This is a genomic window from Nostoc mirabile CHAB5784 (assembly GCF_020829645.1).
GTDB lineage: Bacteria > Cyanobacteriota > Cyanobacteriia > Cyanobacteriales > Nostocaceae > Nostoc > Nostoc mirabile.
In genome coordinates, this window is the sequence record NZ_JAIVFS010000036.1 from 1 (window position 1) to 57671 (window position 57671).

At 42.8% G+C, this 57671-nt stretch carries 34 protein-coding genes and 4 pseudogenes (1 of these 38 running past the window's edge); 24 read left to right on the forward strand and 14 right to left on the reverse strand.

All coding sequences use genetic code 11. The annotated features are described in order from the left end of the window. Positions 1-93 (forward strand): annotated as a pseudogene (locus LC653_RS47945) (IS5/IS1182 family transposase); the annotation flags it as partial. A 182-nt stretch (positions 94-275) separates the two neighbouring features. Beyond that, complete coding sequence (locus LC653_RS21870; RefSeq protein WP_229496878.1) at positions 276-575, forward strand: hypothetical protein; 300 nt, start codon at positions 276-278, stop codon at positions 573-575. A gap of 586 nt (positions 576-1161) precedes the next feature. On the opposite strand, the gene LC653_RS21875 is transcribed toward LC653_RS21870, so the two are convergent. Further along, on the reverse strand, positions 1162-4659 hold the full coding sequence (locus LC653_RS21875) for an nSTAND1 domain-containing NTPase (RefSeq protein WP_229496879.1): 3498 nt from the start codon (positions 4657-4659) through the stop codon (positions 1162-1164). Positions 4660-4949: 290 nt separating this feature from the next. On the opposite strand from LC653_RS21875, the gene LC653_RS21880 reads away from it, so the two are divergent. From LC653_RS21880 to LC653_RS21905, 6 genes and pseudogenes are all read left to right on the forward strand, one after another. Further along, positions 4950-5351 carry a CU044_2847 family protein gene (locus LC653_RS21880; RefSeq protein WP_229496880.1) on the forward strand — a complete coding sequence of 134 codons (402 nt, stop codon included), beginning with the start codon at positions 4950-4952 and terminating at the stop codon, positions 5349-5351. Then, positions 5348-6058, forward strand: coding sequence for a TIGR04283 family arsenosugar biosynthesis glycosyltransferase (locus tag LC653_RS21885; protein ID WP_229496881.1), 711 nt, complete (start codon positions 5348-5350; stop codon positions 6056-6058). The genes LC653_RS21880 and LC653_RS21885 overlap by 4 nt, the downstream gene beginning before the upstream one ends. 75 nt (positions 6059-6133) lie before the next feature. Further along, positions 6134-6658, forward strand: coding sequence for a ribosomal eL19 family protein (locus LC653_RS46900; RefSeq protein ID WP_308189119.1), 525 nt, complete (start codon positions 6134-6136; stop codon positions 6656-6658). A gap of 23 nt (positions 6659-6681) precedes the next feature. Then, entirely contained in the window at positions 6682-6864 is a 183-nt protein-coding gene (locus tag LC653_RS21895; protein WP_229496882.1) for a hypothetical protein, read from the forward strand. Positions 6865-7174: 310 nt separating this feature from the next. Continuing rightward, positions 7175-7705 (forward strand): annotated as a pseudogene (locus LC653_RS21900) (TVP38/TMEM64 family protein); the annotation flags it as partial. A 137-nt stretch (positions 7706-7842) separates the two neighbouring features. Continuing rightward, on the forward strand, positions 7843-8190 hold the full coding sequence (locus LC653_RS21905) for a hypothetical protein (protein WP_372478207.1): 348 nt from the start codon (positions 7843-7845) through the stop codon (positions 8188-8190). On the opposite strand, the gene LC653_RS21910 is transcribed toward LC653_RS21905, so the two are convergent. Further along, a complete protein-coding gene (locus tag LC653_RS21910; protein ID WP_229496883.1) occupies positions 8143-9441 on the reverse strand; it encodes an RNA-guided endonuclease InsQ/TnpB family protein in 1299 nt (432 codons plus the stop codon). The two genes, LC653_RS21905 and LC653_RS21910, sit on opposite strands and share 48 nt — an antisense overlap. Before the next feature lie 24 nt (positions 9442-9465). On the opposite strand from LC653_RS21910, the pseudogene LC653_RS21915 reads away from it, so the two are divergent. Continuing rightward, positions 9466-9648: pseudogene (locus LC653_RS21915) on the forward strand (TVP38/TMEM64 family protein); the annotation flags it as partial. 407 nt (positions 9649-10055) lie between these two features. On the opposite strand, the gene LC653_RS21920 reads toward LC653_RS21915, so the two are convergent. Further along, complete coding sequence (locus tag LC653_RS21920) at positions 10056-11735, reverse strand: hybrid sensor histidine kinase/response regulator (protein ID WP_229496884.1); 1680 nt, start codon at positions 11733-11735, stop codon at positions 10056-10058. A 260-nt stretch (positions 11736-11995) separates the two neighbouring features. Continuing rightward, entirely contained in the window at positions 11996-13912 is a 1917-nt protein-coding gene (locus LC653_RS21925; RefSeq protein WP_229496885.1) for a GTPase family protein, read from the reverse strand. A gap of 378 nt (positions 13913-14290) precedes the next feature. Between LC653_RS21925 and LC653_RS21930 the strand changes: the two genes are divergently transcribed. Then, entirely contained in the window at positions 14291-14488 is a 198-nt protein-coding gene (locus tag LC653_RS21930; protein WP_229496886.1) for a ribbon-helix-helix protein, CopG family, read from the forward strand. 378 nt (positions 14489-14866) lie between these two features. Here LC653_RS21930 and ebsA read toward each other — a convergent pair whose 3' ends face one another. Beyond that, positions 14867-15241 (reverse strand): type IV pilus biogenesis protein EbsA, encoded by a 375-nt coding sequence (gene ebsA, locus LC653_RS21935; protein WP_229455918.1) that lies wholly within the window; start codon positions 15239-15241, stop codon positions 14867-14869. 596 nt (positions 15242-15837) lie between these two features. Between ebsA and LC653_RS21940 the strand changes: the two genes are divergently transcribed. Beyond that, positions 15838-17244 carry a glycosyltransferase family 2 protein gene (locus tag LC653_RS21940; RefSeq protein ID WP_229496887.1) on the forward strand — a complete coding sequence of 469 codons (1407 nt, stop codon included), beginning with the start codon at positions 15838-15840 and terminating at the stop codon, positions 17242-17244. An 80-nt stretch (positions 17245-17324) separates the two neighbouring features. Here LC653_RS21940 and dnaX read toward each other — a convergent pair whose 3' ends face one another. Continuing rightward, positions 17325-20003: a DNA polymerase III subunit gamma/tau gene (gene dnaX, locus LC653_RS21945; protein ID WP_229496888.1), complete on the reverse strand. Its 2679-nt coding sequence runs from the start codon at positions 20001-20003 to the stop codon at positions 17325-17327. Between the two features lie 476 nt (positions 20004-20479). Here dnaX and LC653_RS21950 point away from each other — a divergent pair, with 476 nt between their 5' ends. The 3 genes from LC653_RS21950 to LC653_RS21960 all read left to right on the forward strand — a co-directional run bounded on the left by LC653_RS21950 (position 20480) and on the right by LC653_RS21960 (position 28306). Next, the gene (locus LC653_RS21950; protein WP_229496927.1) at positions 20480-21163 is read left to right on the forward strand and encodes a hypothetical protein; all 684 of its coding nucleotides are present in this window, start codon (positions 20480-20482) and stop codon (positions 21161-21163) included. A 187-nt stretch (positions 21164-21350) separates the two neighbouring features. Next, positions 21351-25196: a CHAT domain-containing protein gene (locus LC653_RS21955; RefSeq protein WP_229496889.1), complete on the forward strand. Its 3846-nt coding sequence runs from the start codon at positions 21351-21353 to the stop codon at positions 25194-25196. 581 nt (positions 25197-25777) lie between these two features. Further along, the gene (locus LC653_RS21960; protein ID WP_229496890.1) at positions 25778-28306 is read left to right on the forward strand and encodes a mannose-1-phosphate guanyltransferase; all 2529 of its coding nucleotides are present in this window, start codon (positions 25778-25780) and stop codon (positions 28304-28306) included. 94 nt (positions 28307-28400) lie between these two features. On the opposite strand, the gene LC653_RS21965 is transcribed toward LC653_RS21960, so the two are convergent. Then, positions 28401-28703, reverse strand: a complete 303-nt coding sequence (locus LC653_RS21965) for a hypothetical protein (RefSeq protein WP_229496891.1) — start codon at positions 28701-28703, stop codon at positions 28401-28403. A gap of 317 nt (positions 28704-29020) precedes the next feature. Between LC653_RS21965 and fldA the strand changes: the two genes are divergently transcribed. The 3 genes from fldA (at position 29021) to LC653_RS21980 (ending at position 30582) form a co-directional block, all read left to right on the forward strand. Then, positions 29021-29533 carry a flavodoxin FldA gene (gene fldA, locus LC653_RS21970; protein WP_229496892.1) on the forward strand — a complete coding sequence of 171 codons (513 nt, stop codon included), beginning with the start codon at positions 29021-29023 and terminating at the stop codon, positions 29531-29533. A 67-nt stretch (positions 29534-29600) separates the two neighbouring features. Continuing rightward, a complete protein-coding gene (locus LC653_RS21975; RefSeq protein ID WP_229496893.1) occupies positions 29601-30353 on the forward strand; it encodes an alpha/beta fold hydrolase in 753 nt (250 codons plus the stop codon). Between the two features lie 16 nt (positions 30354-30369). After that, a complete protein-coding gene (locus LC653_RS21980) occupies positions 30370-30582 on the forward strand; it encodes a hypothetical protein (RefSeq protein WP_229496894.1) in 213 nt (70 codons plus the stop codon). On the opposite strand, the gene LC653_RS21985 is transcribed toward LC653_RS21980, so the two are convergent. Further along, on the reverse strand, positions 30555-32537 hold the full coding sequence (locus LC653_RS21985; protein WP_229496895.1) for an AAA-like domain-containing protein: 1983 nt from the start codon (positions 32535-32537) through the stop codon (positions 30555-30557). The genes LC653_RS21980 and LC653_RS21985 overlap by 28 nt on opposite strands. Before the next feature lie 231 nt (positions 32538-32768). Here LC653_RS21985 and LC653_RS21990 point away from each other — a divergent pair, with 231 nt between their 5' ends. Continuing rightward, a complete protein-coding gene (locus LC653_RS21990) occupies positions 32769-33191 on the forward strand; it encodes a hypothetical protein (RefSeq protein ID WP_229496896.1) in 423 nt (140 codons plus the stop codon). Between the two features lie 239 nt (positions 33192-33430). Here LC653_RS21990 and LC653_RS21995 read toward each other — a convergent pair whose 3' ends face one another. The 3 genes from LC653_RS21995 to LC653_RS22005 all read right to left on the reverse strand — a co-directional run bounded on the left by LC653_RS21995 (position 33431) and on the right by LC653_RS22005 (position 38010). Continuing rightward, the gene (locus LC653_RS21995) at positions 33431-36064 is read right to left on the reverse strand and encodes an AAA-like domain-containing protein (protein WP_229496897.1); all 2634 of its coding nucleotides are present in this window, start codon (positions 36062-36064) and stop codon (positions 33431-33433) included. 419 nt (positions 36065-36483) lie between these two features. Beyond that, positions 36484-36876: a hypothetical protein gene (locus LC653_RS22000; RefSeq protein WP_229496898.1), complete on the reverse strand. Its 393-nt coding sequence runs from the start codon at positions 36874-36876 to the stop codon at positions 36484-36486. Between the two features lie 192 nt (positions 36877-37068). Then, positions 37069-38010 (reverse strand): N-acetylmuramoyl-L-alanine amidase, encoded by a 942-nt coding sequence (locus LC653_RS22005; RefSeq protein ID WP_229496899.1) that lies wholly within the window; start codon positions 38008-38010, stop codon positions 37069-37071. Positions 38011-38638: 628 nt separating this feature from the next. Between LC653_RS22005 and bchH the strand changes: the two genes are divergently transcribed. The 3 genes from bchH to LC653_RS22020 all read left to right on the forward strand — a co-directional run bounded on the left by bchH (position 38639) and on the right by LC653_RS22020 (position 43553). Continuing rightward, positions 38639-42397, forward strand: a complete 3759-nt coding sequence (bchH, locus tag LC653_RS22010) for a magnesium chelatase subunit H (protein WP_229496900.1) — start codon at positions 38639-38641, stop codon at positions 42395-42397. A gap of 135 nt (positions 42398-42532) precedes the next feature. After that, entirely contained in the window at positions 42533-43297 is a 765-nt protein-coding gene (locus LC653_RS22015; protein WP_229496901.1) for a hypothetical protein, read from the forward strand. 34 nt (positions 43298-43331) lie between these two features. Further along, positions 43332-43553 (forward strand): type II toxin-antitoxin system HicB family antitoxin, encoded by a 222-nt coding sequence (locus tag LC653_RS22020; protein WP_229496902.1) that lies wholly within the window; start codon positions 43332-43334, stop codon positions 43551-43553. A gap of 430 nt (positions 43554-43983) precedes the next feature. Here LC653_RS22020 and LC653_RS22025 read toward each other — a convergent pair whose 3' ends face one another. Beyond that, a complete protein-coding gene (locus LC653_RS22025) occupies positions 43984-44667 on the reverse strand; it encodes a Uma2 family endonuclease (protein ID WP_229496903.1) in 684 nt (227 codons plus the stop codon). A gap of 425 nt (positions 44668-45092) precedes the next feature. On the opposite strand from LC653_RS22025, the gene LC653_RS22030 reads away from it, so the two are divergent. Both LC653_RS22030 and LC653_RS22035 read left to right on the forward strand, forming a co-directional pair. Further along, a complete protein-coding gene (locus tag LC653_RS22030; protein WP_229496904.1) occupies positions 45093-51689 on the forward strand; it encodes a HAMP domain-containing protein in 6597 nt (2198 codons plus the stop codon). A 323-nt stretch (positions 51690-52012) separates the two neighbouring features. Further along, positions 52013-52258: pseudogene (locus LC653_RS22035) on the forward strand (SDR family NAD(P)-dependent oxidoreductase); the annotation flags it as partial. Positions 52259-52460: 202 nt separating this feature from the next. Here LC653_RS22035 and LC653_RS22040 read toward each other — a convergent pair. Continuing rightward, positions 52461-52682, reverse strand: coding sequence for a hypothetical protein (locus LC653_RS22040; protein ID WP_229496905.1), 222 nt, complete (start codon positions 52680-52682; stop codon positions 52461-52463). A 636-nt stretch (positions 52683-53318) separates the two neighbouring features. On the opposite strand from LC653_RS22040, the gene LC653_RS22045 reads away from it, so the two are divergent. Next, complete coding sequence (locus tag LC653_RS22045; RefSeq protein ID WP_229496906.1) at positions 53319-55658, forward strand: monovalent cation:proton antiporter family protein; 2340 nt, start codon at positions 53319-53321, stop codon at positions 55656-55658. Positions 55659-56036: 378 nt separating this feature from the next. Here LC653_RS22045 and LC653_RS22050 read toward each other — a convergent pair whose 3' ends face one another. After that, positions 56037-57671 carry the 3' portion of a diguanylate cyclase domain-containing protein gene (locus tag LC653_RS22050; RefSeq protein ID WP_229496907.1) on the reverse strand. Its footprint extends 150 nt past the window's final position, so the window shows 1635 of its 1785 coding nt (coding positions 151-1785); its start codon lies beyond the right edge, outside the window — the gene reads right to left on this strand; it ends in the stop codon at positions 56037-56039.

Below are 57671 nucleotides of genomic sequence, written 5' to 3' on the forward strand. Positions count from 1 at the left end.
CGATTGGTTAGAGACTATGAATTATTGCCTGAAACATCGGAGACATTTATCTACCTTGCTATCATCCGTATTATGGTAAGGCGACTAGCATAACATTTAACTTCTCAAAACTTTTCAAACAGCCTCTTAGCAGTTATCAAGAAACTTCAAGTAGATGGCAAAATCACCATCAGTAGCACAGACCAATTGTATCAAGACATCCTAGCAATGAATTTCAGAGTTAAGCGATCGCTCTTTGATGCCATTTTCTCAGATTAGATGCAGGGTTGGCGGGAGTGACTTCAGGGTTGGCGGGAGTGGCTTCAGGGTTGACAGAAGTGGCTTCAGGGTTGACGGAAGTGACTTCAGAGTTAACGGTAGTGACTTCAGGGTTGACGGTAGTGACTTCAGAGTTAACGGTAGTGACTTCAGGGTTGACGGTAGTGACTCCAGGGTTGACGTTAGTGACTTCAGAGTTGACGTTAGTGACTTCAGAGTTGACGTTAGTGACTTCAGGGTTGACGGGAGTGACTTCAGGGTTGACGTTAGTGACTCCAGGGTTGACGGGAGTGACTTCAGGGTTCGTTTTTGTTTAGTGCGATCGCTTAATTATCGAAAATTTGGGTCTAAAACCCCGTTCTTATAGGACGGCTTTAAGTGGTAAAATGATGACAACAGGAAGGGTAATTAACCTGTATAAAAACCCGATTGCTGCCTAAAACGCAGACACTGTACCTTGACAACTGAATCTTGCTGGTTCTACTTCGTAGTTCTAGTATTACCTGGAAGTAGGTAAAAGATTTACAGGTACTAGACGCTCAGTATTTCAAACAAACAAATTTTGGCCGAGTCCAACTACCCTCGGGCAGAGGGAAAGTTAACGCTTGGGGAGAGAACCACCTCTAGGGTAGGTAACGCAAGGAACCTACTCTAAGTGGACTCGTTGAACCAAGAATCCTCGCCCTTTTAGGGCGGTGGAGTGTCAAAAAAACTCATTGCCAGCGAAGCAATCTCTAAGTCTTGTGAGCTTTACTCGCTCTGACAAATAAATCTTTTTGTTTTGCCCATAGATGCAAAGAAGACCGCAAAACAACTACTTTTAGTCGAATAATAATGTAGAAAAAGTTTGCAAGAAGTTGCATTGCAGGATTGCGTAGAAGTAAAAACGCAACCCCAAAGTATTCACTTAGCTGGTTCTGGTGGTAAACCAAGCTTGGCACGAAAATCTTTGTCGTATTTAGCCTTATCCCAATTTTTAGCAGATTTAACTTGCTGAAGAGTAAGGTTTTTAGCACCTTTAAAGTTGGTATAGCTGATGTCAGCACCACCAAATTTAGCATCGCTGAGGTCGGCATTGCTGAAGTCGGCATTGCTGAGTTTGGCATCGCTGAGGTTAGCAATGCCGAGGTTGGCATAATTGAGTTTGGCATTGCTAAGGTCAGCATGTTGGAGGTCTTCATAATAAAGCAAAGCACCTTTGAGGTCAGCATCTTTGAGGTTGGCATTAGGGCCAATCAGGTACATTTGTTTGTCATCAAGATTAAAATTTGGGGGAAACTCAGTTTGCTTGGTGTAAATAGCAGCGCTGAGGTTAGCACGGCTGAGGTTGGCATCACTGAGGTTGATACTGCTGAGCTTAGCACGGCTGAGGTTGGCACCACTGAGGTTGACACTGCTGAGGTAGGCACTGCTGAGGTTGGCACCGCTGAGGTCGGCACCCTTGAGGTCAGTACCGTTAAGCTTGGCACTGCTGAGGTTGGCACCGCTAAGCTTGGCACTGGTGAGGTTGGCACCGCTGAGGTAGGCACTGCTGAGGTAGGCACTGCTGAGGTAGGCACCGCTAAGCTTGGCACTGGTGAGGTGGGCACTGCTGAGGTCGGTACCGTTAAGCTTGGCACTGGTGAGGTTGGCACTGGTGAGGTCGGCATGGTTGAGGTTGGCACTGCTGAGGTCGGCACTGCTGAGGTCGGCACTGCTGAGGTCGGCACTGCTGAGGTCGGCACTGCTGAGGTTGGCATAGCTGAGGTTGGCACTGCTGAGGTCGGCACTGCTGAGGTCGGCACTGCTGAGGATGGCATAGCTGAGGTCGGCATCCCTGAGGTAGGCATGGTTGAGTTTGGCATCCCTGAGGTTGGTACCCCAGAGACCGCTGAGGTTGGCACGCATGAGTTTGGCATGCATGAGTTTGGCACTGGTGAGGTCGGCATCCCTGAGGTCGGCATCCCTGAGGTAGGCATGGTTGAGTTTGGCACTGGTGAGGTCGGCATCGTTAAGTTTGGCACCCCTGAGGTTGGCACTGGTGAGGTCGGCATCGTTGAGTTTGGCACCCCTGAGGTCGGCACTGCTGAGGTCGGCACCCCTGAGGTTGGCACCGCTGAAATCTTTATTAATTAGACTCTCACCAGCTTGGACTAGTTTTTCAAGTGCTCGAATTTTTACTAGACTATACTCCTTTCCTTTAACAGCATCGACTCGCTGCCAAAGTTCGTTTATCCTAATTTGTTTCTCAATAATTACGCCCACATATACTGATAAACCCAGCGGGATAATTAAGAAAACAGCAATTGACCGAAAGCGATTATTCCGTCTTTGTCTGACACTTGCTTGAATAAACTCAATAGCTAGGTCAGATAATCTTAAGTTCTCAGTTTGTTGCTTCTGAAAATTTTCTGCCTCTCTTAACCGCTTCCCCTGAAGCAGATAATCTTTCGCTTTTCTCCTATCTCGCCATTCAATAGCTGCCGCTTCAATTTTCCGCTTTTGCCGCAATACATCCCGACTTTCCTCAATCCATTTGCGTAATAGCAACCAGTGGCGAATCAGTGCTTCATGTGCCACATCTACCACAGCAATTTGATTAGATAAGGTACTGGTGACAACTAGCTTCTCATTAGCTAACCGTTGAATTATTCTATTAATTACAGCTTCTGGATGCTGTGAAGTAACTAAATCTCTTTGGACAACCTGTCTGCGGGTATCTTCTGTTCCTTCTCCCAACTGCGTCAATTCTAAAAAAATCCGCTTTGTTGCTTGCTGTTCCTCAAGTGATAATGACTCATAAACTTCTGTAGCGCGTGTTTGCAGGGTTCCCCTGACTCCACCTAGTTTGCTATAGGTAGTCAGGGTTAACCGTTCTTCAGTTCTTTGCTGCCATAGTTCTGTCAGCGTGTACTGCAACAACGGTAAACTCCCCGGTGAATTTTCTACATCTGCAATCATTTGAGAAACTAATTCCGGTTCTACTGCTAGGTTCACCTGTTGGGCAGGTTTGATAATTGCTGTTTCTAATTCCTCCCGAATCATCGGTGTTACTGTTACTAAATACTCTTGAATTTTCTTAGCTAGTCCGCCATACTCTTGTTCCAGACATTTACCAAAAAAATCAGCCCGCATTGTGATTATTAAGCAGAGTTTATTGTCATCTCGTTGCAAAGCACCTAGCACACATTCAAAAAACTGCTGTCGTTTTGTAATGTCTTGACATTGAGTAAAAGCTTCCTCAAACTGGTCTACCACTAACATGACGCGCTGAGTTTGTGCAGCAGTAATCAACTGTCCTAAACCAACTGCGCCTTTGGCAATTAATTCTTCTGCTTTCGCCAATTGAGATCCGCGTTCAATATCTGATAATTCTGATTCTACAAACGCCAGTGCTAAACTTTGTAAAGGGTTAATCCCTGGGCGAAATATTTTCAACTGCCAAGTATCGCTACCTGATAACCTACGTCCTAACTTTAATTGATAAAGTAAACCCGCTCTAACAACACTAGATTTGCCACTTCCTGATGCTCCCAACACTGCGAGGAAATTACCCGATCGCACTTTTTCTAATAATTCGTCGGTTAACGCTGTTCTGCCATAAAATAAGTTGGCATCTGCTTCTGTGCAATCAAAATAAGACAACCCTTTGTAAGGGCAAGTAGCTGATACTTGTACTATGGAGTTAACAGGAGAGGAATTCCATTTGCGGGTGAGATTAATTGCTTCACCAGAGTTAGCAAAAATTGGACGCTGGGGAAACGCGTGATGTTCTTGATTGAGCAAGTCTACTAAAGTGTAGTTACTCACCCAACGGTCTTGTTTTGGTTCCAAACCTTTCAGCAGTGCGGCGGTGAGAACACTGTGTTGGCTGCTAATCTCTTCAAAAGCAACTTCAAAATCACGAGAAGCCGCAATAAAACACCTGTCTCTGCCTTTACCCCGATCGCCTGGATCTGCCTCTGCAAAATTTAGCACTTCCCCGCTATAGCAGCAATCCAAAATCACAATTTGTTGTCTTACTTCACTTTCTTGCAGCAGTCGCCGCAGCCATTGTAGAGATAGTCCCCAATTCCCCGCCTCCGGGTTGACTTCACTCGTCGCTAAAAAGCCTTCCTGAATTCCGACATTTTTCCGCAACCCATGACCAGAAAAATACAGTAGCGCTGTATCTGGCGGCTTCCCATCTGGCTTAAATAATTGGACGATCGCTTTTTCTAACTGAGTTAAACTAACTTTAGTTTGCTTACCAATACGAATCGTCTCATTTTCCTTATCTTTGACTGCTGGTAGCCGCGTTACCCGAAATTCACCATATTGTTGTAAGATTTGAGCGATCGCTTCACCATCGGCAGCTGGTGCGTTGAGACATTTTAAGCGGTCATACGTATTAATTCCCACCACCAAAGCGTCTCGACTCATCTTAGAAAGCCCTATGATAGTTGTGCCGAATGATTTCCAGCTTCTACAAGAAATTTACCGCATTTTCCGTAAAATTTTGTAGGTTAGCACAGCTGTGCATACTTAAGCCCTGGCGAATAGAATTCGCGGCTACACAGGCAAAGTTCGCCTCCGCGGACTAACAAAAAACAAGGGGCTTAATGACTTGTTGAAACCCACGGAGGTGGGTTTTGTTTGTGTAGACGCGGTTTCTAACCGCCCATTTCGCGTTAAATTGACTACACGCAATTCTTTTAGGCGAGATTTATCCCATGACTCAACTCACACCTATTCATTTAGAAGATGGCACGATTATTTACATTGAAGCCACAGATAATGTAGATGCTTTGCCAGTGATTACCGAAGTTTCCCCAGAGGGAGAAGAAGAAGCGCTAATTGATAAGGGATGGGATGCTGATGCTGCACAAAAGCAAATAGTGCAAAATTTCCAAGCAATTGAAGGTACAATTCGGGCTTACACTGTTTATTCACTCAGTGCTTTTAAGAAAATCCCTGTTGCTAATATTGATAAAGTCACTCTAGAATTTGGCATCAAAGTTGGCGGTGAAGCAGGTATACCTTACATAACTAAAGGCACTGCTGAAAGCAATCTTAAGGTAACGGTAGAGTGTTCATTTCCTGACCAACCGGAAAAGAAAACTCAGCAATCATGAGTGAGAGTATTGACGCAGCCAAAATTTCGATTATTATTCCGGCTATTAATGAAGCCGGGAATATCAAAACAGCCATTGCTACTACTCAAGGCAGTATAAATATAGAAGTCATTGTTGTAGATGGTGGCTCTGATGATGATACTGTAGCGATCGCACAGTCTTTAGGTGTCAAAGTTATCTCATCGTCTCCCGGTCGGGCTGTGCAAATGAACACGGGTGCTATAGCGGCTACCGGGGAGATTCTGCTGTTTCTCCATGCAGATACCTGTTTACCGACTGGGTTTGATGACATGGTTCGCACAGCCCTACAACAGCCTGGGACTCTGGCTGGTGCATTTAACTTGCGGATTGATGCATCACTTTTAAGTTTACGATGGGTGGAGTTGGGTGTAAATTTGCGATCGCATTTTTACCAAATGCCCTATGGCGACCAAGCAATTTTTTTAACAAAAGCAGTCTTTCAGCAAATTGGCAATTTTCCGGAATTGCCTATCATGGAAGACTTTGAACTCATGCGTCGTTTAAAACGCACTGGACGGATTGTAATTATTCCCACACCAGTTGTTACTTCAGCCCGTAGATGGTTGCAAAAGGGTGTATTCAAAACTACGCTACTTAATCAAATAGTAATTATTGCTTATTTATTGGGCGTTTCACCTGAGCGAATTCGTCGCTGGTATCGCCAAGAAAAACTTAAGAGAATTTAAGCTGTTTCTTATGTGGGTAGTATATCTTAGGGGCATTAGATTTGAGGTGTAAGTTTCAACATTGAGCTTCAGAAGGTGAACATTGAGCCTCAGAAGGTGAACATTGAGCCTCAGAAGGTGAACATTGAGCCTCAGAAGGTGAACATCGAGCCTCAGAAGGTGAACATTGAGCCTCAGAAAGTGAACATTGAGCCTCAGAAGGTGAACATTGAGCCTCAGAAGGTGAACATTGAGCCTCAGAAGGTGAACATCGAGCCTCAGAAGGTCAACATCGAGCCTCAAAAGGTCAACATCGAGCCTCAAAAGGTCAACATCGAGCCTCAAAAGGTCAACATCGAGCCTCAGAAGGTGAAACTTATAAAAATGAAGAAGCGTTTATTAAATTCCAAACTCAAACTACTACTCTTAAGTTGCCTGATTGCCACTCTCATAATTGTCGCTAAACAATTCAACTTTCAGGGACTTTTACAAACCTCAGTCATTTGGGTTGAGAGTCTTGGCGTTTTAGCAAAGCTATTTCATTCTCATCTAGCCCACCTCAGAATAAATTCTGAGGCTAATAGCAAAAGTTGTCTAAAGACGACTAAGAAAGGCTTTTAGTCCACTAAGCGTGGACTTGGGCTATGAGCCGCGGAACTTTAGTTCTGGGCGGTTTATGTCTAGAACGAAATAGCCCTGGCGTTTTAGGGCCTATCGCCTACATAGTCATTTACAACTTAGCAACATTACTGTTTATCAAAAATTTGGGTCTAAAACCCCGTCGTTCTACGACGGCTTTTGGTAAAATAAGGGTTGTGGAAGGGTAATCAACCACTTAAAAAACCCGATTGCTGCCTAATACGCAGACGCTGTACCTTGACAACTGAATCTAGAGGGTTCTACAAGTTGTTCTAATAGTGCTTTTGCACAGCCTGAAAGTAGGTAAAAGATTCACAGGGACTAGACGGCCAGCATTAAACAACAAACAAATTTTGCGTAGATGCAACTAGGGTAGGGCATACCCAAAGTTAACGCTTGAGGAGAGAACCACCTCTGAGTTAGATAACGCAAGGAATCTAGTTTAAGTGGACTCGTTGAATCAAGAATCCTCATGCCTTTAGGCTGAGGAGTGTCAAACCCGGTTCCCTCCTAACGCTCAAAGGCGGTTGTCTGTTTGGAGTATTTTGGGGGTCAATATATGTGCTAATTGCTGCAATAGTCGGAGCAACCTTAGCTTTTATCATTGGACGCTACCTTTCGCGGGATTGGGTTTCCCGACAAATGGAAAAACATCCTAAATTTAAAGCGATTGATTTGGCAGTTGCTAAAGAGGGATGGAAAATTGTCTTGCTAACTCGTCTCTGTCCCGTTTTTCCTTTCAATTTATTGAATTATGCTTTTGGAGTGACACAGGTTTCTCTTAAAGACTATATATTGGGTTCCTTCGGTATCATTCCCGGTACTTTGATGTACGTTTATATTGGTTCGCTAGCTGGTAATCTTTCGATGATTAACACATCTTATCAACCAGCTACTCTAGAAACTCAAGTCTGGCAATGGGTAATGCGAGTAGTTGGGTTGATTGCTACCGTTGCCGTGACTGTATATATCACAAAAGTTGCTCAAAAAGCATTAGCTCAAAGTGTGGCATTAGAAGAAATAATATGATGTCCGGGCAATTAAGCATAATACCCGCAACCCCACCCCGCAAAAGCTACGCTTTCGCTCCCCTCCCCGCAAGCAGGAGGGGTTGGGGGTGGGGTTCTTTTATTATGGGTAACTTGGCGGACATGATATAACAACCCATGACAAAACTAACAATCATTCAGATATTTAAAAGTATTGATGCCAGAAACTTACAGAAGCTTTTTAGCTTAAGTGTATTAATATTACTGATATTGTCGAGCGCTTTGGCATTAAACACAGACCCGGTTTTAGCACAAGAATCTGCAAATCCAAATTCTTTCAATCCTCAAGCCATTTTACGGGAATCGTTGCAGTGGATTGATAGCCTGGGTGCGTTGGGAGCCATAGCTTTTATTGCTCTTTACATTATCGCTAGTGTCGCTTTTTTCCCAGGTTCTATTCTCACCTTGGGGGCTGGTTTAAGCTTCCCCGCGCTGAAGCGACGGGGATTTCTGAAGAGTCCATAAAAGAACTTTCTTAGGCATACTTAAAATGCCTCTACCTACTCCACTTAAGTCAAACTTAAATATCGCAGCTACTTTTCTGATTATGTTGACTGCCCCGTTGCAGTCTGCATTTATTTTGATTCCAGTTGAGGTTTTAAATTGACCTCTAGTAATCCGAGTCCCGCTACTTTTCCACCCATCGGGTTTTGCACCGATTGTAGGTAGGACATCATTATCTAGAAATGATGTCTTAGAGGTATAACTTTCTTCTGTTTCAATAAAATCAATGCCGTGTTGCTGGCATAATTGGGCAATGCGTCCTTTGAGTTTAGCTGTTGGTATTTGAACAAACTTTTGATTGTTCTTTTTGCCCATATCAGCACCGTCTTTTTGCCTCTCGTTCCATCCAAAAACGATAGTGCCGATTTTATTGTCTATGCAATGGTTGATTACAATTCTTGCAGCTTTATTAATAGCATCTCGCATTGTGCGATTACGTTTTTCTGTAATTGTCGCCAGTCGAGAAGACCAAAAACCCTGTGGTTTTGCAACTTTTATATTGGCAACTGACTTGTTGTACCACTGATTAATACTTTTGAGATGTAAGCCGTCAACAATAAAAGATGTTCCAGCATTCGATACACAAGTCAACCAGTTATCTATTCCGTGGTCAATTCCTAAGACTTTACGAGTATCAACATCAACCTTCACTAATGATAGTTGATAAATAAATTCTGCATAGAATATGCCTGATCTTGGTAGTATCCTAATCTCTCTGATGTCTTTGAAATCAACGTTTGAAGGCATTGGGAGATAAAAGGCATCTATTCCAAACCAAGCTTTTACTTTGGTTCCTAGAGGAAAACGAAGCATCCCGTCTTTCAATTTGATAGAGCGTCCTGTAAAAGTTGCAAGCGCTAAACCACCAGGTTTACGATAGTTTGGTAGCTTTGGTTTTTGAGCAACTGTACCGGAATTCATGCCTTTTAACAGTCCAACATAAGACTTAAAAGACTCAGCTACAGTAGTTAATATTTGCTGTGCTGTATCTGAATACAAAGCTTGATAATGCTTGTTTTGTTGGATAGTACCTAACTGTTTGTGCAAGTCTGCCGACGATGGAAACTTCCCAGTCTTAAAGTATAATTGGCGGCTGTAATAAATCCCACAGTTAGTAAGACTGTTTGCAATGGAGCAAAGATATTCTAATACTCCCAATAAGTTCTTATCTGGAGTAATTAAAATTTGTTGGCAACCATAAGAGATTGGCATAAATTGTAATATTTTATTGACTCAATTTACGTTTATATTGGTTCACTTGCAGGTAATCTTGCCATGATTGGTACTGAGGCTCAACCCACCAACCCAACTTTGCAATGGGCAATTCGCATCTTAGGTTTGATTGCTACAGTAGCTGTGACAGTTTATGTCACCCGGATTGCACGCAAAGCTTTAGAAGAGGAAGTAAGTAGCAATTAAAAATTAAACTGAGTTTGGAAGAGTATCTGTAAGGGAACTCCAAGAAATAAAAACAACCGCTTGAAGTTGTTGACTGTTGACTGTTGACTGTTGACTGTTGACTGTTGACTGTGAACAGTGGGATATTTTTTTATTTGGAAGTCCCTAAAATCTAAAAAATCTTGAAATTATTTTGTAGTTAGCGTCTCCAGCCATCATTTGAGGACTAAAGTCCTCACTATGAGACAATACGCTTGGGTTAAGGATTTTTTTCTCTTCTCTCTGTTTCCTCTGCGCCTCTGCGGTTCGTTAAAAATTTGACTTTGATAAAGAGTTTTAGCTTTAACTGAACCGTATTGCACTATGAGACGCACTCGCGTTCACTACAGACCTTTAATTATTTACACCGCTCTACCTAGCAAAATTCGTTAACTTGATAATACTCCTTCAAAGTATCGATCAATTTCTGCCGTAAGTATTTCAAAGTCCACAGGCTTAGTCAAGTGGCATTTAAAACCAGACTTAAGCGCAAGCTCCTTATCCTCCTGGCCACCGTAGCCGGTGAGCGCAATCAGAATTGAGCGAGTAAATTTGGAGTCTTTACTCAGTTCCTGTGCAACGGCGAATCCATCCATTTCGGGAAGTCCGATATCACAAATAATCACATGAGGCTCAAACTCTCTTGCAGTTTCTACCCCTGAAATTCCATTGTTAGCAACAGAAACTTCATGCCCAAAATGCTCAAGCACTGCTTTTAATGTTACGGCTGAATCTTCGTTATCTTCGATGACTAAAATCTTCAACGATTTTTTAGCCGCTTCTATAATCTCTGGGTCGCTATGCCAAGCTGTAATCTCTTCGCATACAGGGAGAGTAACTTTGAATTCTGCTCCCAAATTGATCCCTCTACTTGAGGCTTCAACATTACCACCATGAAGTTCGACAAGACTTTTTACTACTGAGAGTCCCAAACCTAGCCCGCCCCTCGAACGGTCTAAACTGCGATCGGCTTGGGTAAACGGCTCGAATAGTTCTGCTAAGATTGTCGGATCTATCCCTATGCCTGAGTCTCTTACAGATAATACCGCTACACTACCTGAGCCATTTTCACCTGGAATAAATGAGAGATCCACCCAGATCGTCCCATCTGGCTTGGAAAACTTTAAGGCGTTATCAAGAAGGTTCCCAAAGACTTGGAAGAACCGCGTTGGGTCAACATAAGCCCACAGAGGCTTGTTTGGTAGGTCTTGTACTACGTTAAGGTTCGATCTCTTTATTGCTTGTGCATGGTCATTGAGACTCTGGCGAACCAATTCCACCAGATTAACCTTCTCAAGGTTTAATGAAATCTTCCCATAAGTGATGGATGATACATCAAGTAACTCATCGATCAATTTCGAGAGGTGCTTAATCTGGTGCTGCATCATTAAAACTGTTTCTCCAACTGCGCCAGTTTCGCCTAGCTTCAACTTGAGAAGCTGAACCCCATTCGAGATGGGGGCAACGGGATTCCTCAACTCGTGAGCTAGCATCGCAATAAATTTGTCTTTCAGGGCGTTTTGGTTCGTCAATTTCTGGAAAAGTTGAACGTTTGCGATCGCAACTGCTGTAGTATCGGTCAAAATCTCAAGCAGTTCTATCTCTTCGAACGTGGCTCGGTGTTGTGTACTCCAGTAAGCTCCGATCGCACCCAGTGGATCAGAAATCCGTATGGGAACCATCACTAAACTTTTGACAAAAGTAACTTTATAAGCCTCAATCGGAATTCGAGCATCCTGGTAAATGTCTTCAATCACGGCTGCTTGTTTATTGAGCATTGCCCAACCGGAGATGCAAGACTTGAGCGGAAAACGCATACCTTTCCAAAGTGGCCCGATGGCGTTTTCATCGACATAGTGGCAACATTCACCATCCCGCAGTACAAAAGTTACTCCATCAGCATTAGTCAGATCGCGGGCAGCCAAACGCACAATCTCAATAATTTCCTCAATAGTCCGCACACAAGCCAAATCCTTCACGACCAAAAGCAGCCGATTATAAGACGAAATACTATAATTCTGATGTGAATTTTGTTTTTGTGAGATGGAGGTTTGTAATATATTTTTCATAAATAACTCCGAACAGGGATGTCTGGGTAAAAACTCAGGTAAAGCGGGTAGATTTTAGCAGATACCTACTCTTAATCGTAATCTTAACTTTGATGTTAAGAGTACGACTCGTTACCGCATTTTTAGCTTTTTCTATCTTTGGTATAAATATACTTATTTTTAATAAAAAATACCTCGGAAATATACTTAAATGACAGCTAATTGTGAGAATGAAAGATGCGTAGGTGTAGCCTGTTGTAGACATTGCTAATGCAGACAAATTATTTGGCAATCGACAGATAATAGTCAAATCGCTGCCGGAGTTGTTCAACCGTCAAATTTTGAGTCCAGTATTCCACTAGGGCGTGACCAAATGCCCAGGCGTTGCGATCGGGTGAAGCGGAATTTTCCAGCAGTAGCGGCCAGAGGGATAGCAATTCAAAGTTGAGCGGGTTAGGGTTAGCAGTATTCAAGAGCGAGAAAAGCTCATATCCCATTTGGAGTTTGCCAATCACAATCGGCAACTGTTCCACAGGAATTTGCTCTGCTAGCATATATGCTAGAGCTGGAGATCCAGTTGATAGAGTAGAAACAAACTGGAGGACGGGACTTTTGAGCAATGACGTTAGTCCCTGTGTTGTTGCCATTTGGAAGGTGTAATGGTCGATGATTTTAGCAGCAGCGACGGTGCGGACTTCAAGGTTACGCAAAAAGCGGGCGAGACGGAGTTGCTTGCTTGGTGCGATCGCATCTACTAATCCTAACGATAGCGCCTCTACTCCCCAAGCGATTCGATTTGTTTTGCTGTCACCTGTAACCAGGGGTAGAACTAGATTACAAAAGTTTCCCAGCAGTTTGGCACGATACTCAGTAGCTTCTCGAATAGCAATTTCTTTTGGGCGATTACCCCATTCCCAATCATAAGGGGGTTGCCACTCGCGGATGGGACGCAGACGATCTACTTGAGTGACGATCGCAATCGCAGGTAAATCTGCAACTTCTGCTTTGATGTCTTGCAAAAAGTCTACATCCATTTGCAGGGCAGGATCGAGGGCAGGGGTGACTAGTAGCAGCAAATCTGCGTTGATGGCATAATCAAGCACCAGATTTCGGAGATCGGCACGGTTGACTTGTTCATAGCCAGGTGTATCCCAAAGCGTTAGGGTTTCCCCACTTTCAGTCTGCCATTGATAATTTTGAATGCGATCGGTACTGGGTAAAACATCAACGGCTGCGAGATCCGCCTGAAATAGGGTGTTAATCAGGCTACTTTTACCTGACCCCGTGCGCCCTACCAGCAGAATATTCACGGGTTTTTGCTCAACTACCTCGGCTGGTTCGGCTTGAGTCAGGATTTCTCGGAGGGTTTGGGTTTTTGCCTTGGGTAAAGTCGTAGATACTACGGTTGCTGAAACTGGTAATGTGCTACGTCCGTAAAGAGCGATCGCCTGCTGACATAAGTTTCTCAGGGCAGCTTCTCGGAATAACTGGCTCAAATTCCCCAACAATTGCTGAGTTGCTTGGTTACTAGAACCCTTACTGACTTGTTTGGCCACCGCCGCCACCGGATTTAAAAGCCACTGTGCCCAGTTCCAAGCTTTCCAGAATTTCCGAGCTGATGGCTCCAACTTTCGATAGACTTCGTATCCTTGGTATGCTTGTCCAACCGTCACCTGATTCAGGACAGGGGATAACTTTTGCATCCACCGATCCATATCATCCACTGTTCCCCGAATCAACCCGTAAGCTTGGGGGACGTAAATGTTCAGTAGCGGATATTGTATTTGAGGATTGTAGATATGAGCGATCGCTACAACCAAATCTTGGCATCGCGTCCAAAAAGTTTGCCAATCTTCCCAAATCGGGCGATCGCTTTGTGCTGCTTGCAGAATCTCTTGAAGAGCGGCTTCTGCAAGCTTTGTAACATCACTTCCGACTGGTAGCCCTACTGTATCCTCTGCTCTTGATTCCAGTTCTTCTTGGACTTGGGCTAATACAGCTTCTACTTGGTTAACAGCTGGTTGAGTCCATTTCACCAATAGCCAACGCCAACCCACAAATAAAAGGGTGAATACACCCCAAATCCAATTAATGCCCCACGCATGAATTTGCGAACCGGCGGATACCAGTAAGAAAATAATGATAAACGCGATCGGGAATGCTAAGACGACCCACTGCCACGGTTTTAATCGCACCATTGCCCCATACCTGCTTTGGTTAGACTTCTTATATTGCTATTGTCGATCTAATAGTTCTTTGATGAATGGTAGATTGCTGGACTGTCTACTGCGGGTAATACAACTAGTAAGCATATTAAACACCTTTGGGAAGTTCAAGAGTAATTAAAAGTACATCAGGCTAGGGAACTATAAGGTTGTAGTTTTGAAGCTAATGGCAAAATACTGCTGGACAACTTTGGTACAAAGTTGAGGTGAATGGTCAAGTTGGTTGGCTCTACTCAGACCTGCTTAAGTAATAAGGCGATCGCAAGCAAGAATAAAAATAGCGATCGCCTGTCAGAGAAACTTAAAATACTAATAATGCTACACTTTCCTAGCATTTAAGGAGTAATGGCTGTGGCTTCCATCACGATCAACATTTCCGATGAACAATTGCAGAAGCTGCAAGCATTAGCACGAGAGAGTGGTATCTCGCTTGAAGATTTGTTACGTCCCAGGATAGAAGACTGGCTCAGTCACTCGACAAGCGAGTTTGCTGAAGCAGCCAACTATGTGTTGAAGAAAAATGCCGAATTGTACCGACGTTTAGCATGATACGTTACCTGACGGTGGTGGAAGTCCTAAATCTGCATCATCTTATAGAGCAGTCTGGAGGCGCATTAGGTATACTCAGAACTTGCACCAGTCCCAACAACCGCCTCAGAATGAATTCTGGGGCTACAAGCTTGCATTCTTCTAAAGAAGATAAGGATTAGAGTCCACGCTTAGTGGACTTGCGCTATTAGCCAGAGAATTTATTCTCTGGCGGGAAAGTGGGCAGGTGCAAGATATATAACTATAAGAAGCTTGGGAATAATAAACCATGCTGGAGAAAAAATTTAAATGAATCTCAGCGCATTGGAATGGGGGCTAGGCTTCTGAGATTTTGAGTTTAAAGACAAGCCAAACTTGCAAAAGTCCGGCTGAGTTTAATCAATCGTCTATACGCAGTAGTTTGCGATAAAACGGTTGTGAAAAATCGGTCGCACGATGACGTTTATAGTTATCCATAACTTCAATTAAAAAATTAATAAACTCGAAACTAGCCATCATCAGTTCGTAACTCAGTTCAGCATTGCCATCAAACTGGATTCGGCAACGGGTTAAGTCTGAGGGTAAAGTCGCAACATTCCAAGAGGCAACAAAGGGAACATGTTCACTGGCTTCTATCTTCCGGTGTCCCTCCAAGACCCCTTTTTGATAAAGACTGATGGCATAGGGTAAGAAATTGCGCCTAGCGCCCTGAACGTAAGGTAAGTAAACACTGGCTTGTTGTTGAGTGGCAGGCTGGAGTTGGTCAATAGACATTGTTAAATATGCCAACTGGGGATATTAGTGGATGTTAGTAGTATTCCCAAAAGATGTGTCTAAAGCACATAGTGGGGAGTGGGGAGTGGGGAATGGGGGATGAGGGAGTAGGGGGAGAAATCAGCAATGCCCCATGCCCAAAAATGAAGTTACTGCTAAGAAATATTAAAATTTCGGTTAGAATAGGGCTGCATTAACTTTTATCGACGCTGGGGAAGATAACACCAAAAATCCCCACTGTAAAGTGGTGGATGTTATTATTGCTGTTTCTCCCAACAACGAGCTGCTACTACCTTGTTATTACTTTGCCCAAAACGGAGTTCTCATTGAAGAAAGTCCCACTCTACAAGCTTCCTGCCTAAATGGCTATCAAAGGAATCAAGCCTCTGTCTAAGAGTAGCAAACGTGGTTAATACGAGGTAATTACGCAGAGTGGCGGTGACAACAAAGGTAGTCCCAGCAGCTTTTGGCTTAGGATAGCGGGTATTGCAGTTTGCCCATTCCGATTAATATCGGGAAAAGTAGCTTAGGGATATTTGTCCGTAAAATTACTAACTGTAGACAAATACTGGTTTTTGAATCAAGCAACCTAACCTATGCCAGCGAATTCCTGGCCCGAAGAAGATTCTTATCAAGAGCTTGATCCGCTCAACTCCTTGTTGTCTGACCTATCAGCAAATGAGGAGTCAGGGTTAGAGACAGATCCTGTGTCTCTAACACCCCGGTTTCAAGGTCGTAGACGCAAAGCGGCTCTAGTCTTGACTATCGTCTGGAGTAGCACGATTGCTCTACATTTAGTTTCTTGGGCTTCCATATTTATTCTAGGACTGACCACCATTCTAGGATTTCATGCCTTGGTGGTAGTGTTTACTAAATCCCGTCGTTATCCAAAAGAAATACAGGGAGATTTGCCTTTTGTCTCTGTGTTAGTGGCTGCGAAAAATGAGGAAGCGGTAATTGCTAAATTAGTCAAAAATCTTTGTAATCTGGAATATCCAGGTGGGCAGTACGAAGTATGGATAATTGACGATCACAGCAGTGATAGCACGCCACGTTTATTAGCAGAACTCGAACAGAAACACGAGCAACTGAAAGTACTAAGGCGTTCAGCAGAAGCTAGTGGTGGCAAATCGGGGGCGTTGAATCAGGTATTGCCGCTAACAAAAGGCGATATTATAGCAGTATTTGATGCTGATGCCCAAGTGACACCAGACTTGCTGCAACAGGTAATACCTTTATTTCAAAGAGAAAAGGTGGGGGCGGTGCAGGTGCGAAAAGCGATCGCCAACGCTAAAACAAATTTTTGGACTAAGGGTCAAATGGCCGAAATGGCACTTGATACCTGGTTTCAGCAACAGCGGACTACCCTTGGTGGCATTGGCGAACTGCGCGGCAATGGTCAATTTGTCCGGCGTTCAGCCTTGGAAAGCTGCGGTGGCTGGAATGAGGAAACCATTACCGATGATTTGGATTTGACAATCCGCTTACATTTGGATAAATGGGATATTGAGTGTGTTTTCCATCCAGCAGTGCAAGAAGAAGGAGTGACAAGTGCGATCGCACTTTGGCATCAGCGCAACCGTTGGGCAGAAGGCGGTTATCAACGCTATTTGGATTATTGGGATTTAATTCTCAAAAACCGGATGGGAGGGCGCAAAAGCTGGGATTTACTGATTTTTATGCTGATTATGTATATTTTACCGACAGCAACAGTCCCAGATTTATTAATGGCGATCGCTCGTCATCGTCCACCAATATTAAGTCCCATCACAGGCTTGTCCATTTCTATGTCGATGGTAGGGATGTTTACAGGTCTAAAGCGTATACGTCAAGATCAAAAATTCCCACTTTCTACATATTTTCTGATGTTGGTGCAAACGCTGCGTGGCAGTTTATATATGTTGCACTGGTTAGTCGTCATGAGCAGTACTACTGCCCGCATGTCGGTAAGACCAAAGCGCTTAAAATGGGTGAAAACTTTGCATACGGGGAATGGGGAATAGCCCCTTTGGGGAATTAAAAATTCAAAATTCAAAATTCAAAATTTCAAATGCAAAATTACCAAAAATAATTTTGCATTTTTTTATTCATCATCCACTTCTGATTCTTCTACCCACTCAGGTGTAGTTATAGAATCGGAGAATTCTGGGAAATCATCTGCAAAACGAATAATTTGTCCGTTGAAAAATTCTGCTAGACGTTGAGCTGCGATCGCTACTTCGTCAGGTTCCCAATCAGGTGCGGGTGTTCGTTTTGAAGTTGGAGGCAAAGCTTGCACCCCATTTCCATTTACGCCATTTCCATGTGCCCCATTTCCATTTACGCTATTTCCATTTACGCCATTTCCATTTTTTGCTGCTGTCGGTGCTGATGGTGGAGTGGTTGGCTGTGGTACTGGCGCTGAAGGCCGAATTTGCTGGTTATAACTGGGTGTCGGTGGTTGCTGAGAGCGAGTAGAGTCTTTTGGGGGAGGATTTTTTTTGGCTGAGGTAGGAGTTGCAGAACTGACTTGTTCCAGATTTACCTGAACTTCACGTTGAAAAGTCTGCTGGAAAGCTGCTTTCATCATCGGGAGATCAGATTTAAGTGTTTCATACCATTTAGCCCCTTTAACAGCAATACGCGCTACAGTACCGTTAAACTCTATTAGCTGGCACATTTGTCCAAGTAAAGCTTGCCTGGAAGGCATCGGAAAATTAGCACGCACTTGTTGCCAAACCTGAGTTAAGTCATATTCTGCTTCACCAACAACTTCTTCTTCCTCAACAACTTCTGAAGTTACTGGTTCAAGGTTCGCAGGTGGCACGGGTACAGATACAGGTTCTAGGGTTGGTGGTGAAACTGAGTTAGCAGCAGAATTGTGATTTGTTTGCTGTTCAACTGGGGGAGATGAAGTGACGGGCTGATTTTGGGCAGCCGCTAGATGATGGTTTGCAGAATTATGATTTGTTTCCGGTTCAGCTACAGGTAAAGAAGAGACTGCGTGATTTTGGGCAACTGCTGGAGGATAGCTTGGAGATACAGCAGGTGTGTTAACTCGCGGCGTGACACTTGGGGCTTGTGGCTGAATATTCGTCGTCGCACTGGGTAACAATCCTAGTAATGTTACTTCCAACCACAAACGCGGCTGGGTGCTGTTTTTAATTTGCACTTCAGCTTCTCGCAAATGTTTTTGTCCTGCCAAAATCACGCTCATATCGAAGTATTGAGCAAACTCAACTAGCGCTGTCCAGGTTTGCTGAGTACAAGCAACCAAATCGTGGCGATTGGGTGCGGTTTTAGCAATGAGTAAATCGCGGTAGAAGGCGGCGAGATTTTGCAGAAGAGTTAGTGGTTCTCGACCACGATCTAGAATGTAGTGGGTACTATCAAGAATAGCTTCGGGTTTATCTTGAGCGATCGCATTTAAAAGCGCCAGCAAATCCTGTTCGCTTACTGTCCCCACCAAATCCCAAACTCTATCCGGTGTCACTTCACCCGCTAATAAACCCAATTGGTCAAGTAGACTTTCGGCATCTCGTAACCCTCCCTGAGCAAGCTGGCCTACCAGGGTTACAGCATCGGGTGAAATATGAATGTTTTCTTTAGATGCGATCGCACTTAAATGCTTGACCATCGCTTCTAACTGAATGCGTCTAAAATCAAACCTTTGACAGCGCGAAATAATCGTTGGTAAAACCCGTTGCGGGTCTGTTGTCGCCAACACAAAAACTACGTGTCTCGGTGGTTCTTCTAGTGTCTTCAATAGCGCATTGAATGCCTGGGTACTGAGCATGTGGCAATTATGCACCAAGAGCATATTTGCCACAAAGTTATGATTATCTGCTACTTCAATGTCATAAACTCGCTCAACCCCAGCGAGGTGAACAGATTCGACTGTCTCCAAACTTGTAATCCATCGAGGGGATGGAATATTGTTTAAGGTCTGCCAGCCATTTTCTACTGGTGCTTGCGAGTAATTCGGCTTGTTTAAGGATAGATTCCAGGTCGTATGATTTTTGCCCAGATGTATTGCCTTTAAACTGGTGTCCGCTAACAAATCTCCGGGCGCGTCCATCGATACCAAATTTGTAAATGAGGATGTCGCATCCACATTCACAGGGGATAGTATCTTCACTCCTTCTTTTACGTCCTTTGCTGGTAGCCATCCCTGGTTTGTCCTAATTAAATGATTATCCGTACATCTAATTTCTCGGTTAGTTGTTTTGATAACCAGGGTTTGCCGTTCTCCTTGATCTAACCACCTAACAACTTTCTTGAATTCCCACTTAAGAGATGAGTCGTTGTAACTCAGAACCTTCTTGTCTTTAATTTTAGGATCATCAATTCTTTGAAGTCCCTCATCAGTCAAAACCAGAGAATCTCCAGTTAAGCACTCGTCAATAACATAAACCTTATAGCGACACTGCACAGGAGCAAACTGGGCTTTTTCAATTAACTCGCGGATATTATCCACACCAGTGTTACTAGCAGCATCGATTTCAATTATGTCTAAGGCATAGCCCTTGGTGATCCCCTGACAAACTTCACACACGCCGCAGGGTTCAGCTGTAGGCTTGTCACTTTTGAGACAATTAAGAGATTTAGCCAGAATCCGGGCACTAGAAGTTTTCCCCGTACCTCTAGGCCCAGTGAATAAATAGGCGGGGGCGATTTTAGATGTGCCGATCGCATTCGTGAGGGTGGTAGCGATCGCCTCTTGGCCCACTAGTTCAGCAAAACTTTTGGGGCGATATTTGTGGTGCAGGGGTTCGTAAGACATGGAAATATAGACTTCAATGCCTTTCAAAGTTAATTAGTAGCACCGAGTCGAGTTTAGGATTCAACTATTTTAGACTCTTGTACCTGCTTGGTTTGTACATATTGCCATAGTCCTTGCGCTCAACTAATGCCATGAATTTTGGCACTCAGGAAAGCAAGTAACCAAAGCTTATCCTCTACTATGATTTCAATATCAAAGTATGGGAATTATAGCATATCATTTAGTACATTTGTTCTATCTAGGGGAGTGGGGAGTGGGGAGTGGGGGGATGAGGGGGATGAGGGAGCAGGGGGAGCAGGGGAAGAATTTCTAACTCTTGACAAATGACAAATGACTAATGACCAATGACTAATGACAAATGACTAATGACCAATGACCAATGACAAATGACCAAAGAATTTTAATGACTGAACTAGCGCCATAGTCCAGTGCGATCGCTACAATCTTAGGATAAGCAAAACTCGATGGTGCAGCAGATGCTCAAGCGGCTATTTCAATGGCTCAAAAAGCTTTTTCAGAGCTTGTTCGGTGGAAAACAGACTGCCTCAAAATCTAGAGGAAATGTGCCAAAAGAACCAGCGCCACCCTTAAGCGATACGGATCTGGAATTTCTCTTCAACGAACTGTTGCAAGGAGTACATCAAGCGCGAGGGGAAGCGTGGGCACAAAAATGGCTGCATAATATTGAACATCGCATCCCAACTGAAGACTGGGTTGACTGGTTAAGGCGCTTTGGCAACAGATTGCTAGCATCACCTACACCCAATAATGAAATAGCTGCACGGTTAGTGCAACTGGGTGAGTTGGACATCGGAGAAATCGGAGATGTTGCTTATAGTATCGGAATGCAATTGTTAACACGCAATCAAGGCGAACCAATTTGGGAATATGAAGGGCCAGATGCTTTTAGCACAATACCATCTGAGCCAACTGCCCCCATATCAGAGTCAGTAGATACCCCAGAGAACCCCCCGGAGGGAGAATACCAAACTGTCACCCTAGAAGAGTTGTTTGTGATGTTGCAGCAGGATGAAAATTTACGCCAGCAGATTGCTCAACAGCTTGCCGTTGAGACAGATGATCCAGAACTGCTTGTCCAGGCATTGATTAATCAATTATATCCTGCCGGTCAATCGACTACAGAGCAAGCAGAAAATTAACGACTTCGCAAATCAAGAGTCGATGGCAATTGTAACGTTGTAATGCTGTAGTCTTGAAGTTTTGTATATTTTTTGCTAACCTGCGACGGAAGCCCTTTCCCGATCTAATGGATTTTTACGTAATTGATGATTTTTTTAACACTACGATGGCTACAATCTAGAAAAACAAAATCCAATAGTGTGGCAGATGCTCAGGCGGATATCGCAGTCGCTTAGAAGGTTTATAAAGCGCCTTATTGAAAGTAAGCAGGCTAGTTCTCTCAAGGGTGGGAGAGGACAAAATCTGGTGGAGATACTACCAGAACTAACCAATGCGGATCTGGAACAATTGTTTATCCAATTGTTAGAAGGCGTGCATCAAGCACGAGGACGACAGTGGGCATTGAGGTATCTGCAACGGCTAGAAAATCGCATTCCGGCTGAACGCTGGATAGATTGGTTGGTGATGTTTGGCGAAAGCTTGCTAGCTTCATCGGCACCAAATCCGCTTTTAGCAACAAAGATGGTGCAATTGGGGGAACTTGGTGTTGGCAGAATTGGAGATGTTGCTTATGACATTGGCATCCGGCTGATGCAATCACCCACACAGATAGAAAATGAGGAGAATTATCCAGAAGAGGACTTAGAAATCACTCCTGGGGAAGAACTGATCCGCAATTTAGGCGAACAGTTATGGGAGTATGATGAGCCAGATGTAATAGAAACTACTCCAGGGCTTGAACTGCTCCGCAATTTAGGCGAGCAGTTATGGGAGTATGATGAGCCAGATGTGGTACAAATCACAACTGATGAAGAAATTATCCCAACTTCGCCTGGGCAAGAGCTAATCCGCAGTTTAGGTGAGCAGTTATGGGAATATGATTTGCCAGATGTTGAACCAATAACGTCAGCGCCTGAAAATGCCTCTTTTGAGGAAACATTCACCGAAAATTTAGAGGAACTGGTATTGGAGTATGAAAGGGAAGATGCCCACACAATACCCGAAAATTTTCCTCTCCCCGCCGCAGAAGATTCAATCACTTCATTAGCCCAACTCAGGTTCGATGATGATAATGTTGTTCAAATTACAACAAAAGCAAATCTCCTTTCTACTAGACAAAGAACTGAATTAACAACTTCTCCCTCAGTAGAAACCTGGGATAACACTTTGACAAATTTAGAGCCAAATGTGGCTAATACATTAGATGAGTTGTGGGTGAGATTGGAGCAAAGTACCAATTTAGTCCAACAACTTGCTTCTAATTTGGCAGTTCAAAGCAGCAATTCCCCTGGTATAATTGAGCAACATGGCGATGATCCTGTTACCCAGGCTCAAGGGTGGTTTTACCAAGGCCTAAGCCAAGCGAAAACAGGTGATTTGTTAGGCGCGATCGCATCTTATGACCAAGCCATCGCACTTCAACCAGAATTATCAGAATATTGGTTTAACCGAGGCTTGACGCTGTTCCATTTAGAACGTTTTGATGAAGCGATCGCATCTTACGAAACCGCCACACAACTGAAACCCGACTTCTACAAAGCTTGGTATAATCGCGGTGGAACTCTCGGAGAATTAGGATATTTTGAAGAAGCGATCGCTTCTTTTGACAAAGCCATAGAAATCAAGCCAGACTACCAAGAAGCTTGGTCTAGTAAGGGTTTGGCACTGCTGAAGTTAGGTTGGCTACCGGAAGCTATTTCTAGTTATGACCAAGCGCTACATTTGGAACCAGAAGACCAAGAAAACTGGTATCACCGTGGCATAGCCCTAGCTGTAAGCGAACAATTTACAGAAGCGATTATATCTTACGACAAAGCACTAGAAATTAACCCAGAGTATCACGAAGTTTGGATAGATCGGGGTGTAGTGCTGTTTAATTTAGGAAGATGGTCAGAAGCGATCGCCTCCTGGGATAAAGCACTGTCAGTTCAATCCGACTTCTACTTAGCTTGGTACAACCGAGGTATAGCGTTAGACAACTTAGGACGTAGACAAGAAGCGATCGCCTCCTATCAACAAACGATCGCCATTAAACCCGACTTCCACTTAGCTTGGTATAATCAGGCAGTAGCATTGTTTTATTTAGAACAATTTGCCGAAGCGATCGCTTGTTATGACAACGCTTTGCAAATTAAACAAGATTATTGGGAAGCTTGGATTGGTCGGGGAACTGCGATCGGTCATTTAGTCAATGCTGAGGCATTGCAGATGTCGAGTAGTATAACAGCGACAAATCCCGCCTTACAACAGGGCGGCTACGAGGGAAAATTAGCCAGCTACGAGGAAGGGTTAAAGCATCTGCGGACAGATACCCACCCAGAAGGTTGGGGTAGATTGCATTTTGCGATCGCTAATACTTACTACGACCAAGGCAAAAAAAATACTAATCCCCGCGATTATTGGCGCAAAGCTGCATCTGAGTATCATCAGGCGCTGTTAACCCTCACACTAGAATATTTTCCCCAGTTGCATCTAGAGGTTTTGCAATCTCTAAGCAAAGTGCTGATGGGTTTGGGACAAACAACACAAGTTCAAGAATTGCTGCAACGCGGTACAGATTTATTGCAACAATTACTGAGTGAAGAAACTCGCTCAGACGAAAGTAAAAAACAGTTAGCCCTGAAATTTGCAGCCTTTGATCAATTAGCAGTTGATTTAGCCGTAGAGTCTGGTGATTTAGTTGAAGCCTGGGAAATTGCCGAGCAAAGCAAAAATGCTTGTTTAAATTGGCTGCTTTATAGCTGGAATGATAATATTTACTCGCCTTATTATGGCGCAATTCAACAACTATTCAATCCCACAACAGCAATTATTTACTGGCATATTAGTCCAGTCGCCTTACACACATTTATTCTCAAAGACCAAGCGCCATCACCAATCCTCCTCTTTACACCCATGCAAGATACTGGGGCAATAGCTTTAGGAGAAGACGCTATCCGTCTAAATGAATTACCTCTACCCGAAGCAGTACAACGCCTAATTGAATTTGAAAATTGGCTAGAAGATTGGCATCAACAATACCAAGAATATCGCACTACGGCCCAAGACAAAGAAAGTAAAAGCCAGCATTATTGGCGAGTTGATATGGAACAGAAGCTGTTACAACTGTATCAAATCCTGAATATTTCTACAATTGCACAGGAACTCGAAGGCATCACCCAACTAGTTTTAATTCCTCACCGTGACTTGTACAGATTGCCAATTCATACCCTTTTCCATCTTCCTTCCCCATCGCCGGAAGAATTGCCGAATCTGGAGTCAAATTTCAGCGTTACCTATCTACCTAGTGCCCAAATAGGTTTATCAATAAGAACTCAGGATATCTGGCAATGGCAAAATCAATTATTGCTCAGTATTGAACATCCAGAGAATACAGGTTATCCCCCACTCAAATTTGCCAAACTTGAGTCGGAAGTTGTTAGCCAGATGTTCAATAATATCCAACGAATTCAGGGTTCAGAAGCTACAAAAAATATTGTTGAAAACGCCTTATTTGATAATTACAATATCTTACATTTTACTGGTCATGTCACTAATAATTTAATTGAACCCAAAAACTCAGAATTAGCATTAGCCGGTGAAGACAAAATTACTCTAGCTGAAATCTGCCAACAAAATCTAGCGAGTTACAACCTTATTACCCTCTCCGCCTGTGAAAATTTAAGTACTAGCAACCACACTATCAGCAGCGAATATGTAAGTTTAGTGACTGGTTTTGTGAGTCAGGGCGTTCCTCATGTAGTGAGTACTCTCTGGAGTGTAGAATCTTCAGCTAGTGCCTTGGTGATGATAGAGTTTTACCGACGATTACAGCCCAATAAATCAGCAGTTATTGCCTTAGCTGAAGCAACGCGATGGCTGAAAGAACTAACTGCTGGAGAACTGACAAAATGGTATGAAGATGTCTTAAATAATTTGCATCCTGAAGAATTGCGAATTCAAACTTATTTAGCGACACAACTATATAGAAATAGTAAAATGGCATCAGATAAAAATCTTTATAATCATCCTTACTACTGGGCAGCATTCACGATTACAGGTAAGCCGAATTAATCTTTTGAAACTTAGTCAAAGTCACGTCGCTTCTCTACGAGACGCTGCGCGAACGCTCCGAATTCAAAATTAAAAATTAAAAATTCAAACATTTTTAATCCCCATAAATAAATTTAGTTGCTCTGTCAAGGGACGCGGTATTTCTCTCTACGAGACGCCAAAGGCGAACGCGCAGTGCCACTCGTTATACATTTTTTTCTTCTCCATAAATAAATTTACTTGCTCTGTATCCTTTTCTGTTTTGGTCAGAATTTAGGAGTCAGAATAATGGAAGAATCAGCAGCTAACTTACTTTACTTATGAATGTACTTGTGATCAAGCGGTTCTCGGTTGAGTAGGTACTGAACCCCACCCCCAGCAAGAACTGCCTTTTATCAAGCTACCATTTTAAAACTTGCAAAAGCCTTGATCTACAAAACTTTTGAATGCGTGATTTTTGAATGCGTGACTTCCGCCTTGCGGTAATGCATCTTGTGGAAGTTCCTCAAATATCGATATCCATAGGAGACTAGAGAAAGAAGAAGAAAATATATCTGATACGTTTTCAAGCAGCAAAGGCTGTAACTAGTTAAGGAGGATTTATGCGTGCAGTACTAATGGCGGGGGGTTCGGGAACGCGGCTTCGCCCGTTAACTTGCGATCTGCCTAAACCGATGGTGCCGATCCTTAATCGACCAATAGCCGAACATATTATCAATCTCCTCAAAAGACATCAAATTACAGAAGTTATTGCGACATTACATTATTTACCTGATGTCTTGCGAGACTATTTCCAAGATGGCAGTGATTTTGGCGTCCAGATGACTTATGCCGTCGAAGAAGATCAGCCTCTGGGTACAGCAGGCTGTGTGAAAAACATTGCTGAACTTCTTGATGAAACCTTTTTAGTCATTAGTGGCGATAGCATAACAGATTTTGACCTCACGGCAGCGATCGCATTTCACAAACAGAATAAGTCAAAAGCTACTTTGATTTTGACCAGGGTTCCCAACCCGATTGAATTTGGGGTGGTGATTACCGATAAGGAAGCACGGATTCGGCGATTTTTAGAAAAACCCTCTAGTAGTGAAATTTTTTCTGATACCGTCAATACTGGCACTTACATTCTCGAACCAGAAGTTTTAGAATATCTGCCAGCAAACGTTGAATCTGACTTTTCCAAAGACTTATTCCCTTTGCTACTAGCAAAAGATGTAGCCCTGTATGGTTACATTGCTCAAGGTTACTGGTGTGATGTCGGTCACTTAGATGCCTATCGTGAGGCTCAGTATGACGCATTAGATCGGAAAGTGCAACTAGATTGTGCCTACAAAGAAGTTTCCCATGAATTATGGGTAGGTCAAAATACTTACATTGACCAGACGGCTGTGATTCAAACCCCAGTAGTGATTGGTGATAATTGCCGCATCGGGGCAAGAGTACAAATTGATGCGGGAACCGTAATTGGAGATAATGTCACTATTGGCGCTGATGCTAATCTCAAACGTCCGATAGTGTGGAATGGTGCATTTATTGGCGAGGAAGCAGCACTTTCTGCCTGCGTGATTTCCCGTGGCACTCGTGTAGACCGCCGCGCTCAAGTATTAGAAGCTGCGGTTGTGGGTTCGCTTTCCACGGTGGGAGAAGAAGCCCAAATTAGCCCTGGCGTGCGGGTTTGGCCCAGTAAAAAGATTGAGTCAGGGGCAGTTTTAAACATTAACTTAATTTGGGGGAACACCGCCCAACGGAATTTATTTGGTCAACGTGGTGTCCAAGGATTAGCTAATATCGACATCACCCCAGAATTCGCCGTGAAATTGGGATCTGCTTACGGTTCTACTTTAAAACCAGGTTCTAAGGTAACGGTTTCCCGTGACCAGCGTAATATCTCTCGGATGGTGACGCGATCGCTTATTGCTGGTTTAATGTCAGTAGGTATTGATATTCAAAACCTCGATGCTACAGCTATCCCCATTGCCCGCACGGTTATACCCACAATGTCGGTAGCTGGTGGTATCCATGTGCGGGTACACCCCGATCGCCCTGACTACATTTTGATTGAATTCATGGATGCCAAGGGCATTAATATCTCCAAAGCCCTGGAAAAGAAAATTGAAGGGGCTTACTTTAAGGAGGATATGCGGCGGGCGCTAATTCATGAAATTGGCGATGTGTCTTACCCCAGCCAAGTGAATGACCGCTACTGTACTGCTTTTGAAAAACTGTTGCATGTTCATACACTCCGCAACAGCAGAGCAAAAGTGGTGATTGACTATGTTTATGCCGTATCGGGGGCAGTTTTACCCCAAATGTTGGATAAATTTGGTGCTGATGCAGTGGTGCTGAATGCCAGTGTTACTAAAACGGCGATGTCAATCACTGACCGCGAAGGACTGCTGACTCAGTTAGGTCATGTAGTGGAGGCATTAAAAGCTAACTTTGGGGTGCAAGTATCCGCGAATGGAGAACAGCTAATTTTAGTTGATGAATCAGGCTTCCCAATTCGTGGGGAAATTTTAACAGCACTGATGGTAGACATGATATTAACCGCTAACCCTAGAGGAACAGTAGTTGTACCAGTTCATGCTTCCAGTGCTATTGAACAAGTCGCCCGCCGCCATGATGGTAGAGTGATTCGCACTAAAGCCAACCCTACAGCTTTAATGGAAGCTTGCCAGAAAAACCCGAATGTGGTACTGGGAGGTAGTGGAGAGACTGGTTTTATTTTCCCGCAGCTGCATCCGGGATTTGATGCCATGTTCTGCATTGCAAAGATAATTGAGATGTTGACTATCCAGGAGCGGAGTCTTGCTGCTGCGCGGTCAGAATTGCCCCGTGTAATTCACAAAACTTATACAATCCGCTGCCCGTGGACAGCTAAGGGTGCTTTGATGCGTTACTTGGTGGAAACTCATCCAGCTCAAAACCTAGAACTCATCGATGGAGTGAAAATTTGTCAACCCTACGATGACAGTTGGCTGTTAGTTTTACCAGATGCCAGCGAACCACTAGTGCATTTGTATGCAAATAGCAACGATCGCGAATGGGTAGATGAGACTGTGAGAAACTACCGCACCCGTGTTCAGTCGTTTGTGGAAAGACAACAAGAATATCAACCAGCCGAAGTTTAATTCGTAATTCGTAATTCGTAATTCGTAATTGAATTCTTTAATTACGAATTACGAATTAGCAATTACGAATTATGTTGAGCGGGGTTCAAAATTATTATTGAGAACATTCTGGTAAGTTTTTATTAGCGTAATTGCAATCAAAATAAATTAAAGCTTCTCTAGTAGAGTCAAAACTCCCATCTGTGTAGTATCGGTCACTATTTGGACTTGCTTCATATAACCAAACTTTCAAATAGTAACGACTATTATCATCGGTAGACCATAATTCATAACGGTAATCACCTCCTGAACCCTGACTATTTAAATAGTCAGCTAGTACTTTATTTGATGCAGACAACAAGCTCAATACAGTCAAAACAGGAATTACAGCTACTTTTAGTGTTTGGATGAATTTCATAAATGCACAAAAAATTTACTTTCTCTAGCTTCTGTTGCCGATGTATGTTTTGAAACCAGTAATAATTCGGAATATTGTCTGAGCATATCGTAAGCCACTTACAAGAATTTGGGGTTGAATGAACCGCCGCCCGCCTTTTCGGTTTGTTTCCTGAAATACTTTACAAAATTTTACTTAATTTAAATAATAAAAACTTTCAATAATTCTGGTAAAATATCTTCAGGCTTATTGAGATAGATATTCATTAAGCTAAGAATATATTTCAATAAGGCAAATAGGTATCCTGGCGATCGCAAAACTATATATCAGGTGAAAATATGTCGAAAAAAATCGGTCTGTTCTACGGGACTCAAACTGGCAACACTGAATCTGATGCTGAAAAAATTCGGGATGAGTTTGGTGGTGATGTTGTAACATTACATCCCATTTATGAAGCGGATACTACGACTTTTGATGAGTATGACTTACTAATTATTGGCTCTCCCACTTGGGATATTGGTCAACTTCAGAGCGATTGGGAAGGTTTTTTCTCCGATCTGGATGAAATAGATTTTAGTGGTAAGTTGGTTGCCTATTTTGGTGATGGAGACCAATATGGCTATGCCGATAACTTCCAGGATGCAATCGGAATTCTGGAAGAAAAAATTTCCCAGCGAGGCGGTAAAACTGTTGGTTACTGGCCAACTGAGGGTTATGACTTTGAGAATTCTAGAGCTTTGAAAAATGGCAAGTTTGTTGGGCTAGCACTTGATGAAGGTAGTCAATCTGATCTAACAGACGAGCGAATTAAAACTTGGGTCGCTCAGTTGAAGACAGAATTTGGTTTGTAGAGATTAGGGGCGCACAGCTAGCTGTGCGCCTTTATTTAAATTGATAATTTAGAAGTTATAGGTATTTATGTCTGATTCTTTTGATGTTTTGTGGTTAAGTGCTAGTCCTGTTTTGCAGCGTTTTGATAAACCATTACTTGAATATTTATCTGGGTATATGAGAATCGCCCAGTGGGAATACCAGCAAACCAAAGATGAAGCCAGTTGCATAGATCAAGCTGTGGAGTTGCTGTATGAGTTTTTAGAATGGCGCGATCGCCCTGTGCATTTGGCAGGTCATGGGATGGGTGGCGCGATCGCCTTAACCTTTGCTCGTCAATTTCCCAAAAAAGTGCGATCGCTCACTTTGCTAGCTGTAGCAGCTCAACCGGCAAACAATTGGCACGCTCACTATTACTTTCAACGACAACTTTTTAGCATCAGCCGTGAGCTAGTTTTGGCAAGCAGCGTTCGCAGTCTATTTGGAAATCAGCCACCTCATACCACTAAAAAGTTAGTAGCTGCCTTAGATAAAGATTTAGAACAATCTCCCTCGTCACACTCTTTATTTAAGTTGGTTGATTTACTCAAGGGTGGAGTTTCTATGCCAATGATGGTATGTGGTAGCAAGAGTGATCCGGTAGTCAACCCAACTGCATTGCATGACTGGTTGAATTGGTTGAAGCCAGAAGATAAACTTTGGGAATGCCCAGAAGGATATCATTTTTTTCACTACTTTTATCCTCAACAGGTTGGTGAAGAGATTTTAAGTTTTTGGAAACACCACCATCCACATTTAGTAGAAGCATCTGCACTATCTTTTAGCACTTCTACAAATTAATAACTTTGAGAGTGCGATGCCTACGGTGGTCACTGAGCGACTTGCCTTGAGCGAAGCCGAAAGGAGCCGAAGTGCGGTCTACGCCTACGCACTTGTGAAATTTGGGGTGTACTGGGGTGCGATGCCTTTGGCGTTGGCGTTGCGATCGCTAATTATTTTACCACTCATTATTGATGGTTTATCGTCTCAAGCTGGGTGTAATCATTCGGATAGGCGTTCTCGAAAATAAAGGCGATATAAATTACAAAGGCATTGAACTTCATTTCCTTTAAATTCAATTAAGCCTAGACTGCGTAATTTAAAACTTTGTACAGAGTCTAACTTCACAGGAATATCACTCTCAATCACTTTTTTCATCGCTGCTTTTAACAATTTATCTTCTTCCAGTAGTGAAAGATAGGGATGTAAAAAGCCTCTAAATAATCCCTCATCAGTAGGAGCAACTTTCAGAAATTGTTTTAAAGTTAAATTACCTGTGGCAATTTGATAAAGAGCAGTCCTTAATAAATAAGGATGACCATCAATCATTCCCCTTAATTGTCCGATTTGTGTATCCGACCAATTTAATTTATGTCGTTCGACTAATTCTTTTATTTGTGTGACGTTGAATTCTCCGATTTCAACAGATAAACCCACATTAAAGGGGGACTGATTGACATTTAAGGAAACATATACTTCTTGAGAATGAGCAATTACTAAACGCAATCTTTGCCAGATTTCTTCGTTTTTACCGTTTTCATGCCAAGCTCGGAGTAGAGCAAAAAATTCTTGAGCAATTTCGGGATAAGGAAAAATTTTATCAATATCATCTAAGCCTAATACTAGGGGAACATCAATATTTTTTAATAAATAGTCTTTTAAATAATTAGTGCAGTTAACTTGACTGCTTAAGCGTCTTTTCCAAGATTGATCTATTTTATCTTCTAGCCCTAATTCATAACTCAGAGTTGCACAGAATGCCTGTAAGAAATTATTGAGATCGGTAAGATTTTCTTGACTCCATAAATTAAGAGAAACTGTGCGATAACCTTTTTGTTTACTATGCTCAAGAATGCGGCTCATTAAAGAAGTTTTACCCATCTTTTGCGGCGCTTTGATGCGGATTAACGCCCCTGGTTGGAGGATGGATTCATAACATTTAATTTCCACCTCTGGACGCTCGATATAAAAGGGGGAGTTAAGAGGAACTTGACCATCAGTATTTTCAAAAATCACTGAGGAGTTGTTCTGTTTGACTTTTGGTGTTGATTGTTCAACAATGCCTAGATTAATTAGCAATTGTTGCTTAATAAACTGACTCACTCCCTTGTAGACTAAATTCTCTGTTGATTTTGGCTTGGTGATAGAAAGATGATCATCATCTGTAGCGGTAGGTTGGACATCTTTGATGCTTGGGTTAGCGCTATCTGGGTCTACAACTAAAAAACCTTGAGTGGGCTTAGTTTCAAAATAAACTTTTGTAGTAATTTCCAAGGAATCAACATTTTGCCTATACCACTCGTTAAGTTGACGCAGTTGGGGAATATGTGCTTTCAATTCATTAACACTAACAGAAGTTCGTGCCAAAATACCAATTTTATCGACTAAGTTAGCGAGATGAGAACCAGTGTGAGGAGTGGATAGAAATACAATGCCTTTTGTCTGTTGAATAACTGCTTTTTTTTGAAAAGTCTGAGCATTACGCAGCATTTCTTTGACTAATAATCCACCCATACTATGAGCGATAAAAATTATTGGGTATTTTCCAATATCATAAACTTCTAAATATTCTTGTAAATTACTAGCTCTATCAAAGAGTGGCATTGTTGAACCTCTCCACTCAAAGGGTTCAGCTTTGTAGCCAAAAGACCAAATACCTAAATCTGGTCTTTCTTGTGCAAGCCACGTTAAGCAGAAATTATCATCGTTGCGTAGTTCTTGTGGATGCCAAGTTCCTCGTGCGTGACCACCTAACCCGTGAACAAAAATCACATCTCCGCACCGCTTAGGGTTGTCACATCCCGATATTTTGATTAAACCAGTCATCTCTGCGGGTTCAGGTTTTGGGGGTTTATAAAAAATGTTAAAGGGCATAGATATTATGGGGAGAATTAGAGGATAACAAATTCTTCTTATGCCACCGCCACAGCGCGACTTAAAACTAGGATACAGCGATCGCGTCACTACCCGGACTACGGTGTACACAGAAGCCGTATCACCCCCCTTAATCCCCCCTTATAAAGGGGGGAAATGAGATTTCCGGTTCCCTCCCCTTCACAAGGGGAGGGTTAAGGTGGGGTAAAACCTGTCTTCTTCAGCTATTTTCAGACTTATGTGTACACCGTAGCTTAAAAAGGGGGGAACTTCTAAAGCCCCCTTTTTAAGGGGGTTGGTCGATGTGAGTGCGTAAGTCCTAAAAGTGATTATCAACGGGCATTGAATACGCTGCGGTATATTCACGCCAATCCGAAAGCAGCAGGAATGCAAGAAGGCTTTTTCTATGATTTTAGTAATTATGGAGTCTATGACCGACTTGGCGATGATGGTTTAACAACTTGGCATCCGGCTTTTTTGGCTCTGGGTAAAACTTTGAATGAATGTGCTGCTAAATATCGGGGTTTTTGTAAGAAGTACAAACCAAAAGCGATAATAGAAAAACGTTATTTTTGGGGTAATCAATTTTTGCCTAAAGTAATTAAAGGCAAAGGCAAAAAAGCATCACCAGGACAGATGCGATTACCTGGGGATACTTGGGAGGCAAGTAATCTAGAAATTGTTAATGTGGCTGAGAAATTTATTTTTGCTAATTGTTATAATCCGCAAGTTGCAGGGATGATTTTTAGAAATCACAATCAATGATTTGAGATGAAGATAGGAGCAGTGTCTCTATTTATTACTAAAAATGTCTTTTTTAGAGGAATTTGCTACTTACTGGTAATATCAGCGACTCTAAATTAGCTCTTCTCAATTCCCTTTGTGTTGTTTGTTTTTTTTCTTTGGGTTGTGCATTGCCTAGATATCGAATCTCCCAAAGCCTTATTACTGCGTGGAAAATATCCCAGGAATAAATCTTTACAATTCTCTGAAAGCCTTATCTGTTACAATTTACAAGTCTCTGCATGAAGAAAGAAGTACACCCACCCCACCCGTCCCGTCAGCCCGTCGTTCGGCTCCCCATGCCAAAATACATATGGGAGTTCACCTTTCAATGAACCTCCACCCTCCAAAACGTTCAATGAACCTCCACCCACCATCGCAAGGTTCATGGGTAATTCCTCATATCTTCTCCACTCCCCATCCTGTCCTCTCCATCCCACACTTTTTGCAAAATCATTATACCCTTTTTCGTTCCAATTTTTCCATTCTTCCTTCTCCCAATCAAAATCGAGAGAATTTCCACTAGCCAAATATATTTTTTTCTGGACACTATAACCAAAATACCCCTTAGAGTTATTAACCCAAAGTGTATCTAGTTGTTTTAAATCCTTACAATTAAAGTTTTCGACATCGGTTAAATCTAAATAGCGTTGTTCTTCCTTTCCTGCCGAATAGAGAATAAACTGCCAATTTTTTGAATCTGCTTCCCTCCATCTTTGTTGCTTCATCAAATACTCTAATTCATTTAATAAATGTTTCTTTAAAGATTGAGCATAAACTAGATTTGAGCTATCAAGTTTTTTAAGTTGACGATAAAGCAAAGCTACAATATCAGCATTGCCATTGTAGAGAATATTTAGGTCTAAGCTGAATAATTCAACATTAGATTTAAACTTAGATTTCAGACTACTGATAGAATCAAATGCTTTCTTATAATCTGCTAAAGCCTTAGATTGATTTGAGCGTTCCTCTAATTTACCTTTAACGTAGTTAATATAAACTAAAGTAGCTAAATTATCGGAAGTTTTATCAATTTTGTTTTCTATTATTGATAATTCTTCCAGGCTTTTAGTAAAATTTATTTCAGCTTTTTCTAAATCTTGTTTTTGATTTTGATCCTTGTCCGCATCAGCTAGATATTGATACCCTAAAACCAACGAACTATTTAATAAAGCCTCTTTTAGCTGAGAATTATTAATTTTCTTCTGCAAAATCAAACCTGCAATATTCAAAGACTGATTGGCTTCGTTTGTTTTTCCCTTTTGTTGCAGTTTAGAAGCCACTGCTGAAAGTTTTATAATTTTATCAATAGATTGGTTGAGTTCATTTGTATTTTTGTGAGCAGTTTGCAGCTGGATAAATGCACCTATGCCTAACAAACCTGTAATTCCTAAAGTAACAGATAAAACTACCACTCCAAAACGCATTCTTTTCCTAGCAGTTACTAATTGCTTTTCTGCTTTCTGTTTAGCTTTACCTTCAATTTGTCTAGCTCTTTCTGCTGCTTCTTTTTCTTTCCTTTCTCTTTCTAACTCTGCCTGTATTTCTGTTTCTGCTAGTTCCTCTTCTCGCTGTAGTGTGCGACTAGCGGCTAAAAATTCTCCATCTTGAAAACTTAAACTTTTACCTTTTGCCCAACTTTCCGCTTCTACTAAAGCTTGACCCCGCAATAACCGAGACTCATCCTGTGTCCCTGATAATATCCACTGACGATAATTCTCTGCATAAGGACGCAAACTGCCTAAAGTTTTCTCAATCCATAAGTTGTCAAAAATTGTTTGATAAATCAGGTTATAAACCTTTAACGTACTCTCTTGTTTAACAACAATTCCCGCTAACTGTAAATCACTCTGTTCAATACTACTATCAATATCTATTCCGCCTGAGTGCCATACTTGTTGATATAAATCTAACAAGTATGCTGCTTTCTGTTCATCTCTTTTTAAAATTCTATCCCGAATCGTTCTAAAGTGTTCCGGTTCATCTTGAGATTCCCAATTCTGAATCACTCTATCTCTGACTAAATTCTCTACAAAAGGAGCTTCTTCACCTGGAAATATTACAGTTGCAGATTTACGGACAAATTCGCAGACTTTTTGAGTCAAAAATGGCTGTCCTCCAGTCCAGTCTAAAATCGCTTTGAGTACGGCTTCCGGGTTGCTAGTTTGTCCAGATAATCCGTTGATTAAAGGTAAAGCTTCTGCAAATTCAAATCCGGTTAACTCAATTCCTTTGCCAATATTAAAAGGAGTGCGTTTTTTATCTTGAATTAACTCAGAAGGGGTAGCTACTCCCAAAAGCACAAAAGTAATGCGTTGATATTCAGGATTATCAACTCTTTGATTAAAGAATGCTCGAATTAAAGCAAAAAAATCATCAACCGGAAATTTTAAACTCAGAATACTATCAATTTCATCTATAAAAATAACAATCTGCGTGGAAACTAATTTGAGTAATTTGTCAATAAACTTACCAAAAATCTGCACATCAGAAAAGCGGGAATTTTCTTCCCATAACTCATCTATATCAAACTGCTCACCTAAGTTTAAACTTTCAGAACCAGCAATAGTATCAATAATCCCAGAATACCATTGTTCAGACTTTAGCCCTGATGTCCCAATTGCGGTTAAATCAATAGATACACAAGCAATTCCTTCACCCTGTAACCTTTGCATTGTGCGGACACGCAAACTCGATTTACCCATTTGTCGAGAGTTGAGGACAAAACAAAATTCTCCAGCTTTCACAGCCTGATACAAATCTGCATCAGCTTTGCGTGTGACGTAGGTAGGTGCATTAGCAGGAAGACTACCACCAAATTGATATTGATAATCTTGGGGAACAGGCGAGTTCATAGTCATACTCTATATGGGGAGTACCCAGGTGTATATCAATTAAGACACAATATACGGTTTAAAGATTGAAGTTTCTTTCACAAGTGCATGAAATTTTTGATTTACCAATTAGGAGAAGCAAGCTACAATCCAATCTACAATATCAGGCGATCGCGTAGCCCAGAGCAGGCATTGCACTTTTGATCTCAATGTCTGAGCCGTCCCCCCGATGCCTTGGCTACCTTGTATACACAAGTCCTATTACCCCCCTTAATCCCCCCTTATAAAGGGGGGAAACAGAAAAAATGTTGTTCCCTCCCCTTTATAAGGGGAGGGTTAGGGTGGGGTAAAACCGAGATTTATCAACTACTTGAGACTTGTGTGTACACGGTAGCCTTGCTAAGGGGGGACTACAGGGGGGTTAAAACGATCTCAAATTCTCACGAATGATTTAGGACTGCTATATAAGCAACAGATACCTCAAAGTCGTTTTGAAGTACTTCAACATCGTGTTGAGGTACTTCAAAGTCGTGTTGAGGTACTTCAAAGTCGTTTTGAGGTACTCCAAAGTCGTTTTGAGGTACTCCAAAGTCGTTTTGAGGTACTTCAAAGTCGTTTTGAGGTACTCCAAAGTCGTTTTGAGGTACTCCAAAGTCGTTTTGAGGTACTCCAAAGTCGTTTTGAGGTACTCCAAAGTCGTTTTGAGGTACTTCAAAGTCGTGTTGGAGTACTTCAAACTTTGTCGCACCGCGATCAAGTATACAGGTGCGTAGGCGTAGCCCGCCTTCTCTACGAGACGCTCCGCGAACGGCATCGCTTTCATAAATCTCCACAAACAAAGCGATGTCTACGACGGGCTATTCGGCGTCGCTTGACTTTTAAAACAGTCGCTACAATTATCCTTAAGTGAAGATTAGCAATCAGTTAGCTATAGACTCATTTTTTCGGTAATAGCCAATCGTATAAGTGCGTAGTTGGTGCTTTAGCGCTAAAGCGCCGACTACGAACCATGCCTACCCCTCAATTTAACCAATTAATTTCTGCCAGCTAACAGGCCCGACAATCCCATCGGCATCTAAACCATTTTGCTTTTGAAAGTTCTTAATAGCAACCTCTGTTTGCGGCCCGTAGACGCCATCATTGTCAACACCTAAACGGTATTGCAAGTATCTGACAACTGCACCACCGGCATGGTTTGGTCTGATAATTCGTTTTGCCAAAATTAGATTTATGGCATTCCATGTAGTTGAGTCAGCAATTCCAGTCGGTTGAACTCCAACAATAGTCTGAAATTTTTCTACGGCAGATTTTGTATTAGCCCCGGTGAAGCCATCTTCTACTAACACCTTACCATTTCTATCAGTTATTTTGAGTCGATTTAAGGATTTTTGCAGTCTGAGAATAGTGGCATCTGCATTATCTTCTTCATCTTGTACAGGGTTAACAGGAACACTTGGCAATTTACCAGTTAAGCCTTTGACGATCGCATTAGCCATTGCTTCAGGATTAAAAAGATTCATATCTTTTTGCGAATCGAGAAAGCAACATTCTATCAAGATAGCAGGCATATCTGTATTTTTCAGAACATACAAGTGCGAACCACTCTTAACGCCACGATTAAAAAATCCTAACTTGACAATTTCATCTAATACAGGTTTAGCGATTTTTCTCCCATTTTCGCTAGTTGCAAATACTTCTGTGCCATTAGCTTGTCTGTTAAAAGCATTAAAATGAATTGAAACAAAAGTATCTACTCTACTCGCATTAGCTATAGAACATCTTTTTGAGAGTGAGTCACGGACTGTACTAGCACTACTTGGTTTACATACTACGACTTCATTTCCTAAAGCTCTTAACTTGGCTATAACTCTATTGCCTACATCTAGAGTTAAATTATCCTCAACTTTGATGCCTCTAGCCCCTGTGTCTGGTGGACAATTGTGCCCACTATCAATTCCAAATTTCATGATTTAATCCTCAACTTACTTATTTTGATACTGCTTCAAAACTCTTCAAGTTTGAGAGGAAAAGTTTTGTTTGTAAATTTGTTTAGCTACTTATTGGCAACGTCTGCATTATTTTAACCATTAACATACTGATAAATAAAATAAGTTTTTTGCAAACTTTTTCAGCAGATTTTATGTATCAAAGCCTGCTTTTTGCAAGGTTTATTGGAAGAAAAAACACAACTCTCATAATTTATCAAAATCGGGAACAATATAGTGATTGTTGCAATAAACTGAAATGCAGCAATTACCCCCATCCTTAAAATAATAACGCTTCGTAAAAGTAGAAAGCTATGACAAATGTACCTAGTACAGCTTGGCGGAAGTTAAAAGTTAAAAGTCAAAAGGCTTTCTGGCTGTAATGAAATGGGAGGTTTATTTGCGCCGAGCTGTATTACTGCAAGAAGGCAGAGGGGTAAAAGCAAGAAAACCGATAACACAGGCTTTTGTGCCTGAATAAATGGGATGTTTATTTCCGCCATTCTGTACTAGTACGGCTAAATGACCAAAATCTGCTGGTAGATATTTAACAATCAGCCTGAAAGCAGGTTTAAGATCAAAATAAAGAAATATTTCGTAGCTTACAGGCATGAAACGCATCGTCTTGGTTGCTGGGTTTGAATCGTTCAACGCTGATTTGTATAGAAAAGCAGCTTTTTTGGCTAACTCTCGCTGTCCTGAGTTGGATATTCGGGTATTTAGCGATCGCGATCTTACCAACAAACGCACTGAGGTAGAAGCAGGACTTGATGGCGCTGATGTGTTTTTCGGTAGCCTACTATTTGATTATGACCAGGTTGTGTGGCTTTGCGATCGCATTGCCCAAATTCCCATTCGCCTAGTTTTCGAGTCAGCCTTGGAATTGATGAGTTTAACCAAGCTGGGTGACTTTGCCATTGGCGACAAACCCAAAGGAATGCCCAAACCAGTTAAATTCATCCTTGACAAATTTAGCAACGGACGAGAAGAAGACAAACTTGCTGGTTACATCAGCTTCTTAAAAATTGGCCCCAAACTACTGAAATATGTCCCAGTGCAAAAAGTCCAAGACTTACGCAACTGGTTAATTATCTATGGTTATTGGAATGCTGGCGGCCCAGAAAACGTCGTTTCATTATTCTGGACACTAGCAGAAAAATATTTAGGTTTAAAAGTCGGCGACATTCCCCCGCTAGTCGAAACCCCCAACATCGGATTACTCCACCCCGACTATCAAGGGTTTTTTGAATCTCCCCGCGAATATTTGGAATGGTATAAAACCCATTGTAGAGACGCGATTCATCGCGTCTTCCCAAATCGCGTATCCCCAAATCGTGTATCCCCAAATCGTGTATCCCCAGTTGTAGGAATTCTCCTCTACCGTAAACACGTCATCACGAAACAACCCTACATTCCCCAACTGATTCGCAGTTTTGTAAAAGCTGGTTTAACTCCTTTACCCATCTTCATCAACGGCGTGGAAGGACATGTGGCGGTACGAGATTTGATGACAAGCGACTATGAAATTCAACAACGACAACTAGGTAATATAGAGACTGCCTCACTATCAAGTGAAGCAGTAAAAGTGGATGCGATCGTTTCGACAATTGGCTTTCCTCTCGTGGGTGGCCCGGCTGGTTCAATGGAAGCAGGGCGTCAAGTGGAAGTAGCAAAACGCATCCTCACTGCCAAGAATGTACCTTATATTGTTGCTGCACCACTATTAATTCAAGATATTTCCTCGTGGACGCGCCAAGGTGTCGGCGGATTGCAAAGTGTGGTGTTGTATGCGTTACCAGAATTGGATGGCGCTATTGATACCGTTCCTCTCGGTGGTTTGGTGGGTGAAAATATTTATCTGGTTCCCGAACGGGTGCAGCGATTAATTGGTAGGGTAAAAAGTTGGGTGGCTTTGCGGCAAAAACCTGCATCGGAACGCAAGATTGCCATCATTTTATATGGCTTTCCTCCTGGTTATGGTGCTGTGGGTACAGCTGCATTATTAAATGTGCCGCGTAGTTTGCTGAAGTTTCTCCATGCACTTAAAGAACAAGGTTACAGCGTCGGGGATTTGCCTGATGATGGGGAAGAATTGATTCGCTCTTTGAAAGAGGCGGATGAAGCTAATCCTCTTGTGGGGCAGTCGTCTCGCCTGCCCCTAGATAATGGCGGGCAAGATGCCCACCCCACAAATACTGTCAATATTCGCACATTAAAAAAATGGCTGGGATATCTGCAAACCTCCCGCATTGAAAAACAATGGAAATCTCTCACGGGAACTGGTATTAAAACTTATGGCGACGAATTCCAGATTGGCGGTGTGCAATTAGGAAATGTCTGGATAGGCGTACAACCACCTTTGGGGATACAAGGCGACCCGATGCGCTTAATGTTTGAACGGGATTTAACGCCTCATCCGCAATATGCTGCTTATTATAAATGGTTGCAAAATGAGTTTGAAGCTGATGCTATAGTTCACTTTGGGATGCATGGGACAGTGGAATGGTTGCCTGGTTCTCCGTTGGGTAATACGGGTTATTCTTGGTCGGATATTCTGTTAGGAAATTTGCCTAATCTATATATATATGCGGCGAATAATCCGTCTGAATCGATGTTGGCAAAACGTCGCGGTTATGGTGTATTGATTTCTCATAATGTACCTCCTTATGGGCGTGCAGGTTTGTATAAGGAATTGGTGGCGTTGCGGGATTTGATTGCGGAGTATCGTGAAGATCCGCAAAAGAATTATGTTTTGAAGGAAGGGATTTGTAAAAAAATTGTGGACTCTGGGTTGGATGCAGATTGTCCGTTTGAGGATGCGAAGAAGTTGGGGATTGCGTTTACTCCGGAGAATGTTCGGATGTTTAGGGGTTATGCTTTTGATGATTATTTGGTGGAGTTGTATGAATATTTGCAGGTTTTAGAAAATCGGTTGTTTTCTTCTGGGTTGCATACTTTGGGGGAAAGTCCGAATGAGGAGGAGTTGGGGTCGTATTTGGAGGCTTATTTTGGAGACGAACCGCCAAGACGCCAAGAACGCCAAGAGGAAAGAGAAGAGGAGGAAGGACTAATAAGGGATTTGTTGATGCAATCTACGGATGAGTTAACGAATTTGTTAAGGGGGTTGAATGGGGAGTATATTCCGCCTGCGCCTGGGGGGGATTTGTTAAGGGATGGGGCTGGTGTTTTGCCGACTGGGAGGAATATTCATGGTTTAGATCCTTATCGGATGCCTTCACCTGCTGCTTATGAACGGGGACGAGAAATTGCTCAAAAAATTATCGCCCAGCATTTGGATGAATATGGGAAATATCCTGAAACGGTGGCGGTGATGTTATGGGGATTGGATGCGATTAAAACTAAGGGTGAATCTTTGGGGATTCTGTTGGAATTGGTGGGGGCTGAACCTGTTAAGGAAGGAACTGGTAGAATTGTTCGTTATGAATTGAAGCCGTTGGCGGAGGTTGGACATCCCCGCATTGATGTGTTGGGTAATTTGTCTGGGATTTTCCGGGATAGTTTTGTAAATATCATCGAATTGTTGGATGATTTATTTCAACGGGCGGTTGATGCTGATGAACCGGATGATCAAAATTTTATTAGAAGACATGCTTTGGCTTTGAAAGCCCAAGGTGTGGAAAATGCATCGGCGAGATTGTTTTCTAATCCGGCGGGTGATTTTGGTTCTTTGGTGAATGATAGGGTGGTTGATGGTAACTGGGAATCTGGTGAGGAGTTGGGGAATACTTGGCAAAGTCGCAATGTGTTTAGCTATGGGAGAGAAGATAAAGGTCAAGCTAGACCGGAAGTGTTGAATACGTTGTTAAAAACTAGCGATCGCATTGTTCAAGAAATCGATTCGGTAGAATATGGTTTAACTGATATTCAGGAATATTACGCTAATACTGGCGGTTTGAAAAGGGCAGCAGAAAAACAAAGCGGTAAGAAGGTTACAACCAGTTTTGTGGAAAGTTTCTCGAAGGATACTACACCGCGCAATTTGGATGATTTGCTCAGAATGGAGTATCGCACTAAGTTGGTAAATCCCAAATGGGCGCAAGCAATGGCGAATCAAGGTTCTGGTGGTGCTTTTGAAATTTCCCAACGGATGACGGCGTTGATTGGTTGGGGTGGTACTGCCGATTTTACCGATGATTGGGTTTATGACCAAGCCGCAGATACTTATGCGTTAGATGCAGAGATGGCGGATAAATTACGCAAGGCAAATCCTGAAGCTTTTCGCAATATTTTAGGGAGAATGTTGGAGGCGCATGGGCGAGGTTTCTGGGAAGCTGATGGTGAGAAGTTAGATAAGTTGCGCCAGTTGTATGAGTTGACAGATGAAGAGTTGGAGGGAGTGACGGTTTAATTCAGTATTTATACTGGATTAATATTTAAATTATCTAAATAGAATAATTAAACCAATTTATATGCAGAATACATCCCTAAAAATTGGCTGTTTCTGTCTATATTTTTGTATGCCACCAAACAAATATTATTCATAATGATGGTTCTCCAAAATTCTCTGAACATATCTACACGTCTTGAAGATGTCTCGCGCGAACTATGGCAATTTCTTGGTTCCTATGAATCTTGCATAAATGATCCAGCCAAGTGCAAGCATATACACCAGAAGCTCTCACACTTCAACCAGAATCATTCAGACAACTCAGACCATATCTATGATGTTATCCAAGGCTTATCAAAAGGATTTTATCTGATTAAATCTGGCTTAGAATGGCAGGAGCCGGCTGTTGGCCATAGCTTAGTTGACAAACCCAATGATACACATAAAGCACGTGGTATTCAGTGGCGACTTGTGATGACCTGGGGTGGATTTGAAACAATTACAAAAACATTGCTATTGAAAAAAGGTGATGGAGGTCTAAAGACAGAAAATATTAAAGATTTCACGGTTAAATGTGATTTACCAAACAATTATAATCCATTAAATCCACCCGATTCAACAAGAGTCAATCTTGAGAGATGGCTTAATAAAAATCCATCAATTAAAGGAAAGAGCGCACTTGCAGATTTTCTCAGTCTTGGAAATGGAGATCAAGAAATCATCGAAAATTGGATAGTGAAATCTCAACCTGTTTCTAACTGGGTTGAAGCTGTAAGACTCGCAAAAGCACTGCGGAATGCAACGGCTCATGGCGCTCTTTCAGCAAGTAAAGTTAAAGAATGGGGACTCCAAAAGCCGCTTCTAACTTTATCAGATAACCTGGCAGAAATTGTTGTGGCTGGAATGCAAAAGCTAATATAGTTATAAACTTTAATTGAGGTATTTGGGGTTGGGTATGGAAAACTCTTTTACTGCTGTATATGAACAGTTAGATGATTGGTATATCGGCTACGTTCAAGAGTTACCTGGTGCAAATGTCCAAGAGAGAACTCTGGAAGAAGCTAGAGAAAGTCTACGGGAAGCGATAGAGTTAATTCTAATATCAAATCGGGAACTCGCAGAGCAACAACTCTCCGGTAAAGATGTCCTCCGTGAACAGATTAATGTCAAATTATAGTGAAAAGACGTGAATTGATTCGCCATTTGGAAAAGAACGGCTGTTTGTTTCTTCGAGAGGGTGGAAGGCATACCAATACAGTTCGGTTAACGTGTTTATTCGTCGAAAATCCCCCCAACCCCCCTTAAGAAGGGGGGCTTTTCATTCTTATTACCCCCTTTTTAAGGGGGTCGCCACAGGCGGGGGGATCTTATCCGAACCGTATTGGAAGGCATACGATTTATTACAATCCATCAAACAACAGAACCTCGGCAGTTCCAAGACATGCTGAGATTATTGATATTCTAGCTATTAAGATTTGCAAAGATTTGGATATTTCCCCACCCTAGTGTTGTAGTGGTATGGCACAGCTAAAATAGTGCAATAGAAAAATTGAGTTATGTTTTTAAAATACCAATTGCCTTATTGCACTAGATGTGCCCTCCTATTCTTATTTCTTCAACTGCTGCACAAACGCATTATGTTCCGGTGACTTCAACCCTGCTTGCACAACCTCCAACACTCGCACCATCTGATTCTTTAACAGCGCCTCCACCGCTAACCACAAACCCGGAAACACCTGAGAGCGAATAATTCCATCTGCACCGGGAGATAGCAATTGATAGTCGCCATCAATTAGGCAAAACCATTCAATTTGATTCTCGTAAGATTGCCAGATTACGTACTCCAATACCCCATTACGGCGATAAACCTGCTTTTTGCTGCCTCTATCAATAGCGGCACTACTCGCTGCAATTTCAACAATCAATTCGGGAGATCCTTCAATGTAACCGTCGCTGCTTAAACGGGTTTGTCCGCCTGCGTCTGGTTCAATAAACAGCACTACATCTGGCTGGGGTTCATTGTCTAAATCTAGTCTGACGGTTGGTTCAACGCTTAAATCAACGCCAGGAGTTAATGATTGGTAGACTCCTAACCAAGTTATCACCCGACTGTGGGGTTTGCCATGCTGCTCATGTCTTACAGGAGATGCGATGTAAACGATTCCTTCAATCAGTTCTGCTTTCTTGATATGGGGTGCAGCCGCATAACGCCGTTCAAATTCAGGGCGAGTTAGGCGATCGCCACTTTCAAGCGGAGGCAGATGTCTCTGGGCTGAGTACTCTCTAACCATTTGCCAATCCTTGGAGGTGCAGGATACTTTTGACTTTAGCAAACCTTCAGTTCTCAGTTAGGATTTCTTGATTTGCTGCTTCCCTCAAATTCCAAAAATCATAAAACGTAATCTTAATTCTCATCGTGTGTTCTACCGTGCGATCGCTTACTCGCCCAAGTTAGGCATCGCCGACAATTGATGCTGCATAACAGAGTTCAACTAGCTATGATTAGCTAAGTGGTATGCCAGATACATCGACGGCAATACCATTTAGTTAGCAGTCTTTATCAACTGCTTACACTCGCACCCATATAAAATTAGTTTGATCCACTTTCTATTCCCTACTCTCTATTTTGATCCGCATTACCTAAAAGTTATCTCACTAGGTACGGGCTGCAAAAAATACAAAAAATTCCTCAAGAATCAAGATTAAGGATAAGGCTATGGCAACCGAACAGTTAACTAGAGACAGCGATAATCTAGATTTAAATCAGCTACTAAGAACGCTGAATGCTGTTAAACAGGGTGACTTCTCGGCTCGGATGCCTATAGACCATACTGGTGTAGCTGGGAAGATAGCTGATACGCTTAATGATATTATTGATCAAAATGAGCGGATGGCGGCAGAACTACAACGGATTGGTAACGTTGTCGGCAAAGAAGGCAAAATTGCCGATCGCGCCTCTCTCGGAGATGTTCGTGGTTCCTGGTCAGATTGTGTTACTTCTGTCAATAGTCTAATTACAGATTTAGTTCAACCAACAGCTGAAACTACTCGGGTAATTCGGTCAGTCGCTAATGGTGACTTATCGCAAACGATCGCAACAGAAATTGATGGCAGACCCCTCCAAGGTGAGTTTCTCCAAACTGCTAATATCGTCAACACGATGGTGGATCGGCTTGGTTCCTTTGCATCGGAAGTAACAAGAGTTGCCCGTGAGGTGGGAACCGAAGGTAAGTTGGGCGTTCAAGCCGAAGTGCAAGGTGTTGCTGGCACTTGGAAGGATTTGACTGATAACGTTAACTTGATGGCGGGTAATCTCACCGGACAAGTTCGCAACATTGCCGAAGTTGCCACTGCGATCGCTAACGGTGACTTATCCAAAAAAATTACTGTCGATGTCAAAGGCGAAATTCTGGAGTTGAAAAACACCGTCAACACGATGGTGGATCAGCTTAATTCTTTTGCATCGGAAGTAACGCGAGTTGCGCGTGAGGTGGGAACTGAAGGGAAGTTGGGCGTACAAGCAGAAGTTAAAGGAGTGGCAGGTACTTGGAAAGATTTAACCGACAACGTTAATTTGATGGCAGGGAATTTGACAGCCCAAGTCCGTAACATTGCGGAAGTAACAACGGCGGTAGCGAATGGCGACTTATCGAAAAAAATCACTGTGGATGTCAAAGGCGAAATTTTAGAGTTGAAAAACACCGTCAACATCATGGTGGATCAACTTAATTCCTTTGCATCGGAAGTAACAAGAGTTGCGCGTGAGGTGGGTGCTGAAGGAAAATTAGGTGGTCAAGCAGAAGTTCGCGGGGTAGCGGGTACGTGGAAAGACCTTACCGACAGCGTAAACTTTATGGCGGGAAGCTTGACGGCACAAGTGCGGAATATTGCGGAAGTGACAACGGCGGTTGCAAATGGCGATTTATCCAAGAAAATCACTGTTGATGTAAAAGGTGAAATTCTGGAGTTAAAAAACACCATCAACACAATGGTGGATCAGCTTAATTCCTTTGCATCGGAAGTCACAAGAGTTGCGCGGGAGGTGGGAACTGAAGGTAAGTTAGGCGTACAAGCAGAAGTCCGGGGAGTAGCGGGGACTTGGAAAGATTTAACTGATAACGTTAACTTAATGGCGGGTAATCTCACCGGACAGGTGCGAAATATTGCCGAAGTTGCGACTGCGATCGCAAATGGTGATCTATCTAAAAAAATCACCGTCGATGTCAGAGGTGAAATTTTTGAACTCAAGAATACCATCAATATAATGGTGGATCAACTCAGTTCCTTTGCAAGTGAAGTTACAAGGGTTGCTCGTGAAGTGGGCAGTGAAGGTAAACTGGGTGTGCAAGCCGATGTGCGCGGCGTGGCTGGCACTTGGAAAGATTTAACCGATAGCGTAAACTTCATGGCAGGAAGTTTAACGGCACAGGTGCGGAATATTGCCGAAGTGACTACGGCGGTTGCAACAGGCGACTTATCCAAGAAAATCACCGTCGATGTCAAAGGTGAAATTCTGGAACTCAAAAACACCATTAACACAATGGTGGATCAACTCAATTCCTTTGCTAGTGAAGTGACGCGGGTTGCCCGTGAGGTGGGAAGTGAAGGGAAGTTGGGTGTGCAAGCAGAAGTGCGCGGCGTGGCTGGCACTTGGAAAGACTTAACCGACAGCGTGAACTTCATGGCGGGAAGCTTAACGGCGCAGGTGCGGAATATTGCCGAAGTAACTACGGCGGTTGCAACAGGCGACTTATCTAAGAAAATTACCGTTGATGTCAAAGGTGAAATTCTGGAGTTGAAAAATACCATCAATACAATGGTGGATCAACTCAGTTCCTTTGCAAGTGAAGTGACGCGAGTTGCGCGTGAGGTGGGAACTGAAGGTAAATTGGGTGTACAAGCAGAAGTGAAAGACGTTGCTGGGACTTGGAAAGATTTAACTGACAGCGTGAACTTCATGGCGGGAAGCTTGACGGCACAGGTGCGGAACATTGCCGAAGTGACAACTGCGATCGCCAATGGTGACTTATCCAAAAAAATTACTGTTGCTGTCAAAGGCGAAATTCTGGAACTCAAGAATACCATCAATATAATGGTGGATCAACTTAATTCATTTGCAAGTGAAGTAACGCGGGTGGCGCGGGAAGTGGGAAGCGAAGGGAAACTAGGCGTACAAGCAGATGTGCGCGGCGTAGCTGGCACTTGGAAAGACTTAACCGACAGCGTGAACTTCATGGCGGGAAGTTTAACGGCACAGGTGCGGAATATTGCCGCAGTCACCACCGCCGTAGCTAATGGCGACTTATCTAAGAAAATCTCCGTTGATGTCAAAGGTGAAATTTTAGAGTTGAAAAACACCGTTAACACAATGGTGGATCAACTCAATTCCTTTGCATCGGAAGTAACGCGAGTTGCCCGTGAGGTGGGAACTGAAGGGAAGCTGGGTGTACAAGCAGAAGTTAAAGGTGTAGCCGGAACTTGGAAAGATTTAACTGACAGTGTAAACTTCATGGCGGGAAGTTTAACAGCACAGGTGCGAAACATTGCCGAAGTTACCACAGCCGTCGCAAATGGCGACTTATCCAAGAAAATCACCGTCGATGTGAAAGGTGAAATTCAGGAACTTAAAAACACCATTAATACAATGGTGGATCAGCTAAATTCTTTTGCATCAGAAGTTACAAGAGTTGCCCGTGAAGTGGGAACGGAAGGTAAACTTGGTGTACAAGCTTACGTCAGAGGAGTTGCTGGGACTTGGAAAGATTTAACAGATAACGTTAACTCAATGGCGGGGAACCTCACCGGACAAGTTCGCAACATCGCGGAAGTGACAAAAGCGGTAGCGAATGGCGACCTTTCTAAGAAAATTACCGTCGATGCCAGAGGCGAAATTTTAGACTTGAAGAACACCACCAACACAATGGTGGATCAACTCAGTTCCTTTGCATCAGAAGTAACGCGGGTGGCGCGGGAAGTGGGAACTGAAGGGAAGTTAGGCGGACAAGCGCAAGTCCAAGGTGTTGCAGGGACTTGGAAAGATTTAACAGATAACGTTAACTCGATGGCGGGGAACTTAACGGCGCAAGTGCGTGGTATCGCCAGAGTTGTAACGGCGGTTGCTAACGGAGACTTGAAACGGAAACTGATGTTAGATGCTAAGGGAGAAATTGAAACCTTGGCAGAGACAATCAACGAGATGATTGATACTCTAGCGACATTTGCCAATCAGGTAACTACAGTAGCGCGGGAAGTGGGAATCGAAGGGAAGTTGGGCGGACAAGCTAGAGTCCCTGGCGCGGCTGGAACTTGGAAAGATTTGACAGATAATGTAAATGAACTTGCTGCTACACTGACAACTCAGTTAAGAGCGATCGCAGAAGTTGCCACAGCTGTAACTAAAGGTGATTTAACTCGTTCAATTGCTGTCGAAGCACTAGGGGAAGTAGCGATACTCAAAGACAACATCAACCAGATGATTGCTAATCTGCGGGAGACAACGCAGAAAAACACCGAACAAGATTGGTTGAAAACTAACCTAGCCAAGTTTACCCGAATGCTCCAAGGGCAGCGAGACTTAGAAACCGTATCTAAACTAATTCTCTCAGAACTAGCACCCTTGGTAGGAGCGCAACACGGTGTATTCTTCCTGATGGAGTCTGGGGAAAATATACCATATTTGAAATTAATTAGTAGCTACGCTTACCGCGAACGCAGACATTTGGCTAACCGTTTCTACTTGGGTGAAGGTTTGGTGGGACAATGCGCTTTAGAAAAAGAGCGAATACTGTTAACCGACGTACCAAGTGATTATGTCAGAATTGCCTCTGGTTTAGGAGAAGCAACTCCACTTAATGCCGTGGTGTTACCTGTACTTTTTGAAGGCCAGGTGACAGCAGTCATAGAATTAGCTTCATTCCGTCGGTTTAGCGAAATTCATCTGACCTTCTTCGACCAACTTACCGAAAGTATAGCGATCGTCCTCAACACGATCGCAGCATCCATGCGAACTGAAGAATTACTCAAGCAGTCGCAATCTTTGGCTGAAGAACTCCAAACCCAGCAAGATGAACTCCGGGAAACCAACAAGCGTTTAGAACAACAAGCCCAATCACTCAAAACCTCGGAAGATTTACTCAAAGGACAACAAGAGGAGTTGCAACAAACCAACGCTGAGTTAGAAGAAAAAGCAGAGTTGTTGGCGATGCAAAAGCAAGAAGTCGAGCGCAAAAATCGAGAAATTGAACAAGCAAGACTCTCTTTAGAAGATAAGGCTGAACAACTCGCCCTTTCTTCAAAATACAAATCAGAGTTTCTCGCCAACATGTCCCATGAACTGCGGACACCGCTAAACAGCTTGTTGATTTTAGCGAAGTTGTTGTCAGATAACATTGATCACAACCTCAGTGCCAAGCAAGTCGAATACAGCCAAACAATTTACTCAGCAGGTAATGATTTGTTGGCGTTAATCAATGACATTCTGGATCTCGCCAAAATTGAATCTGGAACTATGTCGATTGACATGACCCAAATGCCATTGACAGAATTGGGCGAACAGATTGAGCGCACCTTCCGACAAATCGCTCAAAGCAAAGGACTTGCTTTCACAATTGAATTGACTCCCGAATTGCCCACAACCATCTATACAGATGTCAAACGCTTACAACAAGTGTTAAAAAATCTCCTCTCCAATGCTTTTAAATTTACAGAAAAAGGGGAAGTACGCTTACAGATTGCGGTGGCGAAGCAAGGGTGGAGCAACGACCAAGTAACTTTAAATCGCGCCCAAAATGTCATCGCCTTCTCAGTCAGCGATACAGGTATTGGCATTGCGCCCGACAAGCAGAAAGTGATTTTCGAGGCATTTCAGCAAGCCGATGGCTCTACCAGTCGCAGATACGGCGGTACTGGATTGGGCTTATCAATTAGCCGCGAAATCGCCCGTCTCTTTGGCGGCGAAATTAAACTAATCAGTCAACCCGGTCAAGGTAGCACCTTTACATTCTACTTCCCACAATTGAGTCCAGAGTCACGAGTTCCGAGTCCTGAGTCTACATTAAAACCATTCAGTACAGACGCGATTAATCGTGTCTCTACCCATTACCCACTCCTAAATGACGATCGCACTACTATTGAAAGAGGCGATCGCGTGTTACTAATTGTTGAGGATGACGTTAATTTTGCGCGTATCCTGCTAGATATGGCTCAACAGCACGGATTCAAGGTGATCACTGCTCAAACAGGCAGTACAGGTTTGATGCTAGCGCAGCAATTCCTGCCTTCAGCCATTTTGCTAGATATCAGGTTGCCAGAAATGGATGGTTGGACTGTATTAGATCGTCTGAAGCATGACCCAAATACGCGTCACATTCCTGTACATATCATGAGCGTTGAGGAAGGGAGACAGCGCGGTTTGCAACTAGGAGCGATCGCATATCTGCAAAAGCCCTTAACCAGCGAGACAATATCCGAGGCGTTGGCCAAAATTAAAGGTTTTGTTGAGCGCCAGGTGAAAAATTTGTTAGTAGTCGAAGACGACGACACTCAACGGCTGAGTATTGTTGAGTTGATTGGCAACAGCGATGTTTCTACCACTGCTGTGGACACTGGTGCAGCAGCTTTAGAAGCTATTCGCTCACAGCATTTTGATTGCCTCGTTCTCGATTTAGGGCTACCCGACATGACCGGGTTTGAACTGATCGAGCAGATAAAGCTTCTACCTCACGGCAAAACTTTACCAATCATTGTCTACACAGGTAGAGAAATTAGCAAAGCTCAAGAAACGGAACTCAGACGAATTGCCGAAACAATCATCATTAAAGATGTGCGATCGCCCGAACGTCTCCTCGATGAAACAGCATTATTTTTACACCGAGTCCAAGCAAATTTACCAGCACCCAAGCGACAAATACTTGAACAACTGCATTCCATAGACTACTTACTCGCTGGCAAAAAAGCGCTAATTGTAGACGACGATATGCGTAATATCTTTGCGCTGACAAGTATGCTGGAGCGTTATCAAATACAGGTTTTATATGCTGAAAACGGCAGCGAGGGAATTACCTTGTTGGAAACTACACCAGATGTTGATGTCGTTTTAATGGACGTAATGATGCCAGAAATGGATGGTTACGAAACAACACGCTTAATCCGCCAAAACGAGCAATTTAAATCTTTGCCGATTATTGCCCTGACCGCTAAAGCCATGCAAGGCGATCGTGAGAAGTGTATTGAAGCAGGCGCATCAGACTACATTACCAAACCCGTAGATACTGAACAACTGCTTTCACTATTGCGCGTTTGGCTATACCGTTAAAATAATTCGTAATTCGTAATTCGTAATTCGTAATTCGTAATACTTCGGCTACGCTCAGTACAAGTTCGTAATTCGTAATTCAGTTTTGCAACGGTGATTTAGACCCCGCCACAAAACTTGCTACTTTTTGAAGCAGGGGACTTAAACCCACAGAATTGGTTAACCAAAGAGAAAAGCGATTATGAAACACCTTGAGGGTAAAGTGGCGTTGGTAATACCATTTCACGAAAACAATGAAACAGATACAAACCCTAAAACGCAGACTAAGTAAGACTTTCTTAATTACGAATTACGAACTACGAATTACGAATTGGTGTAGCCACATCGCTGCACTTGCTGGTGAGCCAAATGTCATGCGCCGTACAGGACGTGTACAGATTGTTGCCGAACTAGCCAAGCAATATGGAATTGTAGATGAAAATGGCGATTGCCCCGCGTCGCTACGTTCTCTGCGTTTTGTGCTGCCGGCTGCATTACCTGTACTGAGAAAGTACTCATGGCTCATACCCGATATTAAAGTGCCGTGGTCACTACTGCTACTGGGGGCACTTGGTTCGCCTAAAATTTAATGAGCATAGGACATCGGGCATAGGGCAGGGATACTCATTAATGAGTCTTTGATACTCGTTCATCCACCTTTGATACTCATTAATCAATACGGTTCGATTAACGTTTGAATATTTTGAAGATCCCCCCAACCCCCCTTAAAAAGGGGAGCTTCTAACCCTCTTTTACCCCCTTTTTAAGGGGGTCGCCGTAGGCGGGGGGATCTTAACCGAACCGTATTGACTCATTAATGAGTCTTTGATACTCGTTCATCCACCTTTGATACTCATTAATGAGTCTTTGATACTCGTTCATCCACCTTTGATACTCATTAATGAGTCTTTGATACTCGTTCATCCACCTTTGATACTCATTAATGAGTCTTTGATACTCGTTCATCCACCTTTGATACCTCGTGAATGATATCATGTCCGCCAAATTACCCATAATAAAAGAACCCCACCCCGCCAAAGCTGTGCTTTGTCTCCCCTCCCCGCTTGCGGGGAGGGGTTCTTCGGGTTTAATAAGTAATCAAGCGGACATAATATAGGACTAGTATTTGATTTTTGAAATGCACGTAGTGGACTGTCTACGCAAAATAGTGCATTAGACGTAGGTTGGGTGGAGCGGAGCGCAACCCAACATATATCAGGATGTTGGCAATGGCTTAGCCTCCACCCAACCTACAATTTTTTTGCAATCATTAAAGCCTAGACAGTCCATTACAAGACTACCGAGATTTTTTCAGAAATCAAATATGATTCCTATATGAGTCTTAAATACTCGTTCATCCACCTTTAATACTCGTGAACAACCATAAAAACTTCGGCGTTGCATATTTGCGGGATGATTTTGCTAGTTTTGTGGGATGGGCATCTTGCCCGTCCCTTGTATTTCAGGGCGGGCGAGACGCCCACCCTACAAGAATCATCCCTTGATTCAGCAACGCCAAAACTTCACTTGCCCCCATCCTCAATGCCCAATATGCAAATTCTGTCGCCTCTTCACCAAACAAGCTGCTTGAGATCGTAAAACTTTGTATGCTGAATTAATAGGTCTTAATTAATAGTTCTTTTAAAACTGGTGCAAGAAGATTTTAGGCTAATTGTTGATTTAGTTTTAGTTTTAGGCGTTGCCGCCTGCGGTGGACTGTTGGCGGCACTTTTGCGACAACCCGTGCTGCTAGGGTATCTCATTGGCGGGATGATCGTTGGCCCAGCCGGACTGGGATTAATTAAAGAAGTTATTCAAGTAGAGACTCTGGCACAGTTCGGCGTTGCCTTTTTGTTATTCGCCTTGGGTGTGGAATTTTCCTTTGGGGAACTTAAGAAAGTAAAAGCGATCGCTCTTGGCGGAGGTGGACTCCAGATTGCTCTGACAATTTTAGTAACAGTTGTGGTATGCGGGTTAACCGGAGCCTGGGGAGCCTTACCTGCTAAGGGGATGTTTTTGGGGTGTATTCTATCCTTGTCTTCCACAGCAGTTGTCCTCAAATGCTTGATGGAGCGCAATGAAACAGAAACGCCTCACGGGCAAGTGATGCTAGGGATTTTGGTAGTACAGGACTTGGCACTGGGACTGATGTTAGCAGTCTTACCAGCCCTTAACCAACCCGCAGAAACTATTGGCATCGCTGTGCTGACAGCGCTGTTGTGGATTGCTTTATTCGCTGCTGGTGCAATAGCTGCGGGGATTTGGCTGATACCGCCTTTGTTACGACTGTTAGCCCGTACCGAAAGCCGAGAACTATTTTTATTAGGGGTTGTAGCTCTATGCTTGGGCATTGCTCTGTTGACAGAGCATTTGGGGCTGTCAATTGAGATGGGGGCATTTGTCGCCGGTTTGATGATTTCTGAGGTGGAGTACGCCGATCAAACCTTGACTTATGTCGAACCACTGCGAGATATCTTTGCCAGTTTATTTTTTGCCGCCATTGGCATGTTAATTGACCCAGTGTTTTTGTGGAACAACTTAGAATTGATTTTGGGGTTGGTAGCACTAGTTTTTGTAGGTAAATTTTTGATTATCACGCCCCTAGTAAAGCTGTTTGGCTACCCTTTGAAAACAGCGATAATCGTCGGTTTGGGACTGGCACAAATTGGGGAATTTTCCTTTGTTCTCGCTAGTGAAGGGCAAACTTTGGGGTTAGTCTCCCGACAAATATACTTATTAATTTTGGGAACCACCGCAGTCACTCTCATGCTTACTCCCTTTGTCCTGCGGTTAGTGCCATTTTTATTTAACTTTGCCGAATCAATGCCTTGGTTGAAACCGTATTTAGAAGAAGAAGAGGCGCGGGATGTGTCGGAAGATTTGCCTTTCAAAGACCATCTGGTAGTCTGTGGTTATGGGCGAGTCGGCAAAAATTTAGTGAAGTTGTTGCTGCAACACGACATACCTGTGGTAGTAATCGACCAATCAGAGAGTAGAATTCAGCAGTTGCGTGAGGCTGGGGTGTCTTATGTTTATGGCAATTGCGTGAGTTTACATGTTCTAGAAACCGCCGGGGTGAATCATGCCAAAGGAATGGCGATCGCACTTCCAGACCCCATGAGTACCCGTCTTTGCTTGAAACGCGCTTTGGAATTGCGCCCAGAATTAGATTTGGTTGTCCGTGCTACCCAGGATAAAAATATTGAAGTGCTGTATCAATTGGGAGCGAAAGAAGTTGTGCAACCAGAGTTTGAAGCCAGCTTAGAAATGGCAACTCATTTATTAACTAGCTTAGGCTTGTTGTCGCCAGATATCGTCCAACGGGAAATGCAGCAAATCCGCAACGATCATTATTTAGATTTTCGCCCAGAGCGTTCTGCTATTGAAGTTGCTCGTGATTTGCGCCAAGCAACTCGCGATCTAAATCAGCGCTGGTATCCTCTACCATCTGCTTCGCCCTTAATTGGCATGAGCATAGAAGAAGCAGATATGCGCTACTTAACAGGAGCGAGTTTGATGGCAATTCGCCGCGCTAACGGCGATGAAATCGATTATCCCAATAATCAAACCAAATTGGAAAAAGGCGATCGCCTGTTGGTAGTAGGAGCAGATGAAGAACTGGCGGCTTTGGCAGAATTCGCTAAAGGACAAGCTGCTGTTCCCGGAGAAAATAGTGCTTGTCAGTGGGTTACAGTGAATGCAGATACGCCAACGTTAGGTAAAACCCTTGCAGATTTAGATATCGGCAAGCAATATGGAGTACAAGTACAGGCGATCCGGCGCGATGGCAAGTTTATCCGCTATCCTGATGGCGGTATGGACTTGCGAGTTGGCGACCAAGTATTATTATGTGGGGGTTTGACAGGTTTAAGTCAACTACAACAGTTATTTGCGATCGCCACTTTAGTACCCCTTTCTATTCCAGTGGTGAAAGCTGCCTCAGCAGAAGCGCTCAAAGAGTTTCTGCCTGCCGATAGTGTGACTGATTAAGTTTTAAGACTGTTGCGCTATATCTACACCTATATATCCATTGGTGTCAACTTAACGTAAAAGCTATGTCTCGCAAGGAACTGAAGTTCCTTGCTAATAGCAAAAGTAATCTAAAGATTACTAAATATACTTAAAAATCTTTAGTCTACTTCAGTAGACAATACGCTTGGGTTAAGGATAATCGTAGGTTGGGTGGAACTTAAGTGTTACCCAACAAACCCGCGAAAATGTTGGGTTTCGTTCCTCCACCCAACCTACGCAGTTTATGGTTTTTGGCGCTAACTGAACTGTATTGCTTCAGAACTTTAGTTCTAGGCGGGTGAGTCAAGCCTTCAGTTAAACTATTTCTAGGCTTAAGTTGACACCAATGCTATATATCTAATGAGTACAATAGCGATCGCGCCCCTTTTCCTTAGCATTGTACAGTGCTTTATCGGCTAAAGCGATGAGTCTATCTGGCTTGATGTCGTAAGTGGGTATGACACAAGTAATACCCAAACTAAGGGTAACGATATCCTTGACATCAGACCGTGCATGGGGGATGGCCTGAGCGTGGATTGCTTGTTGAATATTTTGTGCTACTTTGATTGATCCCGCTAAGTCAGTATTGGGGAGGAGTACCGAAAATTCTTCTCCACCGTAACGCGCCACGAGATCAGTAGGACGATAAACTGTCTGTTGCACTGTTTGCGCTATTCTGATTAGACAATCATCGCCTCCAAGATGACCATAGTAGTCATTGTAAGATTTGAATTTATCAACATCTAATAAAATCAGTGACAGGGGTTGTTGCTCTCGTGCAAGGCGTTTCCATTCTGCTTGCAGTTGTCCATCGAAGCAGCGACGGTTAGCCACCTGAGTCAAACCATCTAGATTTACCAGTTTTTCTAGTTTCTGATTTGCATCTTCTGCTTTTTGTTTAGCAATTACTAACTCTGCTGTTCTCTCCTGTACCCCTTGTTCCAAAGTTTCAAAAGATGTTTGTAACTGAAGTGCCATGTTGTTAAACGATTTTGCCAGTTGACCTATTTCGTCTTTTGAGCTAATTTTGGCGCGGATATCTAAGTTACCTGTGGTAAACTGGAAAACTATATTGGTAAGAGAAATTATTGGCTTTGTTAGCAGTTGCCCAATGGTAAAAGCGATGATTGTCACGACTCCAGCGATAAATGCAAATAGAAATATTGCGTGACGAGTTTGCTTTTCTACAGGTGCTAGGGCAACAGCAAGAGGCTGTGCAAATAACACAGACCAAGGTTTATATTTTAAACGAGCGATCGCAATCAGATTAACTTGATTATTTATTGCTGACAAAGATGCAATTAAATAGGATTGTTTATTATCCAATGCTTGCTTAAGTTTTGACTCATTAGTTGCTAATTCTTTGACAGGATAATTAGACAAACGCCCTTCCCGTTGCAGTTGATTTACAACATCGTCAGGCAGAGGCACAATTGATTTAAAAAGCAGTTCTGATGCAGTGCTATGTGCTAAATAAATATTATTTTCATCTAAAAGAATAGCAAATGATTTTGCCCCAGCCCGTTCAGTTTGTCGAGTTACTAACTGCTGGACAACAGTAGCATTGTATGAAACACGCAATACACCTAATATATCTCCCTTGGCATTACGAACCGGACTGCTAAAAAAGAGGGTAACAAGGTCAGGAATTGTTGGCGATCGCTTCATACTAGAAACAAAGGAAAACCCAGTTTCTAGCGGGTTTTTAAAATAATCTTGAACTGATTCATCTTTGCCAATGTTCGCTGTATTTGTATCCAATACATTTTTCCCGTTTAAGTCGAGCAAAGAGTATGAGAGAACATTGAGCATATCTTTGCGACTAAGACGGATTAATGTTTCTGTCGCCAATTGCTTTTCGGGGCTGTCATCTCGCTGTTTTGGAGTTAGGCTGAGGTAGCGTGCCAAACCTGGTAAAATCGCCTCTACACGCACGGCATTGAGATTTCCATCAATAAACGCATCTATTCTGTTAGCAGTTTCGTTAGCCGC

What these genes read in the sequence shown, in the direction of transcription:
- LC653_RS21955 (WP_229496889.1), top strand. Translation starts at nt 21,351, where the DNA reads ATGCTCAGGCGGATATCGCAGTCGCTTAGAAGGTTTATAAAGCGCCTT.
- LC653_RS21940 (WP_229496887.1), top strand. Translation starts at nt 15,838, where the DNA reads ATGCCAGCGAATTCCTGGCCCGAAGAAGATTCTTATCAAGAGCTTGAT.
- LC653_RS21910 (WP_229496883.1), bottom strand. Translation starts at nt 9,441, where the DNA reads ATGCCAATCTCTTATGGTTGCCAACAAATTTTAATTACTCCAGATAAG.
- LC653_RS21925 (WP_229496885.1), bottom strand. Translation starts at nt 13,912, where the DNA reads ATGGTGCGATTAAAACCGTGGCAGTGGGTCGTCTTAGCATTCCCGATC.
- LC653_RS21895 (WP_229496882.1), top strand. Translation starts at nt 6,682, where the DNA reads ATGAGCCGCGGAACTTTAGTTCTGGGCGGTTTATGTCTAGAACGAAAT.
- ebsA (WP_229455918.1), bottom strand. Translation starts at nt 15,241, where the DNA reads ATGTCTATTGACCAACTCCAGCCTGCCACTCAACAACAAGCCAGTGTT.
- LC653_RS22025 (WP_229496903.1), bottom strand. Translation starts at nt 44,667, where the DNA reads ATGGTTAGAGAGTACTCAGCCCAGAGACATCTGCCTCCGCTTGAAAGT.
- LC653_RS21960 (WP_229496890.1), top strand. Translation starts at nt 25,778, where the DNA reads ATGCGTGCAGTACTAATGGCGGGGGGTTCGGGAACGCGGCTTCGCCCG.
- LC653_RS21995 (WP_229496897.1), bottom strand. Translation starts at nt 36,064, where the DNA reads ATGAACTCGCCTGTTCCCCAAGATTATCAATATCAATTTGGTGGTAGT.
- LC653_RS21975 (WP_229496893.1), top strand. Translation starts at nt 29,601, where the DNA reads ATGTCTGATTCTTTTGATGTTTTGTGGTTAAGTGCTAGTCCTGTTTTG.
- LC653_RS22015 (WP_229496901.1), top strand. Translation starts at nt 42,533, where the DNA reads ATGATGGTTCTCCAAAATTCTCTGAACATATCTACACGTCTTGAAGAT.
- LC653_RS21880 (WP_229496880.1), top strand. Translation starts at nt 4,950, where the DNA reads ATGACTCAACTCACACCTATTCATTTAGAAGATGGCACGATTATTTAC.
- LC653_RS21905 (WP_372478207.1), top strand. Translation starts at nt 7,843, where the DNA reads ATGACAAAACTAACAATCATTCAGATATTTAAAAGTATTGATGCCAGA.
- LC653_RS21920 (WP_229496884.1), bottom strand. Translation starts at nt 11,735, where the DNA reads ATGAAAAATATATTACAAACCTCCATCTCACAAAAACAAAATTCACAT.
- LC653_RS22005 (WP_229496899.1), bottom strand. Translation starts at nt 38,010, where the DNA reads ATGAAATTTGGAATTGATAGTGGGCACAATTGTCCACCAGACACAGGG.
- LC653_RS22020 (WP_229496902.1), top strand. Translation starts at nt 43,332, where the DNA reads ATGGAAAACTCTTTTACTGCTGTATATGAACAGTTAGATGATTGGTAT.
- LC653_RS21950 (WP_229496927.1), top strand. Translation starts at nt 20,480, where the DNA reads ATGCTCAAGCGGCTATTTCAATGGCTCAAAAAGCTTTTTCAGAGCTTG.
- LC653_RS22040 (WP_229496905.1), bottom strand. Translation starts at nt 52,682, where the DNA reads ATGGGTAATTTGGCGGACATGATATCATTCACGAGGTATCAAAGGTGG.
- fldA (WP_229496892.1), top strand. Translation starts at nt 29,021, where the DNA reads ATGTCGAAAAAAATCGGTCTGTTCTACGGGACTCAAACTGGCAACACT.
- LC653_RS21965 (WP_229496891.1), bottom strand. Translation starts at nt 28,703, where the DNA reads ATGAAATTCATCCAAACACTAAAAGTAGCTGTAATTCCTGTTTTGACT.
- dnaX (WP_229496888.1), bottom strand. Translation starts at nt 20,003, where the DNA reads ATGTCTTACGAACCCCTGCACCACAAATATCGCCCCAAAAGTTTTGCT.
- LC653_RS22030 (WP_229496904.1), top strand. Translation starts at nt 45,093, where the DNA reads ATGGCAACCGAACAGTTAACTAGAGACAGCGATAATCTAGATTTAAAT.
- LC653_RS21875 (WP_229496879.1), bottom strand. Translation starts at nt 4,659, where the DNA reads ATGAGTCGAGACGCTTTGGTGGTGGGAATTAATACGTATGACCGCTTA.
- bchH (WP_229496900.1), top strand. Translation starts at nt 38,639, where the DNA reads ATGAAACGCATCGTCTTGGTTGCTGGGTTTGAATCGTTCAACGCTGAT.
- LC653_RS21885 (WP_229496881.1), top strand. Translation starts at nt 5,348, where the DNA reads ATGAGTGAGAGTATTGACGCAGCCAAAATTTCGATTATTATTCCGGCT.
- LC653_RS21980 (WP_229496894.1), top strand. Translation starts at nt 30,370, where the DNA reads ATGCCTACGGTGGTCACTGAGCGACTTGCCTTGAGCGAAGCCGAAAGG.